The organism is Streptomyces sp. NPDC045470 (assembly GCF_040646595.1).
In the GTDB taxonomy this organism is placed as follows: Bacteria; Actinomycetota; Actinomycetes; order Streptomycetales; family Streptomycetaceae; genus Streptomyces.
Genome location: NZ_JBEZAN010000002.1, coordinates 227,986 through 285,656, shown reverse-complemented (window position 1 = coordinate 285,656; position 57,671 = coordinate 227,986). Strand labels below are relative to the sequence as shown.

The following is a 57,671-nucleotide window of genomic DNA, read 5'->3' as shown; positions in this document are numbered from 1 at the left end:
GCGTCTGGACTCAACAGCGCGAGGCAGACATCAACCCGCACGTCCAGGGCATCGCGCCGCGCTTGCTCTGGCGTCTCCAGCCCATCGGGTGGGACCTCCTAGGGTTCGAGTACGCGGACGGTCACCACGCCGACTACGCCCCCGGCTCCCCGGACGTGCCGCTGGTGGCGGCCACGCTCCGGCGCCTTGGACAGGTGCCGTGCCCGGACCTGCCCATCAAGACCATGCCGGACCGGATGACCGCCTACACCGGCCATCCAGAGCTGTTCGCGGGAGACGCGCTACTACACACCGACTGGAACAACACCAATGTGCTCGTGGACCACGACCGCGTATGCCTGGTGGACTGGGCCTGGGCCTCCCGCGGAGCCGGATGGATCGACCCGGCCCTGTGGACCATTTGGCTCATTGCTGGTGGGCACATGCCCGACCAAGCCGAACGCTGGGTCGCCGACGTGCCGGCATGGACAGCGGCACCGCGAGAGGCCGTGGACGCGTTCTCTCAGGCCAGCGCCCGGCTGTGGCAGGAGATTGCAAGGCAGAGCCCGAACGCATGGACACAGCGGATGGAAGCAGCGGCCACAGCCTGGGAGCGGCACCGCAACGACTAGCGCAACAGCCACTCATCCGTCTCACCCACCGCCACGGTGCTGGGGGAACTCTGCTGCCCACATGCGTTGTCAGTGCTAGTCCGTACCGTTGGAACCGTGAATGACACGAAGGATGAAGTACGGGCCCTCAGCAACGCGACGAAGATCGATGCTCGCAACCTGATCATGGGAGTGGCCTGGAGAGCCCTAAACCAGGGAGTAGACGAAGCCCCCGTGAAGGCATGGCGGAAAGAAGGACTTGCCTTACTCGATCAATGGCCCCGCACCCGGAAGCAAGTAGCTAAGCACGTCGTAAGCGGGCGCAGACGCTTTCTGGGGAACTAAGGCAGCAAAGTCCAGCCTGAATCCGCACCCACCATGCCGACCCCGGGCAAAAACCCAGGCTGACTGTCAGTGGCAAATGCAATGATCTAGGCAGAGCGCACCGAAACGCGGCGCGCACTACCTAGCACAAGGGGAGTGGGAGAACGGCGTGAACGGGGTCGAAACCTGGCAGGCAGGCGACTGGGTACTGGACGCAAACGGCCGTGTCTGGGTCCGGGCAGACGACGAAGACACCGGCAAAGGCTGGCCCTGGGGATACCCCCAGCACACTGCCCGCTGGACCCACCAGGGCCACCAGTACGTAGTCATCCCCGAAGGGTCAGTAGAAGAAGACCTCCCCACCCGGCCCCTCTCCCTCCTGCTACGCGACGGATACCCAGTTCCGTACCAAGCCGCGTAACGCAACGGGCCCGCCCTCCCAGAGGAAGGCGGGCCCTGCGGTAGAACAGCTCTAGGCGGCAAGCTGAACGCTCACGTCTTCGTTTGTTTCAAGGGTGGCCCAGGTAACACGGCAACGAGCGGCACCGTCGAACTTGGCCCCCTGGTGCGGCGCCTTACGGACAACCACGTGATCAAAGGCAAGACGGATAAGGTCCCGCTTCGTCTCCAGCCCCGCCCGCTTGAACGAGTCGTTCAACGCGTCCCAGTCCGCCGCCAGGCCCACGTCCAACTTGCGCTTCGTGAACGGCTCCGCGCGCTTGCGTGCCTCCGCAACGCGGGCCGTCTCCTCCCGCAGGGAAGCCGGGTACAGGCGGGCCATTTCCGGATCGTCGTAAAGCCCGTTCTGACGATCTTCCTGGAGACGCCGCAGACGCTTTTCGGCAGCCGCCAGGGCGGCCCTGGCCTCCCGCTCCGCTTCAGTGCTCTCCGGGTTCTTCAGAGCCGCCCAGCGCTCCGCCACCGCGTGCAACACCAGGTCGTCCACACGGGCCGTACTGATGCGCTCCACCCACAAGAACGTCACGTAGCGCTCCACGGCCGCCATGGACACCGACGCTGGGGCTGGGCAGATCGACCCTTGCGACCGGGCCCAGCACGCGTACGCCCGGCCCACCCTGGACATGGACCGGCCACAACCTCCGCACCGCAGGAGATCAGTCAACAGATGCTGTGCCTTGGTACTGCCTGCCGGGGCCGGGAACACGCTCTTCCCCGCCAAGGACGCTTGGGCGCGGCGGAGCACGTCGTCCGAGACCAGCGCAACACCGACGCGGACCCGCTTGCCGTCCTTGTTCAGGTACGGCACGCGCACCCGGCCGGACGGCTGGGCCACCTTGGCTATCTGCCACCCCGCGTACGTTGGGTGCCGGGTCATGGCGTGCAGCGTCGAAAGAGCCCAGCCCTTGCCGGTCGGCCCCGCTATCCCGTGACCGTCCAGCATCCGCACCACGTCCGGACCGGATGACCCGGCGGCCAGCTTCTCCAGCGCCAGGGCGGCAGCCTTCCCCTTGGTGAAGCCACCCCCGGCCGGGGTGTCGTCGGCGACCAGCTTCCGCCCCTCACCGACCTTCAGCCCATAGGGCGGGCGTCCGGACACCCACTGACCGTGTTCCCGCTGGAAGTCCTTGGTACGGCGCACGTTGGCAGACAGGCGCATGGAGAACGACCGGGCCCGCTCCGCCTCCGTGATGATCCGCTCCCGGTCGAACGGGTTCATGGAGTCCAGGTGCTCCAGGTCGAAGAACACCCGGGACTTGCCGATGACCTTCAACAGGTCTTCGGCGCCTTTGCGGCTGAACCGGTCCAGGGTGAAACACCACAGGGTGCCCGTTTCCCCGGCCGCCAGGGCAGCCAGGGCCCCGTCGAAGTCGGTCCGCTTGGCTTTCTCGTCAAAGCCGCTCGCGATGTCCGTCCACACCTTGCGGACGGTCAGCCCCTCCCGGGCCGCCCACCGCCGTCCCTGCATCTCCTGGGAATCGGTGGACAGCTCCCGGCGGGGGTCGTCCTCTCCTAGTTCCTTGGACTTGCGGCAGTAGAGGTCAACCAGCTTCGTCGGGTCCGTCAGGAAGGTGGCCGGGGCAGTGCTCATGGTCGGTGCTCCTACAGATGGGGGCCATCCCGTCCATGCACTGGCGTCCGTTACAGACGTTTTCCCAGGTCAGACGGGACCTACAGGAGGCTTCGCCCATCCTTCGACCACTACTTCGGGATGCTGCGCGGCGTACGCGGCTACGGCGACCGCAACGCCGTGCGGCTGCCCGGCGGCGACCGGAGCGTCTTCGAGCAGCCGGGCGCGCTCGGCGTCGGCACCGTCCTGCCGTTCTCCGTCCGGGAGGCCGCGGTGGCTCAGAAGAAGGACCTCCAGTACATCGGGGCGCTCAACCACGAGTGGGCCGGCGGCGCCAAGGCGTGGCGCGACGGGTGGATGGACAACTGGGTCACCGCGAAGACGGCCGCCACCATGGCCCACTACGACCGCCAGGACGTACCGCTGCACTACGAGCTGGCCGACACCTTCACCGTCTGCGACGCGTACCACTCCTCGATCCACTCCTCCACCAGCCCCAACCGCAACCACCTGGTCAGTGGCTGGACCGGCTTCGAGCCGGGCTCCGGCAAGCGCGCGGTGGGCAACGACGCGTACGCGGAGGACACCCACACGGGTTACACCTGGCCCACGTACGCCGAGCGCCTGGAGAAGGCCGGGCGAAGCTGGCGCGTCTACCAGGAGTGGGACAACTTCACCGACAACAACCTGGAGTTCTACGCGACCTTCAAGGCGGTCATGAAGAAGGCGCTGGCCAAGGTGGGCGGCGGCGTGCAGAACATGACCGCGTTCTACGGGAAGGTCGCCGCGGCCGGCGAGGCGGAACGCAAGCGCTTGCAGGGGCTGCTGGAGGAAGGCGTACGGGCGCTGAGCGCGGCCGACCGCAGTCTCTTCGAGCGCGCGCTGCGCCGCGGCGAGCCGGACTCCACGGCCACCGCCTTCGCCGCCGACGTCGCCGCGGGCAAGCTGCCCGAGGTGTCCTACATCGTCCCGTCCGCGGCGGACTCCGAGCATCCCGGCTCGTCCTCGCCGGTCGCCAGCGCCACCATCGTCTACAAGGTGCTGGACGCGCTCGGGAAGAACCCGGACGTGTGGCGGCACACCGCGCTCTTCCTGACGTACGACGAGAACGACGGATTTTTCGACCATGTGCCGCCGCCGGTGCCGCCGGCCGGCACGGAGGGCGAGTTCTGGGACGGCAAGCCGACCGGGCTCGGGATGCGCGTGCCGATGCTGGTGATCTCGCCCTGGTCGGTGGGCGGCTACGCCTGCTCGCAGGTCTTCGACCACACCTCGATCGTCCGCTTCCTGGAGCGCTGGACGGGCGTGCGGGAGCCCCACATCAGCGCCTGGCGGCGTACCGTCTGCGGCGACCTGACCACCGCTTTCGACTTCTCGCGCGGGCGCAGGCAGCCCGCCGTGGAGCGGCCCGGCGCGATCCCGCCGTTCGGCGGACGCTGGGCGCCGCGCCCGCCGCGCGAGCAGCGGCTCCCGCGCCAGGAGCCGGGCACCCGGCCCGCGCGCCCGCTGCCGTACCAGCCCGACGCCGACGGCGCGTACGACGCGCGGGCGGGGTGCTTCCGGCTCGCGGTGCGCAACGGGGGCCGGGCGAGCGCGCACTTCGCGCTGTATCCGTACGCGGGGGAGTACGGCACGCCGCAGCACCGTGACGTGCTGGGCCGGGCCGACTGGGAGGTGCCCGTCAAGGACGGCGCGTACCGCTTCACCGTCACGGGCCCCAACGGGTTCCGGCGCGAGCACGCGGGCACCGCCGCGGGCGCGGCCGCTGCGGTCCGGATCGGCACCCGCCTGGACGCGCACCGGCGTGAACTGCACCTCACGCTCGTCAACCAGGGACGCGCCGACCTCACCTTCACCCTGAAGCCGCTGGCGTACGGCGACACCAAGACGCGCGAGATCAGGGTGCGGGCCGGCAGCACCCGTACCGTCGCGCACTCCGCGGCAGCGGCGCACGGCTGGTACGACCTGGACCTGTCCGTCGCACAGGACGCGTCCTTCCACCGCCGCTTCATGGGGCACATCGAGAACGGGAAGGAGTCGGTCACCGGCTGACCTGAGGCGCGCGGAACCGGCCGTCTTCCGGTCGCCTCGTGCTCGGGCCGGGTTCCGCTTCCCGTTCCCTTTGTGGGGAACTCCACAAAAGGGTCAAAGGATCTTTTCCTGCTGTCACTCTGCAAGAGGTACGGGCCCGCCGCCCCTTCGTCGGCAGGCGGTGGTCCCGTGCTTCCCCCTCCCTTACGCGTTCGGCACCACGGGTACATCCCGGGAGACATCGGCGCCTGACCCGGGAAGCAGACGAAGAGCTTGATGACCGCACTGACCCGGTGGTGCCTGCGGCGCCGCATCGTCGTGATCGTGCTCTGGCTCGCCGCCTTCGCGGGAGCCACCGCGGCCGCCGGAGCCGCCGGCTCCGCCTACTCCGACCACTACGACGTCCCCGGTACGGAATCGGGGCAGGCCGGAGCCCTGCTGGAGCGGGCCTTCCCGGAGCGCTCCGGTGACCGCGACACGATCGTGTGGCACACGGAGTCCGGCACCGTACGCGCGGGCGCCGTGCGGAAGGACCTTCAGCAGACCCTCGACAAGATCGCCGCACTGCCCGGCGTCGCGTCCGTACAGAGCCCGTACGGACCGCAGGGCGCCGGGCAGATCAGCGAGGACGGGCACACCGCCTACGCCGACCTCGCCTTCGACGCGCCCGCCGAGGACCTGGACAAGGCCCAGGTCCAGCGCGTCGTGGACACCGCCAGGACCGCCGCGGCCGACGGACTCCAGGTGGAGCTGGGCGGCGCCGGCATCGCCGTCACCGAGTCGTCGGACGCCCAGCTCGCCGAACTGATCGGGCTCGGCGCCGCCGCCGTTGTCCTCTTCCTCGCCTTCGGCTCGCTCGCCGCCACGCTCCTGCCGCTCGTCACGGCGGTGGTGAGCGTCGGCACCGCCTCCGCCGGCATCACCCTGCTCGGCCACGCGATGACGGTGGCCGACTTCGCCCCGATGCTGGGCATGCTCATCGGCCTCGGTGTCGGCATCGACTACGCGCTTTTCATCGTCACCCGGCACCGCAGAGGGCTGAAATCCGGCCTCACCGTCCCGCAGGCCGCCGAGCGCGCGGTCAGTGTGTCGGGGCGCGCGGTGGTCTTCGCCGGGGCCACCGTCTGCATCGCCCTGCTCGGGATGCTCGTCCTGCGGCTGGGCTTCCTCAACGGCGTCGCCATCGCCGCCTCGCTGACCGTCGTCCTCACCGTCGCCGCCTCCGTCACCCTGCTCCCGGCCCTGCTCGGCGTCATCGGACCGCGGGCGCTGAGCCGGCGCGAACGGCGGCAACTGGCCGCCGACGGACCCCGCCCGGAGCCGCCGGCCGGCTTCGCGGCCTGGTGGTCCGGCTTCGTGGAGCGCCACCCCAAGCTGCTGGGCGCGGCCGCGGCCGTCGTCATGCTGATCCTCGCGCTGCCCACCCTGTCCCTGCATCTGGGCACCTCCGACCAGGGCAACAACCCCGCGACGAGCACCACCCGGCAGGCGTACGACCTGCTCGGCGAGGGCTTCGGGCCGGGCTCCAACGGGCCGCTGACCCTGGTCGGCGACCTCGACGGGGCCAAGGACCGGCTCGCCTTCGACCGGCTGCCGGACGAACTGCGCGGCACACCGGGCGTGGCACAGGTACGGGGACCGGAGTTCGACGGCAGCGGCAGCACGGGTGTGATCACCGTCGTACCGGACGGCTCCCCGCAGTCCCGCCAGACCTCCGACCTGGTGGAACGGCTGCGCGCCGACGTCCTGCCGAAGGCCGGGGAGGGCACCAGCATGAAGGTCCATGTCGGAGGGGTGACGGCCAGCTACGACGACTTCGCCTCCGTGATCGTCGGCAAGCTGCCGCTCTTCGTCGGCGTCGTCATCGGCCTGGGCTGCGTCCTGCTGCTCCTCGCGTTCCGCAGCATCGGCATACCACTGAAGGCCGCCGCGATGAACATCGCGGCCGTCGCCTCCTCCTTCGGGATCGTGGTCGCGATCTTCCAGTGGGGGTGGGGGAGCGAACTGCTCGGGCTGGGCAGCGCGGGCCCGATCGAGCCCTTCCTGCCCGTGATCATGGTCTCGGTCCTCTTCGGGCTGTCCATGGACTACCAGGTCTTCCTGGTCAGCCGGATGTACGAGGAATGGCGGCTGACCCGCGACAACCGCCGCGCGGTCCGCGTCGGACTCGCCGAGACCGGCCGGGTCATCAACTCGGCGGCCGTCATCATGATCGCGGTGTTCGCGGCGTTCGTGCTCAGCGGCGACCGCATCATCGCGATGTTCGGCATCGGCCTGGCGGCCGCCGTCGCGCTGGACGCCTTCGTACTGCGCACCCTGCTCGTGCCCGCCCTGATGCACCTGCTCGGTGGCGCGAACTGGTGGCTGCCGGGGTGGCTGGAGCGGCGGCTGCCGCGGATCAGCATCGAGCCGCCGGCGGAGGCGGGGGCAGGTACCGGATCGGGTGCGGGTACCGGTTCGGGCGCGGGCCCGGCGGCGCCGGGGGCGGACGGCGCGCCGGTGATTCCGGTTCCGGTTCCGGTTGCGGTGCCGGGGCCGCGGCGGGGTGACGAAGGGCTGGTACGGAAGTAGCGCCGTCCCGAGGGGGAGGGGCCGCGGCCGGGGAAAGGGGGGCGGTCCGGCCGTCTCCGTATGGCCGGGCGGTCCCGTACAGCCCGGCCGTCCCCCTACGTTCCGGTCGTTCCCGTACGTACCGTACGGCCCTTGTGCCCGCTGCCGTGGCCGGTTCCCCGTGCGCCCCGGGGATTCTCATACGTCTCTCAGATCCGGCACCTACGGTCGCGCCCATGGACACCACCAAGACCGAAGACCGCACCGACGACACGAAGGCCGACGAGGCCAAGGCGGCCACCGGGACGACGGAGGCCGAAGGGGCGTCCGAGGCCACCGAGGCGGACGGGAAGAAGCCGTCCGGCGCGGACACCCCGCGCGGCGCGGGCGCCGACGAGCAGCGCGGGGCGGACGGGGAGGACGGGGCGGACGAGGAGGAGACCGCGGACGCCGACGCGACGCCCGCCGCCACCACCGCGACCGCTTCGGTGGCGTCCGGCGCCGGCTCCGTCGTCGCCGCGGGACTGGGGCTCGCCTCGCTCACCGGCACCTGGGTCGGCACGGTGCTGGCCGAGCGCCAGACGCTGCTCGGCCAGATCAAGCTGCAGACCGGCAAGGCCACCGACCAGATCGGCACCGTCTACGGCGCCCCCTGGCACACCCACGCCCTCGTCAACGCGATCTTCGCGCTGCTCGCCGTCGTCGTCGCGGGCCTGGTCCTCACCCGGCCCCGCCCGACCTGGGTACGGGCCGTGGCCTGGGGCGGACTCGCCCTCGGCGTCCTGGGGCTCATCGTCTCCGCGGGCATGTACTTCGACCTCTTCGCCAGCCTGCCCTCGCTGCCCAAGGCCGGAGCCGGCACGCCTGGTTCCTGAGGGGCCGTGCACGAGGCGGGTGTGCCGGGGCCGTGGGTCCGGCACACCCGCCCTCAGGTGTGCCGCGGCGGCTCCTGCTCCGGCAGGCGGACGGTGACCTTGCCCGAGGACAGGTCTATCGGTCCCTTGCCGGGATCACTGTCGCCGGTGTCGGTGACCACCAGGGTCAGCCGTCGCTGTTCCTCGTCGGTGTGCTTGCGTCCCGGCGCGAACAACTCCTCCACCAGGTTGAACATCTGGCCTCCTGACGACGCGGACGGCTCCGTACGACGAGTGTAGGCACCAACGAAGCGGAAACGGGCGGCCCCGGCCGCCGCACCTGTCCTGTCTGTACCTGCCCGTACCTGCCCGTACCTGTGCGGGCCCGTTCCCGTTCCTCCCGTCAGCGCACGTCCAGCCGCAGGATCCGGTCGTCACCCTGCTTCGGCTCCCCGCGCCCGTCGGTGTTGCCGGTGACCAGCCACACCCCGCCGTCCTGGGCCGTCACGACCGTACGCAGCCGCCCGTACTCGCCCTGGAGGAACGCCTGCGGCGGCGCCGACGCCTGCCGCCCGGCGAGCGGGATCCGCCACAGCCGTTCGCCGCGCAGCCCCGCCATCCAGACCGAGCCCCCGGCGATCGCGATGCCGCTCGGCGAGGCGTCCGCCGTCTTCCACTGGGCCACCGGGTCCACGAACCGGGCGTCACCCCGGCCCTTGCCCTCGACCTCGGGCCAGCCGTAGTTCCTGCCCGGCTCGATCAGGTTCAGTTCGTCCCAGGTGTTCTGCCCGAACTCGGCGGCCCACAGCCGCCCCTCGCCGTCCCAGGCCAGGCCCTGCACATTGCGGTGTCCGTACGTGTACACCACCGAGTCGGCGTCCGGGTTGCCGTGCACCGGCTCGCCGTCCGGTGTCATGCGCAGGATCTTGCCGCCCAGCGACGTCCGGTCCTGGGCGAGGCCGGTGTCGCCGGTCTCGCCGGTGCCCGCGTACAGCATCTTGTCCGGGCCGAACGCGATCCGGCCGCCGTTGTGGATCTGCCCCTTGGGAATGCCCTTCAGGACCGTGTCGGGGGCGCCCAGTTGACTGCCGGGCTGCTTCTTCGCGTCGTAGTTCAGCCGGGCGATGCGGTTGTCGGACTCGGTGGTGAAGTACGCGTACACCTGAGGGGACCGGCCGAACGACGGCGCCACCGCGATCCCCAGCAGCCCGCCCTCGCCGCCCGGCGCGACCCCCGGCACCGTGCCCAGCTCGGTCTTCCGGCCGCCGTCCGCCGCCACCCGGAAGATCTTCCCGGTGTCGCGCGAGGACACCAGCAGGTCACCTCCGGGCAGCGCGGCCACTCCCCAGGGTGAGGTGAGACCGGTGGTCAGGGTGCTGACGACCTTCACCGAGCCCTTGGCGGGCGGCGCCGGGGCGGACGGGGAGGCCGGGGTGCCGCCCGGGGACGCGGCGCCGGACGGGGCGGCGGACGAAGCGGCGAGCGAGCCGGCCGGACCGGGGGCGCCCCCGGAGGAACACCCCGCCGCCAGCAGCAGCGAGGCAGCGGCCAACACGGAGGTCACGGAGCGTCGTTGCACGGCGAAGTCCTCTCGTCGACGGAACCCGCCTTACGACACCACACCGCACCCCTCAAGTCAGGCCCCCACTCCGGCGCCGCCCGGCCCGGACCGTCACGCGCGCCCCGCCCGGCGCGCGTGGCGGTCAGTCCCACGACCCCCGAGCCGGCGGCAGCGCGGCGATCTCCGCGAGGTCCCGGCGGTCCAGTGTCAGCCCGGCCGCCGCCGCGTTCTCGGCGGCCCAGCGTTCCTTCTTCGTCCCCGGTACGGGCACGACGTGCGGCCCCTGCGCCAGTACCCATGCCAGCGCCACCTGCCCCGGCGTGGCCCCGTGCCGCGCGCCCACCCGGCGCAGCCCGGCCACCACCGGCTGGTTGGCGGCCATCATCTCGGCCGTGAAGCGCGGGTGCCGGGCCCGTATGTCCTCCGGTTCGAAGCCCTGCCCCGGGGTCAGCGTGCCGGTGAGGAAACCGTTGCCCAGCGGCATGGCCGCGAGGAACCCGACGCCGCGCGTGACGCACCACGGCAGCAGCGTCTCCAGTGCCTCCTTCGACCACACCGACAGCTCGGCCTGCACGCTGCTGACCGGGAACACCTGCTGGATGCGTTCCAGTTGCCGCAGCGTCCCGTCGTACAGCCGCGTGCCCCGGCGGCGGCCGGCGCGCGCGCCCACCGCGCACAGCCCCAGCGACCGCACCTTCCCGGCGGCCACCAGTCCCGCCATCGCGCCCCAGGTCTCCTCGATCGGTACCTCGGGATCGGTGCGGTGCAGTTGGTACAGGTCGATGCAGTCGGTCTGCAGGCGGCGCAGCGAGGCGTCGCACGCCCGTCTCACGTAGCCGGGCCGCCCGTTGGCGACGATGTGCTGCTCGCCCACCAGCAGCCCGACCTTGGTCGACACGAAGGCTTCCGCGCGGCGCTCCTTCAGGGCCCGCCCGACCAGCAGTTCATTGGTGAACGGCCCGTACATGTCGGCGGTGTCGAGCAGGGTGCAGCCCTGGTCGAGCGCGGTGTGCACGGTGCGCAGCGAGCTCTCGCCGTTGCGCTGCGACTCGGTGTATCCCCAGCTCATCGGCATACAGCCGAGTCCGATTGCACCCACTTCGAGCGCTGTAGCCCCGATTGTCCTGCGCTCCACGTGGTCGTGCCTCCATCCCCTCGCCCCCGATCAAGGGCCTGACCAAACTAACGTCTGAGCCCGAAGGGCATCGCATAGCCTCTGGCCATGGCATCAGCAGACCCGCGCACCGCCGCGAACGACGTATGGCTCCCGATCCCCGCCGACGACGTCGGCGGACTGCCGGACGGCTTCGACTACGTCCATTGGGACGCCGGACCGGAGTTCCCCGCGGACCCCGCCCGCTGCGCCTTCTACGTGGTCCCGTACATGAAGGATCCGCAGGTGTGCATACGCCCGCTGACGGAGATGACCGGGCTGCGCGCCGTGCAGACCCTGACCGCCGGCATCGAGCACATGCTGCCCGCCCTGCCCCGGCTGCCGCCCGGGACCCATCTGTGCAACGCCCGCGGGCTGCACGACGCCAGTACGGCCGAGCTCGCGCTCACCCTGACGCTCGCCTCGCTGCGCGGCATACCGGAATTCGTCCGGGGCCAGGACGAGGGCCGGTGGCTCAACGGATTCCGGCCCGCCCTCGCCGACAAGACGGTGCTCATCGTGGGGTACGGATCGATCGGCAGTGCGATCGAGGACCGGCTCACGCCCTTCGAGTGTGCGCGGGTGGCGCGCATTGCGCGCACCGCACGTGAGACCGTGCGCGGGCCCGTGCTTCCGCTCGCCGAACTGCCCGCCGAGCTGCCCGGGGCGGACGTCGTGATCATCGCCACGCCGCTCACCGACGCCACCCGCGGTCTGGTCGGGAGCGACTTCCTGGCCCGCATGAAGGACGGCGCGCTGCTGGTGAACGTGGCGCGCGGCGCCGTCGTCAACACGAAGGCACTTCTCGCCGAACTCGAATCGGGGCGGTTGCGGGCGGCCCTGGACGTCACCGATCCGGAACCGCTGCCCGCCGGGCACCCGCTGTGGCACGCTCCCGGCGTGCTCGTCACTCCCCATGTCGGAGGCCCCAGCTCTGCCTTCCTGCCCCGCGCCAAGCGCCTCATCAGGGACCAGCTGACACGTTTCGCCTCCGGTGATCCTCTGTGCAACGTCGTGGCTACGGCCGGGTGAAACCTTCCCGGACCCCTTGCGGGTAGCTCTACGGGGCCGTACGACTGCACTGGGTATCCGCATCCCATGGACAGTCACGCTGCGTAGAGAAGCTATGTCCCTGAGTGACGAAACTGGTGTATCGTCCGAGCGGGGACCGCGCCGGGCAGTGATACGGCGCAGCGCGAAAGACCGGAACCGAGGGGGGCGACGGGCGATGTACGGCCGATGGACGATGCACGGGACAGGCACTCCGCAATCCCCCGGGGGGACACCTCCGGGCCCATGGGCGCGCCGGGCGCCGTGCGCGCACCGGTCGCGACGATGTCGCGCGGCGGGCGGGAGGAGAGGGCGGTGAGCGCCACGGGCGCGGTCCTCACCCGGCCGCCGGTGCAGGCCGGCGGCGCACCGGGCGTGGTCCCGCAGGTCGTGCTCGCGGTCGTCTGCGGCGGTTACGCCGTGGGTGCCGCACTGGGCTGGGGCTCTCCCGAACTCGCGCTCTTCATGGGCGACTTCGGCCTCAGCGTGGCCGCCTTCGCGGCGGCCGTCTCCTGCTTCCTGTACGCCCGCAGGCACCACGGCCGGTTTCGACCCGCCTGGCTGCTGTTCGCCGCCTCCTCCACGATGGCGGGGATCGGCAACGGCGTCTGGGGCTGGTACGAGGTCGTGCTGCGCGAGCCGGTGCCGAGCCCGTCGCTCGCCGACTTCTGCTTCCTGCTCTTCGCGCCACCGGCCATCGTCGGCCTGCTCGTGCTCGCCAAGAGGCCCGTCTCCAAGGCCGGCTGGGTGTGCCTGGGGCTGGACGCCTGGCTGATCGGCGGTTCGCTGCTGACGCTCTCCTGGAGCCTGGCGCTCGCGCACACCGCGCACTTCCAGGGCCAGAGCGTGCCGCAGGGCGCGCTCGCGCTGGCCTACCCGCTGCTGGACATCGTGCTGGTGAGCATGGTGCTCGCCCTGCACTTCAAGCGCTCCTCGGCGCACCGCTCGGCCATCAACACCGCCATCGCGGCACTGGCCCTGACGGTGCTGTGCGACGCGCTGTTCAGCTCGCCGCTGCTGCGCGAGCACTACCGCTCCGGTCAGATCCTGGACGCCGGCTGGTTCGCCGGCTCGATGCTGCTCACGTACGCGCCCTGGGTGGCCCGGCGGCTGCCCGGCGGCGACACCGCGGCCGCCGCTCCCGGGCGCGCCGCACCCCGCACCCCGCCGGCCACGGGCACCTCCGCGGCCGCCGCGGCGGCCACCCGGCCCATCGCGGGTTCGCTGGCCGCGCTCACCCCGTACCTGGCCGCCGCCGTCTGCACGCTGGGCATCCTGTACAACGTCCTGGACGGCCGCCGCATCGACCGCGTGGTGCTCTTCACCGGCTGCACGGTCGTCCTCGCCCTGGTCGTCCGCCAGGGCATCATGCTGCTCGACAACATCACCCTCACGCAGGAACTGGCCCAGAAGGAGAACCACTTCCGGTCGCTGGTGCAGGGCTCCAGCGACGTCATCATGATCGCCGCACCGACCGGGATACTGCGCTATGTCAGCCCCGCCGCCGCGGGGGTCTACGGCCGGGACGCGGAGGAACTGGTCGGCTCCGAGCTGGCCTCCCTCATCCATCCCGAGGACCTGGGGCGCGTGGTGCACGAGGTGCGCAGATTCCTCGCCGCCCGGCCCGAGGACGAGCCGACCACCCGGATCGAGTGCCGCTTCCGCGCGGGCGAACACCGTGCGGGCGGCGAGAAGTGGCTCAACGTCGAGTCCACGGTCAACCGCCACCACGGCGGCCTCATCTTCAACTCCCGTGACGTCACCGAACGCGTCCGCCTCCAGGCCCAGTTGCAGCACAACGCCTCGCACGACGCGCTCACCGACCTGCCCAACCGGGCGCTGTTCACCGAACGGGTCAGCCAGGCGCTGACCGGCCGTCGCGCCACCGATCCGGGCACCGCCGTGCTCTACATCGACCTGGACGGCTTCAAGCAGGTGAACGACACCATCGGGCACCAGGCGGGGGACGAGCTGCTGATCCAGGCCGCCCGCAGACTGGCCGAATCCGTACGGGCCGGGGACACCGCCGCCCGGCTCGGCGGCGACGAGTTCGCCGCGCTGATCATGGGCGACGGCTCCCGCGACCACGCGGCGCGCGAGCACCGCATCCTGGAGGTCGCCGACCGGCTGCGCATCCGGCTCTCCGACCCGTACAAGATCGACGGCAGGGACGTACGGGTCGCCGCCAGCATCGGTGTCGCCTTCGCCGAGCCGGGCATCACCCCCGGCCCCTTGATGCGCAACGCCGACCTGGCGATGTACCGCGCCAAACAGGCCGGCAAGGGCTGCGTCAAGCTGTACGCGCCACAGATGCAGGCCGACGTGGTGCACCGCGCCGAGCTGGCCACCAAGCTGCGCACCGCCCTGCACGACGGCGAGTTCGCGCTGCTGCACCAGCCCGTGGTGGAGCTGGCCGGCGGCCGGATCACGGCGGTCGCCGCCCTGGCCCGCTGGCGCTCCGCCCAGGGCATACTCTTCACCCCCGCCGAGTTCCTGCGGGTCGGCGACCGCGGCCGGCTCAAGGAGGACGGCGACCGCACCGCCGAGCTGGGCCGCTGGCAACTGGAGGAGGCGGTGCAGCAGGCCGCCGGCCGGCACCGGGCGGGCCATCCGGTCCCGGTGGCCGTCCGGATCTCCGCGCACCGGTTGCTCGACCGGGCGCTGCCGCCCAAGAGCATCGAGGCCCTGCTGTCCCGGCACGGCCTGCCGTCCGGCTCGCTGGTCCTGGAGCTGGCCGACACCGATCCGCGGATACCGCTGGAGGAGCTGGAGCGCCGTCTGGTCGCCCTGCGCCGCCTGGGGGTACGGATCGCCCTGGACGGCTTCGGCAGCGGCGCGGCCGCCATCGGAGCGCTGCGGCGGCTGCCCGTCGACGTGCTGCGGCTGGACCGTGACCTGGTCGACGGGGTGGTGGACTCCGCCCGGCTGCACAAGATCACCTCGGGGCTGCTGCGGATCGCCTCCGACCTCGGCATGCAGTCCGTGGCCGACGGCGTCGACCTGCCCGAGCAGATCGTCGCGCTGCGCTCCATGGGCTGTACGCACGGCCAGGGCATGGCCTTCTCCGGGCCGCTGGACGAGCACCGGCTGCGCCACGCGCTGTCCCAGGGCAGCTATCCGGTGCCGGGCCCGGGCAGCGAGGGCCGGGCGGTGGTGCTCAGCGGTACGGGCCTGCCGGTGCGCCACGTCAAGAAGGGGCGCGAACCGGTGTCACCCGGACGGGTGCTGGGCGAACTGCCCAGGCGATTCGGGCCGGGTGAGGGCAGGGACGGGGCGGAGACAGCGCTGGCCAGCCCCCCGCTGCGCCCAAATAGTGAGACCTCCGTCCCACCCACTTGACACTCCCCTGGCAGCAGGGGGAGGGTCAGTTCCATGCGCACCCGAATTCTCGTACTTGGACAGCGCGTCGGCTGAAGCTGGGTCACCCACACCACCCAGCGCTCCGCACCGGCGCGCTCCCCTCGCTTGCCTCACGGCACGAGGGGTTTTTTGTTGCATAACCACCCCCATACCCCACCAAAACCCTCAGCTTCGAGAAGAGACGCAGATGACCGAGCAGGCCACCGGGGCCCACCATCCGCAGCCGCGGGCCCGTCACTCCGGCGGAGCAGCCGCGACCGCCGTCGAGCACGTCACGGGCGCGCAGTCCCTCATCCGTTCGCTCGAAGAGGTCGGGGCCGACACCGTGTTCGGCATTCCGGGGGGCGCCATCCTCCCCGCGTACGACCCGATGATGGACTCCTCGAAGGTCCGCCACGTCCTGGTCCGCCACGAGCAGGGCGCGGGCCACGCCGCCACCGGTTACGCGCAGGCCACCGGCAAGGTCGGCGTCTGCATGGCCACCTCGGGACCCGGTGCCACCAACCTCGTCACCCCCATCGCCGACGCCCACATGGACTCCGTGCCGATGGTCGCGATCACCGGCCAGGTCGCCTCCAAGGCGATCGGCACCGACGCCTTCCAGGAGGCGGACATCTGCGGCATCACGATGCCGATCACCAAGCACAACTTCCTGGTCACCGACGCGGCCGAGATCCCCCGCACCATCGCCGAGGCGTTCCACATCGCCTCCACCGGGCGGCCGGGACCGGTCCTGGTGGACATCGCCAAGGACGCCCTCCAGGCACAGACCACCTTCTCCTGGCCGCCGCACACCGACCTGCCCGGCTACCGCCCGGTCACCAAGCCGCACGCCAAGCAGATCCGCGAGGCCGCCCGGCTGATCACCGAGGCCCGCCGCCCGGTCCTGTACGTCGGCGGCGGCGTGCTGAAGTCCGGCGCCACCGCCGAACTGAAGGTGCTGGCCGAACTGACCGGCGCGCCCGTCACCACCACCCTGATGGCCCTCGGCTCCTTCCCCGACACCCACCCGCAGCACGTCGGCATGCCCGGGATGCACGGCGCGGTCGCCGCCGTCACCGCCCTGCAGAAGTCCGACCTGATCGTCGCGCTCGGTGCCCGCTTCGACGACCGGGTCACCGGCAAGCTGGACTCCTTCGCCCCGTTCGCCAAGGTCGTGCACGCCGACATCGACCCGGCGGAGATCGGCAAGAACCGCGCGGCCGACGTGCCGATCGTCGGCGACGCCCGCGAGGTCATCGCCGACCTGCTCGTGGCCCTCCAGGCGGAGCACGCGGCGGGCCGCGCCGGCGACTACACCGCCTGGTGGAAGGACCTCAATCGCTGGCGCGAGACGTACCCGCTGGGCTACGGCCACCCCGACAACGGCAGCCTGGCCCCGCAGCAGGTCGTCCAGCGCCTGGGCGAGCTGGCCCCGGAGGGAACGATCTACGCGGCGGGCGTCGGCCAGCACCAGATGTGGGCCGCCCACTTCATCGACTACGACACGCCGTCCACGTGGCTGAACTCCGGCGGCGCCGGGACGATGGGGTACGCCGTCCCGGCCGCCATGGGCGCCAAGGCCGGGCGGCCGGACCGTACGGTCTGGGCGATCGACGGCGACGGCTGCTTCCAGATGACCAACCAGGAACTGGTCACCTGCGCGCTGAACAACATCCCGATCAAGGTCGCCATCATCAACAACGGCGCCCTGGGCATGGTCCGCCAGTGGCAGGCCCTCTTCTACAACCAGCGCTACTCCAACACCGTCCTGCACAGCGGTCCCGAGGACTGCCTCGCCACGGCGGAGGTGGCCGGCGGCGGCACCCGTGTCCCGGACTTCGTGAAGCTGGCCGAGGCGATGGGCTGCGTCGCGATGCGCTGCGAGGACCCCGCCGAGCTGGACGCGGTGATCGCCAAGGCGAACGCGATCAACGACCGCCCGGTGGTGGTGGACTTCATCGTCCACGAGGACGCCCAGGTCTGGCCGATGGTCGCGGCCGGCACCTCCAACGACGAGGTCATGGCCGCCCGCGGGGTGCGCCCCGACTTCGGCGACAACGAAGACGACTGAGACGCCGGGACGCGAGACACGCGGATAGAAGAGAGAAGACCGACCATGTCCAAGCACACGCTCTCCGTCCTGGTGGAGAACACCCCCGGCATCCTGGCCCGGATCGCCGCCCTGTTCTCCCGCCGCGGATTCAACATCGACTCGCTCGCCGTGGGCGTCACCGAGCACCCCGACATCTCCCGCATCACCATCGTCGTGAGCGTCGAGTCGCTCCCGCTGGAGCAGGTCACCAAGCAGCTCAACAAGCTCGTCAACGTGCTGAAGATCGTCGAGCTGGAGCCCGGCTCCGCGGTCCAGCGCGAACTGGTGCTGGCCAAGGTGCGCGCCGACAACGAGACCCGCTCGCAGATCGTGGAGATCGTCCAGCTCTTCCGCGCCAAGACCGTCGACGTCTCCCCGGACGCGGTGACCATCGAGGCGACCGGCAGCAGCGACAAGCTCGAAGCGATGCTCAAGATGCTGGAGCCGTTCGGCATCAAGGAGTTGGTGCAGTCCGGCACCATCGCCATAGGGCGCGGCGCCCGCTCCATCACGGACCGCTCGCTGCGGGCCCTGGAGCGCTCCGCCTGACGTGCCCGGGCCCGCCCGGACCGTCGCGCCCGGGCCCGCCCGGACCGTATCGCGAGACCCCCGAACCTTTCCTCACGAGCCCGACGTAGTGTGTCGGGCAACCAGCTAGATCCAAGGAGATACCCGAAGTGGCCGAGCTGTTCTACGACGACAACGCCGACCTGTCCATCATCCAGGGCCGCAAGGTCGCGGTTCTCGGCTACGGCAGCCAGGGCCACGCCCACGCCCTCTCCCTGCGCGACTCGGGCGTCGACGTCCGAGTGGGTCTGCACGAGGGCTCGAAGTCGAAGTCCAAGGCCGAGGAGCAGGGGCTGCGCGTGGTCAGCCCGGCCGAGGCGGCGGCGGAGGCCGACGTCATCATGATCCTGGTGCCGGACCCGATCCAGGCGAAGGTCTACGAGGAGTCCGTCAAGGACAACCTGAAGGACGGCGACGCGCTGTTCTTCGGCCACGGCCTGAACATCCGCTACGGCTTCATCAAGCCGCCGGAGAACGTCGACGTGTGCATGGTCGCCCCCAAGGGCCCGGGCCACCTGGTGCGCCGCCAGTACGAGGAGGGCCGCGGCGTGCCGTGCATCGCGGCCGTCGAGCAGGACGCCTCCGGCAACGCCTTCGCGCTGGCCCTGTCGTACGCCAAGGCCATCGGCGGCACCCGCGCCGGCGTCATCAAGACCACCTTCACCGAGGAGACCGAGACCGACCTCTTCGGTGAGCAGGCGGTGCTCTGCGGCGGTGCCTCGGCGCTGGTCAAGGCGGGTTTCGAGACCCTGGTCGAGGCCGGCTACCAGCCGGAGATCGCCTACTTCGAGTGCCTGCACGAGCTGAAGCTGATCGTGGACCTCATGTACGAGGGCGGCCTGGAGAAGATGCGCTGGTCGGTCTCCGAGACCGCCGAGTGGGGCGACTACATCACCGGTCCGCGGATCGTCAACGACGCCACCAAGGCCGAGATGAAGAAGGTGCTCGCCGAGATCCAGGACGGCACCTTCGCCAACAACTGGATGGCGGAGTACAACGCCGGCCTGCCCAAGTACAACGAGTACAAGAAGGCCGACGAGGACCACCTGCTGGAGACCACCGGCAAGAAGCTCCGCAAGCTGATGAGCTGGGTCGACGACGAGCAGTGAGCCGTACGGCACGGGGCCGTGGCAGCCGCCGCGGCCCCGTTCGCCATGACCGGTGCCCGGCCCCCGCCACCGTGTTGTCCACCGCGTCGCACCACTACCGGGTGATCCTTCCGAAACGGCGGATGAACGGCCGGGGGCCAGCACTACACTGCACACCACAAGCGCGTCAGGCTCACAGCGTCGTGCGTCTTCCACGCGGCTGCCCCCTTCACCGCCTTCGGCCGTCGGGACGGCCGTTCTCCCCCGTAGCCATCAGGGGCACGGGTGGGGCTCCCAGGACTAGTGAGGACTGAAGACCACGTGAGCTCGAAACCTGTCGTACTGATCGCCGAGGAACTGTCGCCCGCCACCGTCGACGCCCTCGGTCCGGACTTCGAGATCCGGCACTGCAACGGCGCCGACCGCGCCGAGCTGCTGCCCGCCATCGCCGATGTCGACGCGATCCTCGTGCGCAGCGCGACCAAGGTCGACGCCGAGGCCATCGCCGCGGCCCGCAAGCTCAAGGTCGTCGCCCGGGCCGGTGTCGGCCTGGACAACGTCGACGTCGCCGCCGCCACCAAGGCCGGCGTGATGGTCGTCAACGCGCCGACCTCCAACATCGTCACCGCCGCCGAGCTGGCCTGCGGCCTGCTGCTCGCCACCGCCCGCAACATCCCGCAGGCGAACACCGCGCTGAAGAACGGCGAGTGGAAGCGCAGCAAGTACACCGGTGTCGAGCTGTCCGAGAAGGTCCTCGGCGTGGTCGGCCTCGGCCGGATCGGCGTGCTGGTCGCGCAGCGGATGTCGGCCTTCGGCATGAAGATCGTCGCGTACGACCCGTACGTGCAGCCGGCCCGTGCCGCGCAGATGGGCGTCAAGCTGGTCACCCTCGACGAGCTGCTGGAGGTCGCGGACTTCATCACCGTCCACCTCCCCAAGACCCCCGAGACCCTCGGCCTGATCGGTGACGAGGCGCTGCACAAGGTCAAGCCGACGGTGCGCGTCGTCAACGCCGCGCGCGGCGGCATCGTGGACGAGACCGCGCTGGCCAGCGCCCTCAAGGAGGGCCGGGTGGCCGGCGCGGGCCTGGACGTCTACGCCAGCGAGCCCTGTACCGACTCCCCGCTGTTCGAGTTCGACCAGGTTGTCGCCACCCCGCACCTCGGCGCCTCGACGGGCGAGGCGCAGGAGAAGGCGGGCATCGCGGTCGCCAAGTCGGTGCGCCTGGCGCTGGCGGGCGAGCTGGTGCCGGACGCGGTCAACGTCCAGGGCGGCGTGATCGCCGAGGACGTCAAGCCGGGGCTGCCGCTGGCCGAGCGGCTGGGCCGGATCTTCACCGCGCTGGCGGGTGAGGTGGCGGTCCGCCTGGACGTCGAGGTGTACGGCGAGATCACCCAGCACGACGTCAAGGTACTGGAACTGTCCGCGCTCAAGGGCGTGTTCGAGGACGTGGTGGCCGAGACCGTCTCGTACGTCAACGCCCCGCTGTTCGCCCAGGAGCGTGGCGTCGAGGTGCGGCTGACCACCAGCAGCGAGTCGGCCGAGCACCGCAACGTGGTCACGGTGCGCGGCACCCTGTCCGGCGGCGACGAGATCTCCATCTCCGGCACCCTGGCGGGCAACAAGAACCAGCAGAAGATCGTCGCGGTCGGTGAGCACTCCATCGACCTCGCGCTCGCCGACCACATGGCCTTCCTGCGCTACGGCGACCGCCCCGGCGTCGTCGGCACGCTCGGCCGGATCCTCGGCGAGGCGGGCATCAACATCGCCGGCATGCAGGTCTCGCGGGCCGACGCGGGCGGCGAGGCGCTGGTCGCGCTGACCGTCGACGACACGATCCCGGCGCCGGTGCTCGCCGAGATCGCCGACGAGATCGGCGCCACCTCGGCGCGCGCGGTCAACCTCGCGGACTGAGCCGAGGCCGTACGGCCGTACCCGTTCGACTCCGGGCCCGGGCCCCCGCTGCGGCGGGAGCACGGGCCCGCTGTCGTGCGGCACCCGCGCCGGCGGGTGAACGTCGCCCCATCACCCGTTCGGCCTAGTGCGGACCGAAGCCGGACGCCCCGCAAACTCGCCGTCGAGCCGGTGTTCCGGGGGTTTTCCGACTCGCTGCGCGCTGCGGGGCGGCGCGCAATGGGAACTGCACGTGCCCCCTGCCGGCGCGTGCGGAAGGAGAGCGACGCCATGAACGCACCCCTGGGTGAGAACCCTCAGGATCTGACCGGTATGAACGTGGTCGACGCGGAGGGCACCAAGGTGGGCTCGGTCCAGCAGATCTACCGGGACGACGCCACCGACGCGCCCGAGTGGATCACCGTGCGCACCGGCCTGTTCGGCATGAAGGAGACCTTCGTACCGCTCGCCGGAGGCCGGCGGGTGGGCGACGAACTGCAGGTCCCGTACACCAAGGAGCAGATCAAGGACGCCCCGCGGATCGACGCGGACGGGCATCTGGAACCGGCCGAGGAGGAACGGCTGTACCGGCACTACGGGATGTCCCGGCCGGGCACCGCACCGACCGGCACGGTCCCTGGGCGGACCACGACCGGCGGAGCCGGGATGGGCACCGCCGGTGCCGCCGGCGCGGCCGGAATGCGCAGGCCCGAGGAGCGCCGCCGGGAGCGGACCGAGTCCGCGCCGCTGGCCGGCGCGGGCGCCGGGGCCGGGGCGATGGCCATGTCCCGCGGCCGGGACGACGCCGCGCGGTCCAAGGAGCAGAACCCGGAGATGCTCATCTCCGAGGAACACGTCGAGATCGGCACCGAGGCGCACGAGAGTGGCCACGCCCGGCTGCGCAAGCATGTGACGACCGGCGAGGTGCACCGCTCCGTACCCGTCAGCCACGACGAGGCGCGCATCCGGCGCGAGAAGATCAGCGAAGAGGACCGCCGCAAGGCGCGGGGCCGGCAGCCCGAGCTGGGCGACGGTGAGCTGGACGTCACGCTCTACGAGGAGCAGGTCGTCGTCCGCAAGGAGAACGTGCCGGTCGAGCGGATCCGGCTGGAGACCGAGCGGGTCACCGAGCAGCAGGAGGTCAACACCGAGGTCCACCGGGAAGAGGTGGAGTTCGACGACGGCAAGGGCACCGGCCGGCGCGACCGGCGCGGCCGTGGCCAGGGGCCCGAGCGGGGCCGCGGCGGTCCGGACACCGAGCGGGGCCGGTAGACAGCCGGCACCCTGGGCGCCGCCGCTTCCGGCAGTCCGCCGCTCCACGGGCCCGGCCCGCCGCACGCACAGCGCGGCGGGCCGGGCTCCGTACCGCGGTCGGCGGGCCCGGCCCTGTACCGCGATCGGCGGGCCGGGCTCAGCTCGTACGCCGGTCCGGTGCACCCCGTCCGGTACCGCTGCCCGCCGGGCATAGGCTGACCGCATGGGACACCGTGAAGACCTGCTGGAAGGGGCCAAGCGCTGCCTCCTGGAAAAGGGGTACGCGCGCACCACCGCCCGCGACATCGTGGCCGCCTCCGGCACCAACCTGGCGTCCATCGGCTACCACTACGGCTCCAAGGACGTCCTGATGCGCCAGGCGCTGGTGGAATCCGTCGAGGCGTGGGGCGCCGGGCTCGCCGGTACGGAGGAGGCCGGCCCGGAGCCGGCCGGTGATCCCGTGGAGCGCTTCGCGGCCGGCTGGGACCGCATCCTGCGGAGCTTCCTGGAACAGCGCGACTTCGTGGCCTCCCAGGTCGAGGTGCTCGGCCTGCTGCCCCGCGACCCCGAACTGCGCGCGGCCCTGGCCACGGTCCTTCCGGAGGGCGGCGAAGGGCTGGTCGCGGTCTTCGAGAACGTACCGGACACCGAGGTGGACGCGGAGTCGGCGCGCGTCGTCGGCTCCTTCTACCAGGCGCTGCTCACCGGTCTGATGGTGCAGTCCCTGGTCTCCCCTGCGGCGCTGCCCTCGGGCGGCGACCTCGTGGAAGCGATGCGGCGGGTGCTCTCCGGAACGGTGCTCCCCGCGACGGCGCACGGACCGGGAGAGGTGCCCACGGGCGGCGGAACGGCCGCCTCCTGACGTACCCGGGCCGCCCGCCGACCTGCTCGCCGCGCCCTGGCTGTCCGCCCCTCGACCGTACCGGGGCCGCCCGAGGGCCCGGCCGTCGGCCGCCCGCACCGGTCAACCGGCCGAGAGCCTTCGGTATTTGACCGTCCAGCACTTGTCCGGTCGCGCCGCCGCGCTCTACGCTCGCCGTACGGGACCAGGCAGCAAGCTGCCGCCGGACCCGGATCTCCCAGACCCAGAGGTCGCCGCGCAGTCCGCACCCGAGACCGGCCGGAGATCCGCGCCACGCAGCGAACACGCGTCTCCGGCCCCGCCCTTCCCGGCCGTCTTCAGCCAGGGGTCCTCCCGCGCGCCCCGGCCCGCCAGGGAGGGCGGACAGTGCCAGGTGAGGGGGAAGAGGAGCCCCGTCGCCCGGCAGCCGGTCGCCGCCGGTTCCGGTTCTTCTCCCGGCGGCGGCCGCATCTCTCGTGGGTGCGTCGTGCACGTCGTGCCCGTCGTGCTCGCGACGGGTACCGGCCGCAGAGTTTCATCGTCCGTCCGGACCCACCGTCTGTCCAGTGCTCAACAAAAGCCTGTTCGCGGACGCCCGGGAACCGCGCCGTCCGGCCCCGAAGGTGCCGGGCGCCTCACAGCCGTGCCGTCTTCAGCGCCATGTGGAGCAGCAGCCGGTCGCCGCCCTCGTCCAGGTCGAGTCCGGTCAGCTTCTCGACGCGGCCGAGCCGGTAGTACAGCGTCTGCCGGTGGATGCCGAGCGCCTGGGCGGCGCGGCCCGCCTGGCCCGCGCAGTCGAGGAACACCTCGGCGGTACGGGCGAGTTCACTGTGCGCGGGGGTCAGCAGCGGACGTACCGGCGGGTCCGGTTCGACCGACGGCAGCCCCGTCAGCAGACGGTACGCGCCGATGGCGTCCCACTCGGCCACCGGGCCCAGCCGGGGTTCGGCGCGCGCGGCCCGTGCCGCCGCCAGCGCCTCGTGCCAGGCGGTGGGCAGGCCGGCCAAGTCCCGTACGGGCGTGCCGAGTCCGGCGGCGCCGGGCAGCGTACGGGCGTCCGCCCCGGCCGGTGCCAGGCCCCCGCCCGCGCGCGGCGAGCGCAGCAGGTGCTCGGCCACCGTATGGGCCGCGGCGAGGGCCGACGGCGAACGCAGCCGTACGAGAGCCGCCAGCGACGGGGCGTCGGCGGTCGCCCGCGACGGCGGAACGGGAGCGGAGCGCCGCCCTCCGGGAGGGGCCGACGCGCCACTCGGGGATGCCGGGCCCGGCGCCTCTTCGGCCGCCCCGTTCGCGGCGGGCAGTACGCAGGCGGCCAGCAGCCCCGGCAGATTCGGCAGCGGTGCGTGATCGGCGTCCGGCACGTCCCACGGCGTCACCGCGACCACCAGCAGCGGCGCGTCCGCCGCGGACCGCAGCCCGTCGCGCAGCGCGGCCGCCGCGGCGGTGCGCTCCGTGGGCCGCGAGACCAGCAGCGCGCGCAGCAGGTCGCCCAGTTCGGCGCCCGCGCGGGCCTCCGCCGCCAGCAGCGCGCCGATGCCGGAGGCCGACTCCATCGCCTGCTCGATCCGGGGGTCGGGCGGCGCGCCGCCACCGCCCAGCTCCAGGTCGGTCAGGTGGCCGTCGTCCAGCAGCCAGACGTATCCCTGCACGATGCCGCGATGGCGTACGGGCAGGCAGATCCGGCCCTTGAAGACCCCGGCCGCCGGATCGGGCGGGATGCGCAGCGCGGTCTTCGCGCGGGCGATGCCGAACGCCTCGAACCAGGCCCGTACCGCCGCCGTCGAGCGGCGCTGGAGGATCGAGCGGGTCCGTACGGGGTCCATGACCAGATCGTCGTCGCCCTCGTGCGCGCCGAAGGCGATCAGGCCGAAATCGCGGTCCTCCAGGGTTGCCGGGGCGCCGAGAGCGGCCGAGATCTCGTCCACGAGCTGCTGGTAATCGCCCCGCATGTGCCGCGTGGCTCCTTTCCGGTCCGCGCTCCCGAGCCGTACGGCCGTCGCTGTCCCTGCGGTCACCGGGGAAGGTGGGCCCTCCGGTGCCGTTGTGGTCCCCCTCCATTGTCATACATCTGTCTGAGATCCCGGCCACGAAGGCCAGACAGCTGTCGATGGCCGCGAACTGGCGAGATCCTTAAGTTTCAGGTGGCTCATCTCGCCGTCGCGCCCGCCTGCCAGGCGCCCGCCCGGCTTGTCATCTTGAATCGTGGAGGTGCCCCGTGCTGGGTCCCGTGCTTCTCGCAGCAGCCCGCAGCGACAGCATCCGCCGAGTCGTCTCGGCGGCCCCGGTCACCCGTCCGGTCGTCGACCGGTTCGTGGCCGGTGAGCGGCTGGACGCGTCGATGGCCGCCGTGCGGTCCCTGGCGGACCGCGGGATGGAGGTCACCCTCGACCACCTCGGTGAGGACATCACCGACCCGGCCGAGGCGCTGCGCAACCGCGACGCCTACCTCCAGTTGACCGCCGCCCTGAAGGACCTGGGTCTGGGCGGGCGCGCCGAGATGTCGGTCAAGCTCTCCGCCTTCGGCCAGGCGCTGCCCGGCGGCCACGAGCTGGCCCTGAAGAACGTCACGCCGGTCGTCGAGGCCGCCGCCGAGGCCGGTACGACGGTCACCCTGGACATGGAGGACCACACCACGGTCGACTCCACCCTGGCGATACTCGGCGAGCTGCGCGCCCGCTTCCCGCAGACCGGCGCGGTGCTCCAGTCCTACCTGTTCCGCACCGAGGACGACTGCCGCGCGCTGGCCGGGGAAGGATCTCGCGTGCGCCTGGTCAAGGGCGCCTACAAGGAACCCGCGACGGTCGCGTTCCAGGACAAGCGGGAGGTCGACAAGGCGTACGTACGCTGCCTGAAGATCCTCATGGCCGGCGAGGGCTACCCGATGATCGGGTCGCACGACCCGCGCATGGTGGCGATCGGCCAGGAACTGGGCCGCCGCTTCGGCCGCAAGCCCGCCGAGTACGAGTTCCAGATGCTGTACGGCATCCGCGAGGCCGAGCAGGAGCGCCTGGTCACCGAGGGTCACCGGATGCGCGTCTACATCCCGTACGGCACGGACTGGTACGGCTATTTCATGCGGCGCCTCGCCGAGCGCCCCGCCAACCTCGCGTTCTTCCTGCGCTCGCTCGTCACCAAGGGCTGAGCCAGGCGCCCGGCCCCACGGCCGGACCGCAGCCGGGCCGCCCCCGTGGCCCGGCGCCCCACAACTTGACGCACCCGCACACCCCCGACCGAAGGAGACGGCCGACATGGACGCCGTGACCCACGTCCCCGCCCCGTACAACGAGCCGGTGCACGGCTACGCCCCCGGTTCCCCGGAGCGCGCCCGCCTGGAGGCCAAGCTCAAGGAGCTGGCCGGCAACCCGATCGACCTGCCGATGACCATCAACGGCGAGAAGCGGATGGGCGGCGGCGAGCGCTTCGACGTCGTGCAGCCGCACAACCACCAGGCCGTCCTCGGTACGTACGCCAACGCCACCCGCCAGGACGCCCAGGACGCGATCGACGCCGCCCTGGCCGCCGCCCCGGCCTGGCGCGCGATGTCCTTCGACGACCGTGCCGCGATCCTGCTCAAGGCCGCCGACCTGCTGTCCGGCCCGTGGCGCGAGACCATCGCCGCCTCCACGATGCTCGGCCAGTCCAAGACCGCCCAGCAGGCCGAGATCGACGCGCCCTGCGAGCTGGTGGACTTCTGGCGCTTCAACGTCCACTTCGCGCGCGAGCTGCTCCAGGAGCAGCCGCCCGTCCAGCCGAACGGTGTCTGGAACCGCCTGGACCACCGCCCGCTGGAGGGCTTCGTCTACGCGATCACGCCCTTCAACTTCACCGCCATCGCCGGCAACCTGCCGACCGCGCCCGCCCTGATGGGCAACGTCGTCGTCTGGAAGCCGTCGCCCACCCAGACCCACTCCGCGATCCTGCTCATGCAGCTCCTGGAGGAGGCCGGCCTGCCCAAGGGCGTCATCAACCTGGTGACCGGTGACGGCAAGGAGGTCTCCGAGGTCGCGCTGCCGCACCCGGAGCTGGCCGGCGTCCACTTCACCGGCTCCACCGCCACCTTCCAGTACCTGTGGAAGGCGGTCGGCGAGAACATCACGAACTACCGCTCCTACCCGCGCCTGGTCGGCGAGACCGGCGGCAAGGACTTCATCGTCGCCCACCCGACCGCGGACCCGGCGATCCTGAAGACGGCCGTCACCCGTGGCGCGTTCGAGTACCAGGGCCAGAAGTGCTCCGCCGCCTCCCGCGCCTACATCGCCCGCTCCACCTGGGAGAACGGCTTCAAGGACGACCTGGTGGCGGAGGTCGAGGGGCTCACCATGGGTGACGTCACCGACCTGTCGAACTTCATCGGCGCCGTCATCGACGAACGCTCCTTCGCCAAGAACAAGGCCGCGATCGACCGTGCCAAGGAGGACCCGACCTGCGAGATCGTCGCGGGCGGCAGCTACGACGACTCGGTCGGCTACTTCGTGCGCCCGACCGTGATCGCCTGCTCGGACCCGGAGAACGAGGTCTTCAAGACCGAGTACTTCGGCCCGATCATCGCCGTCCACGTCTACGAGGACGCCGACTTCGACGCGATGCTGGAGCAGATGGAGTCCGCCTCGGCGTACGCCCTGACCGGCGCCGTCCTCGCCCAGGACCGCCAGGTCCTCGTCGCGGCGTCGGAGAAGCTGCGCTTCGCGGCCGGCAACTTCTACCTCAACGACCGCCCCACCGGCTCCATCGTCGGCCAGCAGCCCTTCGGCGGCAGCCGTGCCTCGGGCACCAACGACAAGGCGGGCTCGAAGTTCAACCTGCTCCGCTGGATGTCGCCGCGCGCCATCAAGGAGACGATGGTCGCCCCGACGGACTACCGCTACCCGCACATGGGCTGATGCGGTAGCCGCACGACGCGGACGGCCCGGTGCTCCCTTGGTGGGGGTGCCGGGCCGTCCGTGTCGGCCGTGTCCGGTCAGCTGTCGCCGCGGGGCGGGCCGGTGATCGATTCGCCGATGACGAAGCCTTTGGCGGGGCCTTCGGGGATGGCGATGTCGGTGCCGTGGGGGACGCGCGTCTCGGCCGCGTAGTCCGCCTTCTCGGCCACCGGGGAGGTGAACACGGTGACAGTGCCGCGGAGGTCAAGATCGTCAACGAGGACGTAGACGGGGATGCCGGCACGGGCGTAGGCGCGGCGCTTACGGACGCGGTCGCGGGCGACGCTGTTGTGACCGGGGGAGACCACTTCGACGACCACATCCACAGCCGTGGCTCTGATGCCGACACCTTGTTCGGTGACGTCCTGCGCCTCGGCATCCTCAAGAGCGATGATCACGTCAGGAATCCAGACCTTGCGGTCGTGGATCACATCGGTGTCCTGGTGGCCGGCATACGGTCCATCGGCCAGGTATCTGTCAGCGGCACGCCGTAGCTTGTTGGCGATCCGACTGCGCGCGTAGCAGCCTGTCGGCGACACCTCGATGAACTCCTCGATGATCTCGGCGTGGAAGCCCTCGGGGAGTTCCATGGCTTCCCACGCCTGCCACAGGTCTTCGTCCAGCTCCGGCCTGGGCGGGTCCGGGTCGGCCGATCCTGTCGGTCCAGGGAGCTTCGTGCGCGAGAGCAGTCATGGCGTAGCACCTCCTCCCCAAGTGTGGGCGCGCCCGGCCCCGCGGCACGAGCGACGTCGTCACGCTACGCAGCCGTGTCCCCTTGGCTGCACCGATCAGCGGATGATCACCCGAACGAGCACCTCAGGCCATGGCCCGTCTCAAATAGTAGGAAGCCCAAGTAATTGTGCAGACAGCACGGCTCCGCTGGCTTAGCTTTGTAGGAGCCGAACGTTCCGCTCCATCGGGCGGCGGCGGGTGCGGCCCGGTGCGTGTGCGCAGGTGATCCCTGCTGACGCTGAGGCCCCCGCGTGTGTCGGCCGTTTCCGGAAGGACGCTTCCGTTCATCTCTCGGGGCTTTGGCATTGGAGACGCATCATGACCAAGACCGCTGTCCGCAGGATCCGTCACTCCGCCCGCGCGACCGGCGAGGCCGACCGCAAGAACGCCGCCGCCGCGCTCCAGCGGGCGCTCGACCGCCGGGACAACGGCGGCTCGACCGGGCACTGAGCCCGGGGGCCGTCCGGCGGGCGGGTGTGCGGCGCGCCGAGCGCGTGGGCACGCCCGCCCCTGCCGTGCTCAGTGGCGCCGCGTGACCTCGAAGCGGTCGATGCTCTCGCCGGACTCGGCGAGCGCGGTGACCTTCATCCGTGGCCGGTGGCCGGGCAGTACCTCGACCGCGATGAAGGAGTAACCGGTGTAGCGGACCCGTGACCACTGCGCGGCTTCCTTGACCTTCACCTTGCCCTCGGCCCAGTGGTACGTGTCCACGTGGTCGAGGTCCTTGACGTGGCCCTCGTAGCTGTCGGGCACCGGGAAGTCGTACAGCGACTTGCCCGCGCCCCCGGCCGTGACGTACACGATGCCCTCACGCGAGGAGTCCACCGTCTCGCCGACGGGCATCTTCTTGGAGACCCGGCCGCCCTTGATGGCGTCGGTCCGCTCGTAGACATGGTTGTGGCCGTTGACCACCAGGTCCACCTGGTGCTTCTCGAAGAGCGGCAGCCACGCGTCGCGTACTCCGCCTTCGGAGGCGTGCGCGTTGGTGGTGGAGAAGGCGCAGTGGTGGAAGAAGACGACGATGAAGTCGATGCCCCGGGCGGCGCGCAGTTCGCCGAGCTTGCGGTCCAGCCACTTGGTCTGCTTGCCGTCGGTGACGCCGAGGTTGGCGGGGATCTCGTACGAGACGTCGTTGGCGTCGAGCGCGACGACGGCGACGTTGCCGTAGGTGAAGGAGTAGACGCCGGGCGCGTTCCCGGCGTCCGGGCCGTTGTCCGGCAGGCTCCAGCGGGCGTGCTGGCCGCCGTACCCGTTGGGGGAGTACCAGGCTTCCATGTCGTGGTTGCCGGTGGTCACCATCCACGGCACGGTCTTGGCCACCGACTCGGTCTGCGCGAGGAACTGGTCCCACTGGCGCGCGTCGTAGGTGTCGTGCTCGGTGCCGCTGCCGTCCGGGTCGGCGTAGCAGATGTCGCCGGCGTGCAGGTGGAAGGACGGGTTCTGGCCCAGGATGAGCTGGTCGTTGGCGAGGGCGTGGTAGCTGACGCCTTGGTCGCCGAAGGCGGTGAAGACGAACCGCTCGGCGCGGGCCGGGGCGGTGCGGAAGGTACCGAGGGTGCCGAAGTGGCGGGAGTCGGCGGGGTCGAAGCCGTCGTGGCCGACGCCGTAGTAGTACGTGGTGCCGGGGCGCAGGCCGTCGAGCGCGGCGTGCAGATAGTACTGGTCCACCGCGGGCAGCTTCTTGCTCAGCGCGGGCGTGTGCAGGTCCCGCACCTCGGCGTGGATCTTGCGGCTCAGGTCCCAGGGGCGCAGCCCCACACGCAGGAACGGGCGCTTGACCGCGAACGGCACCTGCCACGAGACGCGCATCTGGTGCCGGGGGTCGGCGCCGAAGGCCAGGTGCCGGCCGAACGGCGCGACCAGCGAGCCGTGCACGGCGCCGGTGGCGGGGGAGGAGAGCAAAGTGGGGGAGGGGACGGCGGCCTGGGCGGGCCCCGCCCCCGCCGGCAGACCGCCGACCGCGACGGCGCCGGCGGTCACGGCGGAGGTGCGCAGCAGCCCGCGGCGGGTCAGCTTCGTGCGGAGGTACTCGTGCTGCTCGGGCATGCTCATCCGGCTCGCGAGCGGTTCGGGGATGCCCACGCGTGGTGTGTCCATGGGGCGCAACGTCGCATCACTGTCCGACCGGCCGGGGCCCTGCGGGTGAACGGCAGGTGTCCGGCCGTCCATGTGTCCGCATCCCGGACACCACGTGTCAACCAATGGGACAGAGAGTAGGGTCCAGCCATGTCTCGCAGCATTCGCCTCGCAGTGATCCCCGGTGACGGTATCGGCCAGGAGGTCGTGGCCCAAGGGCTGAAGGTCCTCGGCGCGGCCCTCCCGCAGGACGTCAAGCTGGAAACCAAGGAGTACGACCTCGGCGCCCGGCGATGGCACGCCACCGGCGAGACCTTGCCGGACGCGGAGCTGGAGTCGCTCAAGGAGCACGACGCGATCCTGCTCGGTGCGATCGGTGACCCGTCCGTACCGTCCGGAATCCTGGAGCGCGGCCTGCTGCTGAAGCTGCGCTTCGCCTTCGACCACTACGTCAACCTGCGCCCCTCCAAGCTCTTCCCGAACACCGCGACGCCGCTCGCCGGCCGCCCCGACATCGACTTCGTCGTCGTCCGGGAGGGCACCGAGGGCCCGTACACGGGCAACGGCGGCAGCCTGCGCACCGGCACCCCGCACGAGGTCGCCACCGAGGTCAGCCTGAACACCGCGTACGGCGTGGAACGGGTGGTCAGGGACGCGTACGAGCGGGCCGAGGCGCGGCCGCGCAAGAAGCTGACGCTGGTGCACAAGAACAACGTCCTGGTGCACGCCGGCCACATGTGGAAGAAGATCTTCGACCAGGTGGGCGAGGAGTACCCCGAGGTCAGCACCGACTATCTGCACGTCGACGCCGCGACGATCTTCTTCGTCACACAGCCCGAGCGGTTCGACGTGATCGTCACCGACAACCTCTTCGGCGACATCCTCACCGACCTCGCCGCGGCCGTCACCGGCGGCATCGGCCTGGCCGCCTCCGGGAACATCAACCCCACGGGCGCCTTCCCGTCCATGTTCGAGCCGGTGCACGGCTCGGCGCCGGACATCGCGGGCACCGGAAAGGCCGATCCCACGGCCACCGTCCTGTCCACCGCTCTCCTCCTGCGGCACCTCGGGTACGACGCCGAGGCGGCCCGTATCGAAAAGGCCGTCGCCGCGGACCTCGCGGACCGGGGCGAAACCCCCCGTACCACCGGCGAGATCGGCGACGCGCTCGCCGCGCGGGTAGCGGGCTGAGGCCCGCCGCCCGCCGCGCGAACACGCGCTGACCGACAGCGCCGGGCCGCACCGGCCCGGCGCTGTCGCGCAGATCCGCGACTGTGCTACCGCCGGGTTGGGTGCGACCATCGATCCCTGGCAGGCGCACACGGATCCGCCTTCGGACCACGGCGTCCCACCCTCGCCGCAGCACGGCATTTCCGTCCCCGGTACCTCGGGAGCGATAATCGAACGTGGAGCCGCTGTACGAGGGGAAATACCGGACGTCCTGTACCGACAAGGACTTCGTGAGCGCGGCCCCACAACCTCACCGGTGAAGGACACGCACTCATGACGACGCCCACGATCGAGCTCAAGCCCTCCTCCCACCCGCTCTCCGACGCGGAGCGGGAGCGGGCCCTGGCCAGCCCCGGCTTCGGCCGTTACTTCACCGACCACATGGTGACGATCAAGTGGACGGAAGGCCGCGGCTGGCACGACGCCCAGCTGGTGCCGTACGCCCCGCTGTCCATGGACCCGGCCAACATGACGCTGCACTACGCGCAGACGATCTTCGAGGGCCTGAAGGCGTACCGCCAGCCCGACGGCACCGTCGCCACCTTCCGCCCGGACGCCAACGCCCGGCGCTTCCAGGCGTCCGCCCGCCGCCTCGGTATGCCCGAGCTGCCCGTCGAGACGTTCGTCGAGGCCTGCGACGCCCTGGTCAAGCAGGACAAGAACTGGGTGCCGACCAACGGCGAGGAATCGCTCTACCTGCGTCCCTTCATGATCGCGAGCGAGGTCGGGCTGGGCGTCCGGCCTGCCAACGAGTACCTGTTCATCGTGATCGCCTCGCCGGCCGGCGCCTACTTCACCGGCGGCGTCAAGCCGGTCTCCGTCTGGCTCTCCCAGGAGTACGTGCGCGCCGTGCGCGGGGGCACCGGCGCCGCCAAGACCGGCGGCAACTACGCGGCGTCCCTCGTCGCCCAGGCGCAGGCCGCCCAGCACGGCTGCGACCAGGTCGTCTGGCTGGACGCCCTGGAGCGCCGCTGGATCGAGGAGATGGGCGGCATGAACCTGTACTTCGTGTACGGGAACAAGATCGTCACCCCGGAGCTGTCCGGCTCCCTGCTCCCGGGCATCACCCGCGACTCCCTCCTGAAGATCGCCACCGACCTCGGCTACGAGGCCGCCGAGGGCCGCATCTCGGTCGAGGACTGGAAGGCCGCCACCGAGGACGGCTCCCTCACCGAGGTCTTCGCCTGCGGCACCGCCGCCGTGATCACCCCCGTCGGCTCCGTCAAGTCCGAGGCCGCCTCCTGGACCGTCGGCGACGGCAAGCCCGGCGAGGTCACCATGAAGCTCCGCAAGGCCCTCCTGGACCTCCAGACCGGCGCCGCCCCCGACACGCACGGCTGGATGCACCCGCTGGGCTGATCCGCCCCGTACGACGACGAACGGCCGTCCGGTATGTCGCCGGGCGGCCGTTCGTCCTTTCCGCCCGGAAGCGGCCGGCGCCGGCATGGCGAAAAGGGCGCCACGGGCGTCTCTCAGGTGTGCGTACGCAGATACCGGTGAATGGCCTCGATATCGGCGTGGTCCTTTTCCCGGGCCAGCTCTGTCTTCCACTCCAGCACTCTTCGGAGCGGGGAGAAATTCAGGCCGCAGAATACATCGGCTTCTCCGATCAGCTCGTCGACGCTGTACTCGAACCAGCCGTTCAACACCTCGACGTCCCCGGCGAAGAACAGGACGTGCTCGACGTACCCCAGCGGGGCCGGAACCGGATCACCCAGACCGGCCGCCCTTTCCCAGGCGGCTCCCCGGGTCACGACGTCGAGGTCCCCGATGTCCGGCTCGATGCCGTGCGCCAGCAGGGGCCCGCTGCCGGCGATGACGAAATCGGCCGTACGGAGATTCAGCGACCCCAGTTTCCGGAACAGCGGGTGTCCGAGCAGATCCATGCTGACCTTCATGGCGGTGACATTCCCGGGGCATCCCGGGGCAACCCTGGTCGCACAAGTATCAGCAGGGCCGATCCCGCGCTCGCCAGGAACACGAAAAGCAGCGCCCGTCCGATCCAGTCCATATGTGCTGCCGCGGCAATGAATTCCCGTACCTCGATACCGGGCACCCCGGACGTTATGCGGCTCGCTATGTGATCGTCCCGGGGTTTCACGACCCGGGCGACGGTTCGCTGAGAACCGGACACGGTGGTCGATCCGCCGGAGAGGGCGATCCACACCTGGTCGGTCCGCAGAGTCGCTGCGCGCCACCCGGTCGCGATACCGCATCCGGCACGGCGTGCGTGATCACGGACAAGGCGCTCCGCGGTGCGTGGCGCATGTTTGAGTGTTGCTCTAAGCGAACGAGGTTATGGCGCCAGGGCTTCACCTGATGCTTGGCACCTGCGGAGAACCAAGTTAGAGTGCCGCACTAAAGCGGCGGCGCAGTGCCGCGCCCAGGCCGCGGGGCGGTCCGGACGGGGACCGCCCCGCCCCACCCCGCCCGGCCCCTGTCCCGCCCGAGTCCGGAGGACCCCGCCCATGACGGCCCCGCCCATGACCACCCCCGCAGCCGACGGCTTCCGCATGCCCGCCGAGTGGGCCCCGCACGACCGGACCTGGATGGCCTGGCCCGGGCCCAACGCCACCTTCGGCGAGGAGGGCGGCGAGGCGCTGGAGCGGGCCCGCCGGGCCTGGGCCGCCGTCGCCCGGGCCGTGCGCCGCTTCGAGCCGGTCACGGTCGTGGCGGGCACCGGGCAGGGCGACGGGGCGCGGCACCTGCTCGGCCCGGAGATCGAGGTCGTCGAGCGGCCGCTGGACGACGCGTGGATGCGGGACATCGGGCCGACCTTCCTGACGGACGGGACCGGACGGCTGGCCGCCACCGACTGGGTCTTCAACGGCTGGGGCGGCCAGGACTGGGCCCGCTGGGAGCGGGACGCCGGGGTCGGCGGGTACGTGGCCGGGCTGGCCGGAGCCCGTACGTACCGGTCGTCGCTGGTCAACGAGGGTGGCGGCCTGCACGTGGACGGCGCGGGAACGGTCCTGCTGACGGAGACCGTGCAGCTTGATCCCGGGCGTAACCCCGGCCGTACGCGCGAGGAGGCCGAGGCGGAGGTCCATGCCGGCCTCGGCACCACGAAGGCGATCTGGCTGCCGCGCGGACTGACCGCCGACTACGGGCAGTTCGGCACCCGCGGCCACGTGGACATCGTCGCGGCGTTCGCCCGGCCAGGCGTCGTCGTCGCGCACACCCAGCCCGACCCGGCCCACCCCGACCACGAGGTGTGCGAGGAGATCGTCGGGCTGCTGCGCTCCGCGACGGACGCGCGCGGCCGGCGGCTGGAGGTGGTGGAGGTGCCCGCGCCGACCGTCGTCGAGGCGGAGGGTGAGGTGGTGGACTACTCGTACATCAACCATTACCTGTGCAACGGCGGCGTCGTGTTGTGCGCCTTCGACGATCCGCGCGACGAGGAGGCGGCCGGGATCTTCCGGCGGCTGTTCCCGGAGCGGACGGTGGCGCCGGTCGACGCCCGTACGATCTTCGCAGCGGGCGGTGGCATCCACTGCATCACCCAGCAGCAGCCCAAGGTGGGCACAGTGTGACGTTCCCGGAGGTTCCCGTGCCCGGACCGGTCCGACGGCCGCGGCGGCGGCTCACCCAGCCGCGCGAGCAGGTCCTCGCCGCCGCCATGGCCACCATCGCCGAGTCGGGCCTGGACCGGCTGACCATGGCCGGGCTGGGCCGCGAGGTCGGGATGAGCAGCGGGCACATCCTCTACTACTTCGGTACGAAGGACGAGCTGCTGCTCCAGACCCTCCAGTGGAGCGAGGAGCAGCTCGGCGCCCGGCGGCGGGCCGCGCTCGCCCACCGCGCCCCGGTGCGCGAACGTCTCGACACGCTGGTGGACCTGTACCTCCCCGAGGGGCACCGGGACCCGCGCTGGACCCTGTGGCTGGAGGTGTGGAACCGCTCGCAGAACGCGGACGACGAGACCCGCGAGCGCCAGCTCGACCTCGAACTGGCCTGGCACCGCGACCTGGTGGCGCTGCTGGTCGAAGGCGCGTCGAAGGGCGAGCTGCGGGCCGTGGACGCGGAGCGCTTCGCCACGCGTACGCGCGCGCTGCTGGACGGCTTCAGCACCCATCTCGTCGTCGGGCTGCCGGGCCTGGACCGGCAGCAGGTGCTGCGGCACGTGGGGGAGTTCCTGGACGAGGCGCTGCGGCCCGCGGAGGGCCGTGACCGCGGACGCCTGACCCCCGGCACCTGACGCCTGACGCCTGACAACCGGCACCTGACACCTGACACCTGAGGCCGGACATCTGACACCCAGCCCCGGTTGTACGGAAAAGAGCGCATTGACCCTGTCGCGGCTGATGCGGTTGTATCCCTTGGCGCTCCGGCGCAGGGCCGGAGGCGGGTGTTTCCGGGGGGAAACATGGGCGTGCGGACGGACAGTGGCAGACGTGCGGTACCGGGGGCCGTCGCGGCCGCCGTCCTCATCGGGGCGGTGGCGCTGAGCGGTGCCGACGCGCCCGCGGTGGCGGCGGGCGGCCACGGGCCCCGTACCGAACGGGTCGACACCGCGCCCGACGGCTCGGAAGCGGTCGGCGGCGGTTCGTTCAACGCCGCGATCAGCCCCGACGGCCGGTATGTCGCCTTCGACTCGGCGGCCGACAACCTCGTGCCGGGCGACGACAACGACGGCACCCTCGTGCATGACGTCTTCCTGCGCGACCGCCGCACCGGCACCACCCGCCGCCTCAACGCCCCACTCGGCCCGGGCAACGCCGACTTCGCCACGATCAGCGCGGACAGCCGCTACGTGGCCTTCGACGCCGAGACGGACGGGACGTACCACGTATACGTCTACGAGATCCGTACCGGCCGCCTCGAACGCGTCGACCTGGACCTGGACGCGGGCTTCACCGGCGGCGAGACCCCGTCGCTCAGCGCCGACGGCCGCTACGTCGCCTTCCAGGGCACGCAGGCCGCCGTCCCCCCGGCGAACGAGGACTTGGGCCGCATCTACGTACGCGACCGCAAGACCGGCACGACGCGCCGCGCCAGCAGGGTGCCCGCCAAGGAGGGCCGCGGCTACGACTCGCCGCGCATCAGCGCCGACGGCGGCAAGGTGGCCTACCGGGAACGCAGTCGGCGCGGCGGCGGCCCCGGCGGCGAGCGCGACTGGGCCGACATCCGTCTCGCGGACCTGCGGACCGGCGAGCAGCGGCAGATCGACACCACCGCCGACGGCCGTCCCGCCACCTCCGGCTCCACCGACCCGCTGATCAGCGCCGACGGCCGTACCGTCGCCTTCAACTCGTCGGCCAAGAACATCGTGCCGGTACCCGACGAAGCCCGCTCCTACGTCTTCGTCCGCGACACCCGCACCGGCGCGGTCCGGCGCGTGGACGGCATCAACGGCAACCAGTACGCCGCCGCGGACGCGATCAGCCCGGACGGCCGGCGCCTGCTGCTGCGCTACGCCGGCGTCGAGTACGGGTTGTACGTCAAGGACCTGCGGACCGGCAGGGACACCCTGGTCAGCCCCGGCACCGACGGCAAGCCCCGGGCGGCCACCGCCGGACCCGACGCGATGACACCGGACGGCCGCGAGGCCGTCTTCGAGTCGCACCTCGACGACCTGGTCGACGGCGACACCAACCACGAGACCGACGTGTTCCTGCGGCACGTCCGCTGAAGGGCAGGGCGGCGCCACGCCGTACGCGCCGGCCGGCGTGCATACCCCGCAGGTAACGAAGCGTGATCGTTGCCCGCTGAACTCTTGCCGCGGCGGGCGGCGTCGGCGACCGTGATCCGACATGGGACGAGAGCAGTGGAAGAAGATCTGGGTCGGCTCGGCCGGCAACATGGTCGAGTGGTTCGACTGGTTCGTGTACGCCAGTTTCGCGGTGTACTTCGCCGACTCGTTCTTCCCGAAGGGGAACGACACCGCCAACCTCATGAACACCATGGGGATCTTCGCGGTCGGCTTCTTCATGCGGCCGGTGGGCGGCTGGGTGCTCGGCCGGGTCGGTGACCGCAAGGGCCGCAAGGCCGCGCTGACCCTCACCGTCACGCTGATGTCCGCCTCGGCCGTCCTCATCGCCGTCGCGCCGACCTACGCGGTGGCCGGGTACGGCGGCGTCGCCGTCCTGCTCGTCGCCCGCATGCTGCAAGGACTCTCGGTCGGCGGTGAGTACGCGGCCAGCGCCACCTACCTCACCGAGGCGTCCGCCCCCGGGCGGCGCGGCTTCGCCTCCAGCTTCCAGTACGTGTCCATGACCGCGGGCCAGCTCCTCGGACTCGGCCTGCAGATCGTCCTCCAGCGCACCATGTCCGAGGACGCCCTGCACAACTGGGCCTGGCGCATCCCGTTCATCATCGGCGCGCTCGGCGCGGCCGTCGTCTTCTACCTTCGGCGCAACATGCTGGAGACGGAGGTGTACGCGCAGGACGACAGCGCGCAGAACGACCCCGAGCGCGGCACGCTCAAGGCGCTGTGGGCGCACCGGCGCGAGGCGTTCCTCGTCATCGCCCTCACCATGGGCGGCACCGTCGCGTACTACACGTACACGACCTACCTCACCAAGTACCTCTCCGGCAGCGCCGGCCTGGACAAGCCGACCGCCTCGCTGGTCAGCTTCTGCGCCCTGTTCGTGTTCATGTGCATCCAGCCGCTGGCGGGCCGGCTCTCCGACCGCATCGGCCGCCGCCCGCTGCTGATCACCTTCGCGGTCGGCTCGACCTTCCTGACCGTGCCGATCATGACGCTCCTCCAGCACGCCGGCAGCTTCTGGCCCGCCCTCGGCCTCTCCCTGCTCGCCCTGCTCGTCGTCACCGGCTACACCTCGATCAACGCCTGCGTGAAGGCCGAACTCTTCCCCACGGGTATCCGCGCCCTCGGCGTCGCCCTCCCGTACGCCATCGCCAACGCCCTCTTCGGCGGCACCGCCGAATACGTGGCCCTGTGGTTCAAGAAGGGCGGCATCGAGTCGGGCTACTACTGGTACGTGGCCGGCTGCGCGGCGGTCTCCTTGATCGTCTACGTGACGATGCGCGAAACCAGGACGATCGACCTCCACCGCGTGAAGCAGCCGGAAGGAGACGACACGTCCCTCTCCGCGCAGCCGGCCACATCAAGCCCGCAGCCAAACCGAAGCCCGTCCGGCGCTTGAGGCCACAGGATCGGCCACCCTTGCCGCCCCGCAGCCACCTCAAGCCCGTCCGGCGTGTGAGGCCGCAGGAACCGCCGCCCTGACTGCCCGCAGCCGCCTCAAGCCTGTCCGGCGTGTGAGGCCGCAGGAACCGCCGCCCTGACTGCCCGCAGCCGCCTCAAGCCCGTCCGGCGTGTGAGGCCGCAGGATCGGTCACCCCTGACTGCCCGCAGCCAAACTCAAGCCCGTCCGGCGTTTGAGGACACAGGAACCGCCACCCCCAGTGGCCCGCACTGTGAGACATCCGACCCCCCTCCGGGAACGTATGGCAAGATGCCCCCATGCTCCCGTTCGCCACGATTATTGGCAGCAGGCGCGCCGGTCCGCAGTGACCACCCCGTACCCACCCGAGTACGGCGCGGTCACCGTCGCCCCAGACCCGCGCGCAGACCTCTCGCATCCGCGAGGGGTCTTTTCGTTTCCGGCCCACCTTCCGCCGGAGGCGGAGCGCGCGGGACCACGAGGGGGCGGTGGAACCGGTTATTCCGGTAAACCGAGACCCCGACAGGAGCCAGACCAGCCATGACGGACGCACCCGAACCCGACCCCGCGTTGTCCGACGCCTTCCACGTCTTCGACACGACGCTGCGCGACGGAGCCCAGCGCGAGGGCATCAACCTGACCGTCGCGGACAAGCTGACCATCGCCCGGCACCTGGACGACTTCGGCGTGGGCTTCATCGAGGGCGGCTGGCCCGGCGCCAACCCCCGGGACACCGAGTTCTTCGAGCGGGCCCGTACGGAGCTCGACTTCCGGCACGCCCGGCTGGTCGCCTTCGGCGCCACCCGTAAGGCGGGCGTACGGGTCGAGGACGACCCGCAGGTCGCGGCGCTGCTGGAGTCGCAGGCGCCGGTCGTCACCCTGGTCGCCAAGTCGCACGTACGGCACGTGGAGCTGGCGCTGCGCACCACCCCGGAGGAGAACCTCGCGATGGTGCGGGACACCGTCGCCCACCTGCGCGCGCGAGGCCGCCGGGTCTTCCTGGACTGCGAGCACTTCTTCGACGGGTACGCCCTCGACCCGGTCTACGCCAAGCAGGTCGTCCGGACCGCGAGCGAGGCCGGCGCCGACGTGGTGGTGCTCTGCGACACCAACGGCGGCATGCTCCCCGCGCAGGTCGCGGCCGTCGTACGGACCGTGCTGGCGGACACCGGGGCGCGCCTGGGCATCCACGCGCAGGACGACACCGGCTGCGCGGTGGCCAACACCCTCGCCGCCGTGGACGCGGGCGCCACCCACGTGCAGTGCACCGCGAACGGCTACGGCGAGCGGGTCGGCAACTCCAACCTCTTCCCGGTCGTGGCCGCCCTGGAGCTGAAGTACGGGCGTCAGGTGCTGCCCGAGGGCAAGCTGGCCGAGACCACCCGCATCTCGCACGCCATCGCCGAGGTCGTCAACCTCACGCCCTCCACCCACCAGCCGTACGTCGGTGTCTCCGCGTTCGCGCACAAGGCCGGGCTGCACGCCTCCGCCATCAAGGTCGATCCGGACCTGTACCAGCACATCGACCCGGCGCTGGTCGGCAACAGCATGCGGATGCTGGTCTCCGACATGGCGGGGCGCGCCTCCATCGAGCTCAAGGGCAAGGAGCTGGGCTTCGACCTGAGCGGCGACCGGGAACTGGTCGGCCGGGTCGTGGAGCGGGTCAAGGAGCGCGAGCTGGCGGGGTACACGTACGAGGCCGCCGACGCCTCCTTCGAACTGCTGCTGCGCGAGGAGGCGGAGGGCCGGCCGCTCCGGTACTTCCGGGTGGAGTCGTGGCGGGCGATCGTCGAGGACCGGCCGGACGGTACGCACGCCAACGAGGCGACGGTGAAGCTGTGGGCCAAGGGCGAGCGGCTGGTGGCCACCGCCGAGGGCAACGGTCCGGTGCACGCGCTGGACCGGGCGCTGCGGGTGGCGCTGGAGCGGATCTACCCGCAGTTGGCCGGGCTGGAGCTGGTGGACTACAAGGTCCGCATCCTGGAGGGCCGGGTGGGCACCGGTTCGATCACCCGGGTGCTGGTGTCGACCAGCGACGGGCAGGGGGAGTGGTCCACGGTCGGTGTCGCCGAGAACGTCATCGCCGCGTCGTGGCAGGCACTGGACGACGCGTACGCGTTCGGGCTGATGCGGGCCGGGGTCGAGCCGCAGGAGTAGCCCGCGGCACGCGGGAGTGACCGCGGCCCCGCACCGGTCCTTGGGGGAAGTCCGGTGCGGGGCCGCGGGGTTTCGGCGGACGCTGTGCCGCCCGGCGCGGGGCGGGGCTCAGGCGGCGGCGGCCTTCACCGCGGAGATGTCGAAGGTGAGCTTGACCTTGTCGCTGACCATCACGCCGCCGGTCTCCAGCGCCGCGTTCCAGGTCAGGCCCCAGTCGGAGCGCAGGATCTCGGCGCTGCCCTCGAAGCCGACACGCTCGGCGCCGTACACGTCGGTGGCCGTGCCCTGGAACTCCAGGTCGATGGTGAGCGGCCGGGTGACGTCCTTGATCGTCAGGTCGCCGGTGATCCGGTAGGTGTCGCCGCCGACCCGCTCGGCGGCGGTGGAGCGGAACGTCATCAGCGGGAAGGTGTCGGCGTCGAAGAAGTCGGCGCCGCGCAGGTGGGCGTCGCGGTCGGCGATGCCGGTGTCGACGGAGGCGATCGTGACGTCGACGGCGGCGGTGGAGCGGGCCGGGTCGGTGCCGTCCAGGTGGAGGGTGCCTTCGTGGGTGCCGAAGGCGCCGCGGACGTTGGTGACCATGGCGTGCCGGACGGTGAAGCCGATCCGGCTGTGCGCCGGGTCGATGGTGTAGTCGCCGGTCAGGGCGGCGAGGGCCGGGTCGGCGTCGAGGACGGCGGCGGGCCGGTGGGGGGTGCGGCCGGCGTCCGTGGCCGTGGCGCGCTTGCGGGTGAACAGAGCCATGGCTCCTCCTCGGAAAGGGTTTGTTTAACCTTCAACGAGATTGAGCGTAGCGCGATCTAGTTCAAGTTTCAACATTTGATCCACGGGGGAGTGATCCGGGGTGTTCCGCGGCGGACGGGTCGCGGACGGTGGGCGTGTCATGGGCATTGTCGGAGCGCCGGAGCCCGTGCTAGACCGTCGGACACCGTTCCACCAGACCGCTTCCGTACGTACGCGACGTTCACGGAGAGGACGGACCGTGCCGCCTTCCCCCGTCTGGTCCCGCCGGGGCTTCCTCGGCTTCTCCGGAGCGGGCGCGTTCGGCCTGGCGCTGACGCCCGCGCTCACCGGGCCGGCCGCCGCCGCGCACGCTGCCGACGCCGATCCGTACGAGACCCTGCGCCGCCGCTGGCTCGGCATCCAGCTCGGCACCGGGTTCGACCCCGCCGCCGAACCGTACGCCGCCCGTCTGAAGGAGACCGGCGAACTGGCCCGCGGCTTCCGCGCGGCCATGCGCCCGGCCGCCGGCTCGCTCTGGCCCGACAGCCCCTTCGACCCGCCGGCCGGCATCACCCGCAGCTACAGCCGTCTCGCCACCATGGCCCGCGCCCACGCCCAGCCCGGCACCGGCCTGACCGGGGACGCCGCCCTCGCCGCCGACGTCGTCAAGGGCCTGGACCATGTGCACGACACGGTCTACCACTCGGGTACGGCGCGCTACGGCAACTGGTGGGAGTGGCAGATCGGCAGCCCCCGCCTCCTCCTGGACACCGTCGCGATGCTGTACGAGCAGCTCGGCGCGGACCGGCGGTCCCGTTACCTGGCCGCCGTCGACCACTTCGTCCCGGACGGCATGCTCGGTGACTACACCGGCACCAGCACCGGTGCCAACCGCGTCGACCTGTGCCGCGTCGTCGCGCTGCGCGGCATCCTCGGCCGGGCCCCGGCGAAGATCGCGCTGGCCCGCGACGCGCTGTCCCCGGTCTTCCCGTACGTCACCAAGGGTGACGGCCTCTACGCCGACGGCTCCTTCGTCCAGCACACCTGGGTCGCCTACTCCGGCACCTACGGCTTCGTCCTGCTCGACGGGCTCGGCCGCCTCTTCACCCTGCTCGGCGGGACCGACTGGGCCGTCACCGACCCGAAGCGCCAGATCATCTTCGACAGCGTGGAGCACGCCTACGCGCCGCTGCTCTACAACGGCCTGATGATGGACAGCGTCAACGGACGCGCCGTCAGCCGCGGCTATCTGCGCGCCGACGAGCGCCGGGTGATGCGCGGCGACCACTTCCACGGGCACGCCCTGGTCGCCGCCGTCGCCCTCCTGGCGGAGGCGGCCGCGCCCCGGGAGCGGGAGCGCTGGCAGGCGAGGGTCCGGGGCTGGATGCGGCGGGACACGAGTTACCCGGTGCTCGCCGACCGGCAGTACGAGATCGCCGACCTCGCCCGCCTCAAAGGGCTCGCGGACGACGGCGGCCCGGTCGCACCGGAACCGGTCGCCCACCGCCTCTTCCCGGCCATGGACCGGGCCGTGCACCGCCGCCCCGGCTGGGCCGCCGGCCTGGCCATGGCCTCGGACCGCATCACGTACTACGAGAACGGCAACGGCGAGAACCCGCGCGGCTGGCACACCGGCGCCGGAATGCTCTACTGGTGGGGCCGGGACTTCGCGAACGACCAGTACACGGACGCCTTCTGGCCCACCGTCGACCCGTACCGCCTGCCCGGCACGACCGTGTCCGCCAAGCGGCTGGCCGACAACGAGGGCGGCGGCTGGGGCCTGCCCAAGCCGGCCGCGCGGTGGGTGGGCGGCACCACCGACGGCGAGTTCGCCGCGGTCGGGCAGGACGTGCGCGGCCTGTCCTCCACCCTGCGCGCCAAGAAGTCCTGGTTCTTCGCCGCGGACTGCGTGGTCTGCCTGGGCGCGGGCATCACCTCCCGCGACGGGGTGCCCGCCGAGACGGTCGTGGACAACCGCAACCTGGGTGCGTCGGGCACGCAGGCGCTGACCGTCGACGGTGTACGGCAGCCCGCGGCGCCCGGCCGTCCGCTGGCCTTCCCGCGCGCCCGCTGGATCCATCTGGCCGGGCACGGCGGGTACGTCTTCCCCCGCGTCCCCGGCGGCGGGGAAACGGTCCCGCACGCGCTGCGCGACACCCGGACGGGCGCGTGGAGCGACATCAACACCGGCGGCTCGCCCGACCCGTTCACCCGCCGCTACCTGACCCTGTGGATCGACCACGGCACCGACCCGGCGGACGCCGCGTACGCGTACCTGCTGATGCCCGGAGCGGGCCCGCGCGCCCTCGCCGCCCGGGCCGCCGACCGCCGCTGGCTGACCGTCCTCGCCAACACCGGCGAACGGCAGGCGGTCGCCGTCCCCTCGCTCGGGCTGACCGCCGCCAACTTCTGGCAGGCCGGATCGGCCGGCGGCCTGGCCGTCTCGGCACCCGCGAGCGTGCTGCTGCGCGAACGGCCGGCGCGGACCGCGCACGGGCGGCACGGTGGCCGGACGGCGTCACTGTGCGTGGCCGAGCCGCCGCGCACCGGGAAGCCGTTCGAGGTGGTGTGGGACCGTCCGGTCCGCGCGGTGCTTGCCGCCGACCCCTCCGTCACGGTTCTGGCGACCGCTCCGGCGCTCCGGCTGCGCGTCACTCCAGGCACCGCCTGCACCACCCACACCTGCACGGTCGCCCCGCGCTGACCGGCTGTTCCCCCTGATCAGGGCGCCGCCGACGGGCTGATCACGGTACCCCGGCGCCCGGTCAAGCAGTGGACTGCCACAATGCCGGACGGTCACGTTTTGTCGGGCCCATACATACCGCTGAGGCCCTGCGGCGTGCGCACGGGGGCGGACGCAGGCCGCGGGCAGGACGCTTCTGTCCTGCCTGCCCACCAAATCGCTTCCGACGTTGTACGAAACCGACATCGGTTCCGGAGGGTCCGGCCACGTACCGTCGATACATGACCACTGTCGAAGATGTGCCCGCCGAGGCGAACGACGCCCGCGGGCGGGTCGCCGAGCTGCACGCCATCCGCGAGCAGGCCCGGCGCGGCCCCAGCGAGCGGGCGACCGAGGCGCAGCACGCCAAGGGCAAGCTCACCGCGCGTGAGCGGATCGAGCTGCTGCTGGACGAGGGTTCCTTCCGGGAGGTGGAGCCGCTGCGGCGGCACCGGGCCACCGGGTTCGGCCTGGAGGCCAAGAAGCCCTACACCGACGGTGTGATCACCGGCTGGGGCACCGTGCACGGCCGGACCGTGTTCGTCTACGCCCACGACTTCCGGATCTTCGGCGGCGCGCTGGGCGAGGCGCACGCCACGAAGATCCACAAGATCATGGACATGGCCATCGCGGCCGGTGCCCCGCTGGTCTCCCTGAACGACGGCGCCGGCGCCCGTATCCAGGAAGGCGTCTCGGCGCTGGCCGGGTACGGCGGCATCTTCCAGCGCAACACCAAGGCGTCCGGCGTCATCCCGCAGATCAGCGTGATGCTCGGCCCGTGCGCGGGCGGCGCGGCCTACAGCCCCGCCCTGACCGACTTCGTGTTCATGGTCCGCGAGACCTCGCAGATGTTCATCACCGGGCCCGACGTGGTGCGCGCGGTCACCGGCGAGGAGATCACCCAGAACGGCCTGGGCGGCGCCGACGTGCACGCCGAGACCTCCGGCGTGTGCCACTTCGCCTACGACGACGAGCAGACCTGCCTCGAAGAGGTCCGCTACCTCCTGTCCCTGCTGCCGTCGAACAACCGGGAGAACCCGCCGTCGGTGGCGTGCGAGGACCCCGCCGACCGCTCCGGCGACGCCCTGCTGGACGTGGTGCCGGCCGACGGCAACCGGCCCTACGACATGCGCACGGTCATCGAGGAGCTGGTCGACGACGGCGAGTTCCTGGAGGTCCACGAGCGCTGGGCCACCAACATCATCGTGGCGCTGGCCCGGATGGACGGCGAGGTCGTCGGCCTGATCGCCAACCAGCCGCAGTCGCTGGCAGGCGTGCTGGACATCGAGGCGTCCGAGAAGGCCGCCCGCTTCGTGCAGATGTGCGACGCGTTCAACATCCCCATCGTCACGCTGCTGGACGTGCCCGGCTTCCTGCCCGGCGTCGACCAGGAGCACGGCGGCATCATCCGGCACGGCGCCAAGCTGCTGTACGCGTACTGCAACGCCACCGTGCCGCGGATCTCGGTGGTGCTGCGCAAGGCGTACGGCGGCGCGTACATCGTCATGGACTCGCAGTCCATCGGCGCGGACCTGACCTACGCCTGGCCCACCAACGAGATCGCGGTGATGGGCGCCGAGGGCGCCGCCAACGTCATCTTCCGCAAGCAGATCGCGGAGGCGGACGACCCCGAGGCGATGCGGGCGCGGATGGTCAAGGAGTACAAGTCCGAGCTGATGCACCCGTACTACGCGGCCGAGCGCGGTCTGGTCGACGACGTGATCGACCCCGCCGAGACCCGCGAGGTGCTCATCCGCTCCCTGGACATGCTCCGCAACAAGCACGCGGACCTGCCCGCGCGCAAGCACGGCAACCCGCCCCAGTAGGGCGCGCCGGCCCGCCTCCGAGAGGCGCGCAAGCCCGCACGGCACGGCACGACAGCCACCGACCGGCCCCCGACCGGACCTTTCGCAGACCGGAGAAACGACGTGACCACTTCCGTTCAGACCAGCCCCATCCGTGTGGAGAAGGGTGAGGCCAGCGAGGAGGAGCTGGCGGCGCTGACCGCCGTCCTGCTCGCCCGCGCCGCGCACCGCCCGGAGGCCGCCGTGCCGGGCCGCCGCCGCGCCACCGCCGCGCGCTGGCGCCGGCTGGAGCGCCAGTACGGCTTCCGCGGCGCCGGTAGCTGGCAGCGCTGAGCAGCAAGTCGTCCGGGCCCGGTACTCGAAGCGAGTACCGGGCCCGACTGCTTTCTTCGCGGGTCGTACGCCGTTGCTCCGACGGCCGAAAGAAGGCGTAGGTTCACACCGACTCCGGGGCCGGGAGCTGTCCAATCCGTGATCCCCGTGCTGACATGCGCTCGTCATTGCGCTCCCGGCGTCCACCCCCGGGCCCCGGGAACCGACCGCAGGACGACCGGAAGGAAAGCCCATGCTCCGCACACTGGGTGTCGGTGCCGCCGCGGCATCGCTGCTGCTCCTCGCCGGGTCGGCGTCCCCCGCCTCCGCACAGGCCTCGCCGCGGTACGGCGAAGAGGCGCCGCCGACCGGCCAGATCACCATCACGGTCGCCACCGTCAACGGCTCGGGCTGCCGCCCGGGCAGCGCCGCGGTGGCCGTCGCGCCCGACAACACCGCGTTCACCGTGACGTACAGCGAATACCTCGCCCAGGCGGGCAAGGACAGCAGACCCACGGACTCCCGCAAGAACTGCCAGATCGCCCTGAACGTCCACGTCCCCCAGGGCTTCACCTACGCGATCGCCAAGGCCGACTACCGCGGTTACGCCCAGCTCGCGCCCGGTGCCGTCGGCCTGGAACAGGCGGGCTACTACTTCCAGGGCAGTTCCGAGACGGCCCGCAAGAGCCACCGCTTCACCGGCCCGTACGACGCCAACTGGCAGTCCTCGGACGAGACCGGGATCGACGCGCTGGTCTACGCCCCCTGCGGCGAGAAGCGTTACTTCAACATCAACACCGAGCTGCGGGTGGACGCCAAGGGCTCCGACCCCAAGCTGACCAGCTACATGGCGATGGACTCCACCGACGGCAGCATCAACACCAAGTACCACTTCGCGTGGAAGCAGTGCCCTAGGTAGCCGCATCGGCAGCGGCCCGTACGGCCACGGGGTCCGCGTGCACCGGTGTGCGCGGGCCCTCCGGGTCCTCCGGTCGCTCCGGCACCTTGAGGTACAGCGTCAGGGCGGCGGAGACGACGTACAGCGCCGCGAAGACGACCACGACCCCGGCCGGGCCGAGCGGGCCGAGGAAGACGCTGACGACGGCCGGCCCGACGAAGGCCGCGCCGCCCGCGCCCAGGTTGAGCAGGGCCATCGCACCGCCCTTGTTCTCCGGCGCGAGGGCCGGGACCAGGGCCGATACGGGCACGAATCCGGCCAGCGTGATGCCGTACAGCATGCCCATGACGATCGCCACCGGGTAGTTGCCGCCGACGGCCTTCGGCACGAAGTAGAGGGTCAGCGTGGTGACCGCGCAGCCGAGGCCGCCGAACGAGGCGATGGTCCGCCGCCAGCCGATCCGGTCGCCGATCGCGCCGAAGAGCAGGTTGCACAGCACGTTGGTGCCGTAGATGGCGGCCAGCAGGGTCAGCCAGCGGCCCTGGCCGAACCCCAGCTCCGAGCCGAAGAAGGTCGGCAGGAAGACCAGGAAGCCGAACTCCGGCGCCGTGTTGATGATCCGTACGACACAGCCGACGGCGACCTTCGGGTGCGTCCAGGCGATGGAGAGGCTGGACAGCAGCGACTGCACCGGACGCACCTCCGGCGGCGCCAGCCGGGCGTACCCGGTGCGCTCCCGGACGCCCAGCAGACAGCAGGCGCCGCCCAGGACGATGATGCCGAGCGCCACCCACAGGGTGCCGAACTGGCCGAACCAGGGGTTGGTGACCCCCGCGACGAGCGAGCCGAGGGTGGGCAGCCCGCCGGTGAAGGCGACGTAGAACCAGCCGACCGCGGTGCCCATCCGGGCCGTCGGCGCGGTCGCGGTGATCCACACGAGGAAGCCGAAGGCGAAGAGCGGGTAGCCGAAGCCGCGCAGACCGTAGAAGACCAGCATCAGGGGATAGTTCTGCGGGCCCAGGGCGAAGGCCAGGAAGAGCACGTCGAAGACGACCCAGACGGCCAGCCCCGACTGCATCACCCGGCGCGGGCCCCACAGGTCGGACAGGGCGCCGGACAGCCAGGACGCGAGCATGACGGTCACGCCGTACGCGGTGATGACGTACGAGGCGTGCACCTCGGTGCCCGCGCCGTGGTCCGCCATGTACGGGGCGATGAAACCCGACTCGACGCCGTCACCCACCATGAACAGCAGCACGCCGAGATAGCCGAGGACCAGCGGGCCCGGGATGCCGAGGCGGTCGGGGAGCGGGAGCTTCGGTGGGGCCATGGCCTGCCTCCGTGCGGTGCGGTGCGATGCGGCGGTACGGATGGTGCGTGCGATGTGTGCGGTGCCTGCGGTAAGGCCGGTGCGATCCGGCGATCCGGCGATCCGGCGGTGCGGTCGGCGCGGTCGGCGCGGTGTGATGCGAGCAGCATGAATCCTGTGAACTTCACACGCAAGATGTGATGCGAGCTTTTCTCCGACGGTTTTCGCGCAACTTGGGCCGCCATTCACGGCAGGAGGGGTGACGAATATGTGATCTGGGTGTTAAATCCAACAGGGACGAAACAAAGGAGTGAGCCCGATGACCACCACCCCCGCAGCCGGCCCCGGCCACGACCCCGGCACCTTTCGCGAGGACTGGCTGGAGGGTCTGGCCGACGCCTACGCCCGCACGGTGCGCCGGGTCCCGGACACGTTCGGGGTCGTCGGGCGGCACGCGCCGCGCCCCGGCAAGGTCGCGGTCGTCATCGGGGGCGGCTCCGGCCACTACCCCGCCTTCGCCGGGCTCGTCGGCCCCGGCCTCGCCGACGCGGCGGCCGTCGGCGACGTCTTCGCCAGCCCCAGCGCCGAACAGGTCTACCGCACCGCGCGCGCCGCGGACGGCGGCGCCGGGGTGCTCTTCAGCTACGGCAACTACGCCGGGGACGTCATGCACTTCGGCCTCGCCGCGCGCCGCCTGGCCGCCGAAGGCGTCGACGTCCGTACGGTCCTGGTCACCGACGACGTCGCCAGCGGGCCGCCGCCCGTCGAGGGCCGGGAGGCCGACCCGTCCCGCGACCGGCGCGGGGTGGCCGGCGACTTCTTCGTCTTCAAGGTGGCCGGCGCGGCCGCCGAACGCGGCGACGACCTGGCGGCCGTCGCCCGCGCGGCCGAGCACGCCAACGCGATGACCCGCACCTTCGGCGCCGCGTTCGCCGGCTGTACGCTCCCGGGCGCCGGCGAACCGCTGTTCACCGTCGACGCGGGCACCACCGAACTCGGCATGGGCATACACGGCGAACCCGGCCTGCGCACCACCCGCCACCTCACCGCCGCCGAACTCGCCGACGCGCTCGTCGACAACCTCCTCCAGGAACTCCCCGAGCCGCCCGCCGGGAGCGACGGCCGGGCCGCCGTCCTCCTCAACGGCCTGGGCCGCACCAAGTACGAGGAGATGTTCGTCGTCTACCGGCAGGTCAACCGCCGCCTGCGCGCCGCCGGGCTGCGCCCGCACCGCCCGGAGGTCGGCGAGTTCGTCACGTCCTTCGACATGGCGGGCGTCTCCCTGTCCGTCATGCTCCTGGACGACGAACTGGCCGCGCTCTACGACGCGCCCTGCGACACCCCCGCCTTCCGCAGCCTCCCGGGGGAGCACCCGGAAGCCGCCGACCTCCGCCCGTCCGTACCCGCGCAGGCCACCGCCGCCGCCACACCGGCGGCCGCCACCGCCACCTCGGCCACCGACGCTTCCGCCACCGACCTCCCCGCCACCGCGACCCTCCAGGCCGCCCTCGACCTGATCGCCGCCCATGAGGACGAACTGGGCCGCCTGGACGCCGTGGCCGGGGACGGCGACCACGGCATCGGCATCGTCCGGGGCCTGCGCGCCGCCGTCGGCGCGGCCCGCGCGGCCGAACCGGGGCCGCCCGCCGATCCCCGCTCGGCGGGCGCCGCGCTGCTCGCCGCCGGTCTCGCCCTGGCCGACGCCTCGGGCGGCGCGTCCGGCGCCCTGTACGGCACGCTGCTCGCCGAGACCGGCGCCGTCCTCACTCGCGCCGACGGCTACTCCACCGCCCTGTTCGCGGACGCCGCGGACGCCGCGCAGCGGGCCGTCTCGGAACTGGGCGGCGCCCGGGTCGGGGACAAGACCCTGCTCGACGCGCTGGATCCGTTCCGGGCCGAACTCCACGCCCGCGCCGGCGAACCCCTGCCCGGCGCCTGGAAGGCGGCCGCCCAGTCCGCCACCCGCGCCGCGGCCGCCACCGCCGACCTCACCCCGTCCCGCGGCCGCGCCGCCCGTATGGGCCCGCTGGGCCACGGCCACCCGGACCCCGGAGCGACGTCGCTGGCGCTCCTGCTCACCGCCACCGCCGACCACCTCAACCGGTAGCCCCGCCCCCCGCAGCGCAAAGCCCCCGCACCGAGAGGTACGGGGGCTCGCCGCGTGGTCGCCGTCGGCCGGGCCGGTCAGCGCAGGCGGGCCATGAGAGCGTGCTCGACCAGGGTGATGAGGGCGCTCTTGGCCTCGCTGCGGTGGCGGGCGTCGGTGGTGATGATCGGTGCGTCGGGGCCGATCTGGAGGGCCTCGCGGACCTCGTCCGGCGTGTACGGCTGGTGTCCGTCGAAGCCGTTGAGGGCGATGACGAAGGGCAGGCCGCTGTTCTCGAAGTAGTCGACCGCGGGGAAGCAGTCGGCGAGCCGGCGGGTGTCGACCAGGACGACCGCGCCGATGGCGCCGCGGACCAGGTCGTCCCACATGAACCAGAAACGGTCCTGACCGGGCGTACCGAAGAGGTACAGGATCAGGTCCTGGTCCAGGGTGATGCGGCCGAAGTCCATCGCCACGGTCGTCGTGGTCTTGTCCGGCGCGTGCGTGAGGTCGTCGATGCCGGCCGACGCCGAGGTCATCACGGCTTCGGTGCGCAGCGGGTTGATCTCTGAGACGGCCCCGACGAACGTGGTCTTGCCCACGCCGAAGCCGCCCGCCACCACGATCTTCGCGGAGGTGGTGGAGCGGGCTGCACCGCTAGAGCTTGCGAAGTCCACTGAGCACCCTTTCGAGCAGTGTCACATCTGGCTGTCCGCCGGCGGTCTCGTCCCCGCCGGGCTGATGGATGGCGACGAGTCCGGCCTCGGCCAGGTCGGCGACGAGGATTCGGGCGACGCCGAGGGGGATGGAGAGAAGGGCCGAGATCTCGGCCACTGACTTGATCTCGCGGCAGAGGTGGCAGATGCGCTGGTGCTCCGGCAGTTGGCCCTGCAGCCTGGCCGGGTCGGCGGTCGTGCTGACCAGTGCCTCGATGGCGAGCTGGTAGCGCGGCCGGGTCCGGCCTCCGGTCATCGCGTACGGGCGCACGAGCGGGTTGTGCGCGCCCCCGGCGGGAGCCGACGGACCGGGCGCGCGCCGCTGGGACTGCGCCGGCCGGCTGCGGGGCGCCCGCGGCTGGTCGTACGGCGACGGCTCGTACGGCTGCCGGGAGTCGTACGGCTGCTGCTGGTAGGACTGCCGTGGCTGCGGCGGCTGGGACGGCCGCTGCTGCCGGCGGCTGGGCGCGGAAGGAAAGTTGAAGCGGTTGTGATGGTGCTCGCCCTGGGACCCGGACTGCTGTCCGGGACCGTACGGGTATCCGCTCGGGGGCGTTGCCACGTCTCCTCCTTCAACTTGCCATTCTGACGCCGGTCGCGCCACCGCACCCTATGGCGCGGTGGCGGGAAACGCACTGCCTGTCTGCTAGTTGAGAAGGCTGCCCTGCAGTTCCGCGCGCAGGTCGGGCGTCAGCACGGTGCCCGCGCGGTCGACCAGCAGGGCCATCTCGTAACCGACGAGGCCGATGTCGCACTCGGGGTGCGCCAGTACGGCCAGCGACGATCCGTCGGAGACGGACATGATGAAGAGGAAGCCGCGCTCCATCTCCACCACGGTCTGATTGACACTCCCGCCTTCGAAGATGCGGGAGGCGCCGGAGGTCAGCGAGGTGAGGCCGGAGGCCACCGCCGCCAACTGATCGGCTCTGTCCCGAGGGAAGCCCTCGGACATGGCGAGGAGGAGACCGTCCGCGGAGACCACGACCGTGTGGGACACACCGGGGGTGTTGTCCACGAAGTTGGTGATCAACCAGTTCAGGTTCTGCGCCGCCTGGCTCATCGGGCTCACACTAACGCTCCTGATCGTAGGTGCTGCCGGGGCCGAAGCCCTGTTGGTCATTCTGGGGGACCTCCGATTGGTCCGTGCCCACGTTGCGTCCCTGCTGGACCCCGCGCCGCAGGTTGCTCAGCCGGCCGCGGACGTCCTCCGGAGCACGGGAGACCTGCGGGCCGCCCTGCGGGCTCTGCTCCGCGGTGCCCTCGACCAGGTTGGCCTTGGGCACCCGCCGGGGCAGGCCGGAGGAGGTGACTCCGCCCGCCTTCGGCTCACGCAGCCGCTCCGCCCGCTGCCAGCGCTCGTCGTTGGCCGAGCGCCACTCGGAGTCGTCCGCACCGGGCTCCGGCGCGTTCCCCTGCGGGGCGGCCGCCGGTTCCTCCTGGGCACGGGGCCTGGAGGACGCCTCCTCGAACGGCTGCCACTGCTGCTGCGGAGCCTGCGGCTTGCCGGCGGCTCCGCGGCGCGGAAGGCCGGCGTCGGTCAGCGGCGGTGCGCCGTTCGGGGTGGGGTCCGGTCGGTCGAATGCTACGCGTTCCGGACCGTCCGCGGGAGCGGGCGGCTGATTCCGGTCGGATTCCGGTTCCCCGCCGAAGTAGCCGGTGTGCGCTCCGTTTTCGGGCCCGCCGTCCAGCGGCCGCGACTCGAACGGGGCGTACGACTGCTGGCCGACGGCCTCGTCGTAACCGACTTCGGCAAGTCCCTGGCCCTGCGGCGACGTGTCCCCGTAGGTGCCCTGCGCCGGTTCCGCATATGCCTGGCCGGAGTGGTCCCCGTAGCCCGCGCCGTGCTGCTGGGCCGGGTTCTGGAACTGGTCCGGGCCCTGGAACGGCGCCCGGTCCTGGAACTGGGCCTGGTCCTGGAACGGCGCCTGGTCCTGGAACAGCGGCGCCGACGGGTCCTGGTACGGGCCCGGCGTCTGCGCGGGGTGGTGCGGGTCCTGCGCCGGGTGGTGCGGCTGCGCGCCCGCGCTGCCGCTCTGCGCCTCCAGTGCCGCCCGGCGCTCCTCGCGCATCAGTGAGCGGTTGACCGGGTCGAGCCGCGAGGCGGCGCCGTGCTGTCCGTGGCTCAGGCCCAGCTCGTCGAAGCCCAGCTCGGCGGCGGAACGGCCGTCGCTCTCGTACGCGCCCTGCTGGTGCTCGGGCACGATGCGGGAGACGGTGAAGTCGTCGTCGTAGCCGCCCTCCTCGCCGCCACCGCCGTGCGTGATGGGCTCGGGGAGCATGACGAGGGAGGTGGTGCCGGCCTGCTCGCCGGAGGGGCGCAACTGCACGCGGATGCCGTGCCGGTCGGCCAGCCGGCCGACCACGAACAGGCCCATGCGCTGGGAGACCGAGGCGTCCACGGTCGGCGGGTTGGCCAGCTTGTGGTTGATGTCCGCGAAGTCCTCGGGGGTCAGCCCGATGCCCTTGTCGTGGATCTCGATCATGACGCGGCCGTCCGGCAGCCGGGTGGCGGCGACCCGCACCTTGGTGTGCGGCGAGGAGAACGTGGTGGCGTTCTCCAGCAGCTCGGAGAGCAGGTGCACGAGGTCGGTCACGGCGGTGCCGTGGATGTCGCCGTCCGGCACGCCGGACAGTTCTATCCGCTCGTACGCCTCGACCTCGGACGTCGCCGCGCGCAGCACGTCGATCAGCGGCACCGGCTGGTTCCAGCGGTGGCCCGGCTCCTCGCCCGCGAGGATGAGGAGGTTCTCGCCGTTGCGCCTCATACGGGTGGCCAGGTGGTCCATCCGGAAGAGGCTCTCCAGTTGGTCCGGGTCGGCCTCGTTGTTCTCCAGCTCGGTGATCAGGGTGAGCTGACGTTCGATCAGGCCCTGGTTGCGCTGCGAGAGGTTGGTGAAGATCGCGTTGACGTTGCCGCGCAGCAGCGCCTGTTCGGCGGCGAGCCGGACGGCCTCCCGGTGCACCTGGTCGAAGGCGCGGGCGACCTCGCCGATCTCGTCGGTGGTGTGGATCGGGATGGGCTGCACGCGGGTGTCGACGCGGCCCGGGTCCGTACGGGAGAGCTGGTCGACCAGGGTCGGCAGCCGCTGCTCGGCGATGCCGAAGGCGGCGGTGCGCAACTGGCGCATGTTGCGGCTCATCCGGCGGGCCATCATGCCGGCCACCAGGAAGGCGACGACCAGCGCGGCGATCACGATCGCGGAGTCGGTGAACGTGGACTGGCGGGCGTCCGAGGAGATCTCGGCGGCCTCGGCCACGGCCTTGTCCGCGAGGTCCTTCTCGATGGCGCGGTACATGTCGAAGGTGCCGGTGGCCGCGGCGAACCAGGTCTCCGGGGTGATGCCCTGCGCGGCGAGCTGCTGCGGCGAGGCGCCGGAGGCGATGGCGGTGGCCATCGCCTCGAACGACGGCGGCGCCTTGAACTGCTGGCCGGCGGCCTCCGCGCGCTGCTTGGCCTTGGCGGCGGCCTCCTCGGCCCGCTTCTTGAGCTGGGCGGCGTCGTCCTTGAGCCGCTGCACGTCCTCGGGGGTACCGCCGGAGGTGTACTCGCCGATGGCGATGTTCTCCAGGTACTTGTACGAGGCGAACGCGGTGAGCTGCTTCTTGTGCTCCTTGCCGCCCTGCGGGGACGCGGGGTCGACCAGCAGGTGCGTACCGATGGCACGGGTGAGCGACTCGGCAGCCTTGGCGAGCGAGACGGCGTAGACCGTACGGCCGTAGGAGGTGATGTTGCCGGTGCCCAGACCCAGTTCGTTGGCGAACTCCATCAGCGGATGCTGGATGGCGACGTAGCCCTCTTCGGTGCGTACCCCGGGGAGCTGCGGCGTGTACGCGGACTCGCGCAGCTTCGTCAGGTTGGGCTCGACCTTCTGGAAGGCGGCGAGGCGGCGCTTGAGGCCCTCCTTGGCGGGCATCTCCGCGACCGCGGCGTGGAACGCGTCGGCGGCGGTGTCGGTGGCCCCGCGGGCCTCGCTCACCGCGGGGTCGTCCCGCTTGCCGGCCAGCAGCGGCTCGGCGGTACGGTCGCGCTCGTCGATGATGGCGTGGCTGTAGGCCGCCGCGGCGCGTACCAGCTTGGCGGTGGCCTCGGCGTCCTGGGCCTCCTGCCAGGTCTCGACGGAGGCGTTCACCCGCAGGCCGCCGAAGACCAGGGCGACGAGTACGGGAATGAGCAGGATCGCGTTGAGGCGGGTGGCCACCCGCCAGTTGCGCGGCGAGAACCGCCCGCCGCTCACGGGGGCGGTGGCGACCGGGCTCTCGGACGTGCCGACGGCCGGTGCCGCGCTGTGCGACGGTGGCGTGAAGTTGCCCCGCCGCGGTTCCTGCGGCTCGGGGCCCGACTTGCTTCGCCTCACTCGACCAACAACCTCTCGGCGCCGGCACTGCACCCTTTTGCGCTGTGCCGTTTTCTTCAGGGCGTCACTACTCCGGAGTTCAGCGAATTTCAGCACGTCAGGACCGTGCGTTCCAAACACTGGGCAAAGGGGTGGCAGCGCGCTGAGCACGTCAGATAAAAGGGGCGTTAAGGGCGAGGGGCGCCAAAAGGCGGGAGAAATGTGAGCGCAGCGGAGCCGCGTGTGCGCGCCGGGTGTCGGCGGCGGATGAATTCTCTGTCGAAACGTTATGAACGCGGTCGGCGGCGTGGCCAAGGACACAGATCCACCGGCGCCGCACGGGAACCACCGTGCGGCGCGCACCTTTCCGGCGCCGCGCGGCACCGGAAAGGCTCTCATTGCCCGAGGCAACTTACTTTCGGGCGGGGCGACTTGCCGGCGTCACTTCAGGCGGGCCATGAGAGCGTGCTCGACCAGGGTGATGAGGGCGCTCTTGGCCTCGCTGCGGTGGCGGGCGTCGGTGGTGATGATCGGTGCGTCGGGGCCGATCTGGAGGGCCTCGCGGACCTCGTCCGGCGTGTACGGCTGGTGTCCGTCGAAGCCGTTGAGGGCGATGACGAAGGGCAGGCCGCTGTTCTCGAAGTAGTCGACCGCCGCGAAGCAGTCGGCGAGCCGGCGGGTGTCGACCAGGACGACCGCGCCGATGGCGCCGCGGACCAGGTCGTCCCACATGAACCAGAAACGGTCCTGACCCGGCGTACCGAACAGGTACAGGATCAGGTCCTGGTCCAGGGTGATACGGCCGAAGTCCATCGCCACCGTGGTGGTGGTCTTGTCCTGGACGTGGCTCAGGTCGTCGATCCCCGCCGAGGCGGAGGTCATCACGGCCTCCGTACGCAGCGGGTTGATCTCCGAGACGGCCCCGACGAACGTGGTCTTGCCCACGCCGAAGCCGCCCGCCACCACGATCTTCGCCGAGGTGGTGGATCTGCCGCCCTGACCGGCGGCCGCCGCGGCGCCGTCAGAGCTTGCGAAGTCCACTGAGCACCCTTTCCAGCAGCGTCACGTCGGGCGTACCGCCGGCCTCGCCACTGCCGCCCGGCTGGTGGATCGCCACCATGCCGGCCTCCGCCAGGTCCGCGACCAGAATCCGGGCCACCCCCAGCGGAATGTGCAGCAGCGCCGAGATCTCGGCGACCGACTTCACCTCGCGGGTCAGATGACAGATGCGCTGGTGCTCCGGCAGCAGGCCGGGCAGCTGGGACGGGTCGGCGGTCGTGCTGACCAGTGCCTCGATGGCGAG

At 71.5% G+C, this 57,671-nt stretch carries 42 protein-coding genes and 1 pseudogene (2 of these 43 only partly in view); 27 read left to right on the top strand and 16 right to left on the bottom strand.

The window, feature by feature from the left end; all coding sequences use genetic code 11:
• Nucleotides 1–611 carry the 3' portion of an aminoglycoside phosphotransferase gene (locus AB0A97_RS07625; protein WP_361145923.1) on the top strand. It extends 178 nt beyond the left edge of the window, so only the last 611 of its 789 coding nucleotides appear in the window; its start codon lies off the left edge, out of view; the stop codon is at nucleotides 609–611.
• A 775-nt stretch (nucleotides 612–1,386) separates the two neighbouring features.
• Here AB0A97_RS07625 and AB0A97_RS07620 read toward each other — a convergent pair.
• Nucleotides 1,387–2,964 (bottom strand): recombinase family protein, encoded by a 1,578-nt coding sequence (locus AB0A97_RS07620; RefSeq protein ID WP_361145920.1) that lies wholly within the window; start codon nucleotides 2,962–2,964, stop codon nucleotides 1,387–1,389.
• 99 nt (nucleotides 2,965–3,063) lie between these two features.
• On the opposite strand from AB0A97_RS07620, the pseudogene AB0A97_RS07615 reads away from it, so the two are divergent.
• The 3 genes and pseudogenes from AB0A97_RS07615 to AB0A97_RS07605 form a co-directional block, all read left to right on the top strand.
• Nucleotides 3,064–4,995 (top strand): annotated as a pseudogene (locus tag AB0A97_RS07615) (phosphocholine-specific phospholipase C); the annotation flags it as partial.
• 255 nt (nucleotides 4,996–5,250) lie between these two features.
• Entirely contained in the window at nucleotides 5,251–7,545 is a 2,295-nt protein-coding gene (locus tag AB0A97_RS07610) for an MMPL family transporter (protein ID WP_361145918.1), read from the top strand.
• Between the two features lie 215 nt (nucleotides 7,546–7,760).
• Complete coding sequence (locus AB0A97_RS07605; protein WP_361145915.1) at nucleotides 7,761–8,399, top strand: hypothetical protein; 639 nt, start codon at nucleotides 7,761–7,763, stop codon at nucleotides 8,397–8,399.
• A gap of 53 nt (nucleotides 8,400–8,452) precedes the next feature.
• On the opposite strand, the gene AB0A97_RS07600 is transcribed toward AB0A97_RS07605, so the two are convergent.
• The 3 genes from AB0A97_RS07600 to AB0A97_RS07590 form a co-directional block, all read right to left on the bottom strand.
• A complete protein-coding gene (locus AB0A97_RS07600; RefSeq protein WP_361145912.1) occupies nucleotides 8,453–8,635 on the bottom strand; it encodes a DUF6191 domain-containing protein in 183 nt (60 codons plus the stop codon).
• Between the two features lie 146 nt (nucleotides 8,636–8,781).
• Nucleotides 8,782–9,957, bottom strand: a complete 1,176-nt coding sequence (locus AB0A97_RS07595) for a PQQ-dependent sugar dehydrogenase (protein ID WP_361145909.1) — start codon at nucleotides 9,955–9,957, stop codon at nucleotides 8,782–8,784.
• 124 nt (nucleotides 9,958–10,081) lie between these two features.
• Nucleotides 10,082–11,074 (bottom strand): aldo/keto reductase, encoded by a 993-nt coding sequence (locus tag AB0A97_RS07590; protein ID WP_032927076.1) that lies wholly within the window; start codon nucleotides 11,072–11,074, stop codon nucleotides 10,082–10,084.
• Nucleotides 11,075–11,161: 87 nt separating this feature from the next.
• Here AB0A97_RS07590 and AB0A97_RS07585 point away from each other — a divergent pair, with 87 nt between their 5' ends.
• The 8 genes from AB0A97_RS07585 to AB0A97_RS07550 all read left to right on the top strand — a co-directional run bounded on the left by AB0A97_RS07585 (nucleotide 11,162) and on the right by AB0A97_RS07550 (nucleotide 23,240).
• Complete coding sequence (locus tag AB0A97_RS07585) at nucleotides 11,162–12,124, top strand: 2-hydroxyacid dehydrogenase (RefSeq protein ID WP_361145905.1); 963 nt, start codon at nucleotides 11,162–11,164, stop codon at nucleotides 12,122–12,124.
• 333 nt (nucleotides 12,125–12,457) lie between these two features.
• A complete protein-coding gene (locus tag AB0A97_RS07580) occupies nucleotides 12,458–15,481 on the top strand; it encodes an EAL domain-containing protein (RefSeq protein ID WP_361145902.1) in 3,024 nt (1,007 codons plus the stop codon).
• 208 nt (nucleotides 15,482–15,689) lie between these two features.
• Nucleotides 15,690–17,555 (top strand): acetolactate synthase large subunit, encoded by a 1,866-nt coding sequence (locus AB0A97_RS07575; RefSeq protein WP_361145899.1) that lies wholly within the window; start codon nucleotides 15,690–15,692, stop codon nucleotides 17,553–17,555.
• Between the two features lie 45 nt (nucleotides 17,556–17,600).
• Nucleotides 17,601–18,125: an acetolactate synthase small subunit gene (gene ilvN / locus AB0A97_RS07570; protein WP_361145897.1), complete on the top strand. Its 525-nt coding sequence runs from the start codon at nucleotides 17,601–17,603 to the stop codon at nucleotides 18,123–18,125.
• A gap of 128 nt (nucleotides 18,126–18,253) precedes the next feature.
• Nucleotides 18,254–19,252 (top strand): ketol-acid reductoisomerase, encoded by a 999-nt coding sequence (gene ilvC, locus AB0A97_RS07565; protein ID WP_125044817.1) that lies wholly within the window; start codon nucleotides 18,254–18,256, stop codon nucleotides 19,250–19,252.
• Nucleotides 19,253–19,552: 300 nt separating this feature from the next.
• Nucleotides 19,553–21,145, top strand: coding sequence for a phosphoglycerate dehydrogenase (gene serA / locus AB0A97_RS07560; protein WP_361145893.1), 1,593 nt, complete (start codon nucleotides 19,553–19,555; stop codon nucleotides 21,143–21,145).
• A gap of 270 nt (nucleotides 21,146–21,415) precedes the next feature.
• On the top strand, nucleotides 21,416–22,396 hold the full coding sequence (locus AB0A97_RS07555; protein ID WP_361145890.1) for a PRC and DUF2382 domain-containing protein: 981 nt from the start codon (nucleotides 21,416–21,418) through the stop codon (nucleotides 22,394–22,396).
• Nucleotides 22,397–22,601: 205 nt separating this feature from the next.
• Entirely contained in the window at nucleotides 22,602–23,240 is a 639-nt protein-coding gene (locus AB0A97_RS07550) for a TetR/AcrR family transcriptional regulator (RefSeq protein WP_361145887.1), read from the top strand.
• Between the two features lie 614 nt (nucleotides 23,241–23,854).
• Here AB0A97_RS07550 and AB0A97_RS07545 read toward each other — a convergent pair.
• The gene (locus tag AB0A97_RS07545) at nucleotides 23,855–25,168 is read right to left on the bottom strand and encodes a helix-turn-helix domain-containing protein (RefSeq protein ID WP_361145884.1); all 1,314 of its coding nucleotides are present in this window, start codon (nucleotides 25,166–25,168) and stop codon (nucleotides 23,855–23,857) included.
• A gap of 266 nt (nucleotides 25,169–25,434) precedes the next feature.
• Between AB0A97_RS07545 and AB0A97_RS07540 the strand changes: the two genes are divergently transcribed.
• Nucleotides 25,435–26,361 (top strand): proline dehydrogenase family protein, encoded by a 927-nt coding sequence (locus AB0A97_RS07540; RefSeq protein WP_361145881.1) that lies wholly within the window; start codon nucleotides 25,435–25,437, stop codon nucleotides 26,359–26,361.
• A 106-nt stretch (nucleotides 26,362–26,467) separates the two neighbouring features.
• The gene (pruA, locus tag AB0A97_RS07535) at nucleotides 26,468–28,099 is read left to right on the top strand and encodes an L-glutamate gamma-semialdehyde dehydrogenase (protein ID WP_361145878.1); all 1,632 of its coding nucleotides are present in this window, start codon (nucleotides 26,468–26,470) and stop codon (nucleotides 28,097–28,099) included.
• A 77-nt stretch (nucleotides 28,100–28,176) separates the two neighbouring features.
• On the opposite strand, the gene AB0A97_RS07530 is transcribed toward pruA, so the two are convergent.
• Nucleotides 28,177–28,728 (bottom strand): Uma2 family endonuclease, encoded by a 552-nt coding sequence (locus AB0A97_RS07530; protein WP_361145875.1) that lies wholly within the window; start codon nucleotides 28,726–28,728, stop codon nucleotides 28,177–28,179.
• Nucleotides 28,729–29,188: 460 nt separating this feature from the next.
• On the opposite strand from AB0A97_RS07530, the gene AB0A97_RS07525 reads away from it, so the two are divergent.
• Nucleotides 29,189–29,320 carry a hypothetical protein gene (locus tag AB0A97_RS07525; protein WP_274535863.1) on the top strand — a complete coding sequence of 44 codons (132 nt, stop codon included), beginning with the start codon at nucleotides 29,189–29,191 and terminating at the stop codon, nucleotides 29,318–29,320.
• A gap of 69 nt (nucleotides 29,321–29,389) precedes the next feature.
• Here the strand turns inward: AB0A97_RS07525 and AB0A97_RS07520 are convergent, their stop codons facing one another.
• Nucleotides 29,390–30,967, bottom strand: coding sequence for a metallophosphoesterase family protein (locus AB0A97_RS07520; RefSeq protein ID WP_361145872.1), 1,578 nt, complete (start codon nucleotides 30,965–30,967; stop codon nucleotides 29,390–29,392).
• Between the two features lie 129 nt (nucleotides 30,968–31,096).
• On the opposite strand from AB0A97_RS07520, the gene AB0A97_RS07515 reads away from it, so the two are divergent.
• Both AB0A97_RS07515 and AB0A97_RS07510 read left to right on the top strand, forming a co-directional pair.
• On the top strand, nucleotides 31,097–32,137 hold the full coding sequence (locus AB0A97_RS07515; RefSeq protein WP_361145870.1) for a 3-isopropylmalate dehydrogenase: 1,041 nt from the start codon (nucleotides 31,097–31,099) through the stop codon (nucleotides 32,135–32,137).
• 312 nt (nucleotides 32,138–32,449) lie between these two features.
• A complete protein-coding gene (locus tag AB0A97_RS07510; RefSeq protein ID WP_361145867.1) occupies nucleotides 32,450–33,535 on the top strand; it encodes a branched-chain amino acid aminotransferase in 1,086 nt (361 codons plus the stop codon).
• Nucleotides 33,536–33,648: 113 nt separating this feature from the next.
• Here the strand turns inward: AB0A97_RS07510 and AB0A97_RS07505 are convergent, their stop codons facing one another.
• Complete coding sequence (locus tag AB0A97_RS07505) at nucleotides 33,649–34,074, bottom strand: hypothetical protein (RefSeq protein WP_361145864.1); 426 nt, start codon at nucleotides 34,072–34,074, stop codon at nucleotides 33,649–33,651.
• 585 nt (nucleotides 34,075–34,659) lie between these two features.
• Between AB0A97_RS07505 and AB0A97_RS07500 the strand changes: the two genes are divergently transcribed.
• The 5 genes from AB0A97_RS07500 (at nucleotide 34,660) to cimA (ending at nucleotide 41,463) form a co-directional block, all read left to right on the top strand.
• Nucleotides 34,660–35,709 carry an agmatine deiminase family protein gene (locus tag AB0A97_RS07500; RefSeq protein WP_361147325.1) on the top strand — a complete coding sequence of 350 codons (1,050 nt, stop codon included), beginning with the start codon at nucleotides 34,660–34,662 and terminating at the stop codon, nucleotides 35,707–35,709.
• A 17-nt stretch (nucleotides 35,710–35,726) separates the two neighbouring features.
• The gene (locus AB0A97_RS07495) at nucleotides 35,727–36,374 is read left to right on the top strand and encodes a TetR/AcrR family transcriptional regulator (RefSeq protein WP_361145862.1); all 648 of its coding nucleotides are present in this window, start codon (nucleotides 35,727–35,729) and stop codon (nucleotides 36,372–36,374) included.
• 174 nt (nucleotides 36,375–36,548) lie between these two features.
• Nucleotides 36,549–37,808, top strand: coding sequence for a hypothetical protein (locus tag AB0A97_RS07490; RefSeq protein WP_361145860.1), 1,260 nt, complete (start codon nucleotides 36,549–36,551; stop codon nucleotides 37,806–37,808).
• A 121-nt stretch (nucleotides 37,809–37,929) separates the two neighbouring features.
• On the top strand, nucleotides 37,930–39,285 hold the full coding sequence (locus AB0A97_RS07485) for an MFS transporter (RefSeq protein WP_361145858.1): 1,356 nt from the start codon (nucleotides 37,930–37,932) through the stop codon (nucleotides 39,283–39,285).
• A 561-nt stretch (nucleotides 39,286–39,846) separates the two neighbouring features.
• Nucleotides 39,847–41,463 carry a citramalate synthase gene (gene cimA, locus AB0A97_RS07480; protein ID WP_361145855.1) on the top strand — a complete coding sequence of 539 codons (1,617 nt, stop codon included), beginning with the start codon at nucleotides 39,847–39,849 and terminating at the stop codon, nucleotides 41,461–41,463.
• A 108-nt stretch (nucleotides 41,464–41,571) separates the two neighbouring features.
• Here cimA and AB0A97_RS07475 read toward each other — a convergent pair whose 3' ends face one another.
• Nucleotides 41,572–42,207, bottom strand: a complete 636-nt coding sequence (locus tag AB0A97_RS07475) for a YceI family protein (RefSeq protein WP_361145852.1) — start codon at nucleotides 42,205–42,207, stop codon at nucleotides 41,572–41,574.
• A gap of 238 nt (nucleotides 42,208–42,445) precedes the next feature.
• Here AB0A97_RS07475 and AB0A97_RS07470 point away from each other — a divergent pair, with 238 nt between their 5' ends.
• The 4 genes from AB0A97_RS07470 to AB0A97_RS07455 all read left to right on the top strand — a co-directional run bounded on the left by AB0A97_RS07470 (nucleotide 42,446) and on the right by AB0A97_RS07455 (nucleotide 47,944).
• A complete protein-coding gene (locus tag AB0A97_RS07470) occupies nucleotides 42,446–44,890 on the top strand; it encodes a polysaccharide lyase 8 family protein (protein WP_361145849.1) in 2,445 nt (814 codons plus the stop codon).
• A 260-nt stretch (nucleotides 44,891–45,150) separates the two neighbouring features.
• Complete coding sequence (locus AB0A97_RS07465) at nucleotides 45,151–46,734, top strand: acyl-CoA carboxylase subunit beta (protein WP_361145846.1); 1,584 nt, start codon at nucleotides 45,151–45,153, stop codon at nucleotides 46,732–46,734.
• A 102-nt stretch (nucleotides 46,735–46,836) separates the two neighbouring features.
• A complete protein-coding gene (locus AB0A97_RS07460) occupies nucleotides 46,837–47,046 on the top strand; it encodes an acyl-CoA carboxylase epsilon subunit (protein ID WP_361145843.1) in 210 nt (69 codons plus the stop codon).
• Between the two features lie 232 nt (nucleotides 47,047–47,278).
• Complete coding sequence (locus tag AB0A97_RS07455; RefSeq protein ID WP_361145842.1) at nucleotides 47,279–47,944, top strand: DUF4360 domain-containing protein; 666 nt, start codon at nucleotides 47,279–47,281, stop codon at nucleotides 47,942–47,944.
• Here AB0A97_RS07455 and AB0A97_RS07450 read toward each other — a convergent pair.
• Nucleotides 47,937–49,253 carry an MFS transporter gene (locus tag AB0A97_RS07450; protein ID WP_361145839.1) on the bottom strand — a complete coding sequence of 439 codons (1,317 nt, stop codon included), beginning with the start codon at nucleotides 49,251–49,253 and terminating at the stop codon, nucleotides 47,937–47,939. The genes AB0A97_RS07455 and AB0A97_RS07450 overlap by 8 nt on opposite strands.
• Nucleotides 49,254–49,551: 298 nt before the next feature.
• On the opposite strand from AB0A97_RS07450, the gene AB0A97_RS07445 reads away from it, so the two are divergent.
• Entirely contained in the window at nucleotides 49,552–51,339 is a 1,788-nt protein-coding gene (locus AB0A97_RS07445) for a dihydroxyacetone kinase family protein (protein ID WP_361145837.1), read from the top strand.
• 77 nt (nucleotides 51,340–51,416) lie between these two features.
• Here AB0A97_RS07445 and AB0A97_RS07440 read toward each other — a convergent pair whose 3' ends face one another.
• The 6 genes from AB0A97_RS07440 to AB0A97_RS07415 form a co-directional block, all read right to left on the bottom strand.
• The gene (locus AB0A97_RS07440; protein WP_073447656.1) at nucleotides 51,417–51,995 is read right to left on the bottom strand and encodes an ATP/GTP-binding protein; all 579 of its coding nucleotides are present in this window, start codon (nucleotides 51,993–51,995) and stop codon (nucleotides 51,417–51,419) included.
• Nucleotides 51,976–52,596, bottom strand: coding sequence for a DUF742 domain-containing protein (locus AB0A97_RS07435; RefSeq protein ID WP_361145833.1), 621 nt, complete (start codon nucleotides 52,594–52,596; stop codon nucleotides 51,976–51,978). The genes AB0A97_RS07440 and AB0A97_RS07435 overlap by 20 nt, the downstream gene beginning before the upstream one ends.
• Before the next feature lie 84 nt (nucleotides 52,597–52,680).
• Nucleotides 52,681–53,094 carry a roadblock/LC7 domain-containing protein gene (locus AB0A97_RS07430; RefSeq protein ID WP_018087204.1) on the bottom strand — a complete coding sequence of 138 codons (414 nt, stop codon included), beginning with the start codon at nucleotides 53,092–53,094 and terminating at the stop codon, nucleotides 52,681–52,683.
• Nucleotides 53,095–53,104: 10 nt separating this feature from the next.
• Nucleotides 53,105–56,389, bottom strand: a complete 3,285-nt coding sequence (locus AB0A97_RS07425; protein WP_361145830.1) for a nitrate- and nitrite sensing domain-containing protein — start codon at nucleotides 56,387–56,389, stop codon at nucleotides 53,105–53,107.
• Between the two features lie 420 nt (nucleotides 56,390–56,809).
• A complete protein-coding gene (locus AB0A97_RS07420) occupies nucleotides 56,810–57,409 on the bottom strand; it encodes an ATP/GTP-binding protein (RefSeq protein WP_358965342.1) in 600 nt (199 codons plus the stop codon).
• A protein-coding gene (locus tag AB0A97_RS07415; RefSeq protein WP_030018343.1) for a DUF742 domain-containing protein crosses the window boundary here: on the bottom strand, nucleotides 57,390–57,671 show its 3' portion. 129 nt of this gene lie beyond the right edge of the window; only the last 282 of its 411 coding nucleotides appear in the window; the start codon falls outside the window, past its right edge; it ends in the stop codon at nucleotides 57,390–57,392. Before AB0A97_RS07415 ends, AB0A97_RS07420 begins: the two co-directional genes overlap by 20 nt.

Coding starts and splice junctions, on each gene's coding strand:
- AB0A97_RS07555 (WP_361145890.1), top strand. CDS start 21,416: ATGAACGCACCCCTGGGTGAGAACCCTCAGGATCTGACCGGTATGAAC.
- AB0A97_RS07475 (WP_361145852.1), bottom strand. CDS start 42,207: ATGGCTCTGTTCACCCGCAAGCGCGCCACGGCCACGGACGCCGGCCGC.
- ilvN (WP_361145897.1), top strand. CDS start 17,601: ATGTCCAAGCACACGCTCTCCGTCCTGGTGGAGAACACCCCCGGCATC.
- AB0A97_RS07600 (WP_361145912.1), bottom strand. CDS start 8,635: ATGTTCAACCTGGTGGAGGAGTTGTTCGCGCCGGGACGCAAGCACACC.
- AB0A97_RS07575 (WP_361145899.1), top strand. CDS start 15,690: ATGACCGAGCAGGCCACCGGGGCCCACCATCCGCAGCCGCGGGCCCGT.
- AB0A97_RS07445 (WP_361145837.1), top strand. CDS start 49,552: ATGACCACCACCCCCGCAGCCGGCCCCGGCCACGACCCCGGCACCTTT.
- AB0A97_RS07525 (WP_274535863.1), top strand. CDS start 29,189: ATGACCAAGACCGCTGTCCGCAGGATCCGTCACTCCGCCCGCGCGACC.
- AB0A97_RS07515 (WP_361145870.1), top strand. CDS start 31,097: ATGTCTCGCAGCATTCGCCTCGCAGTGATCCCCGGTGACGGTATCGGC.
- AB0A97_RS07500 (WP_361147325.1), top strand. CDS start 34,660: ATGACCACCCCCGCAGCCGACGGCTTCCGCATGCCCGCCGAGTGGGCC.
- AB0A97_RS07620 (WP_361145920.1), bottom strand. CDS start 2,964: ATGAGCACTGCCCCGGCCACCTTCCTGACGGACCCGACGAAGCTGGTT.
- AB0A97_RS07510 (WP_361145867.1), top strand. CDS start 32,450: ATGACGACGCCCACGATCGAGCTCAAGCCCTCCTCCCACCCGCTCTCC.
- AB0A97_RS07455 (WP_361145842.1), top strand. CDS start 47,279: ATGCTCCGCACACTGGGTGTCGGTGCCGCCGCGGCATCGCTGCTGCTC.
- AB0A97_RS07485 (WP_361145858.1), top strand. CDS start 37,930: ATGGGACGAGAGCAGTGGAAGAAGATCTGGGTCGGCTCGGCCGGCAAC.
- AB0A97_RS07605 (WP_361145915.1), top strand. CDS start 7,761: ATGGACACCACCAAGACCGAAGACCGCACCGACGACACGAAGGCCGAC.
- AB0A97_RS07610 (WP_361145918.1), top strand. CDS start 5,251: ATGACCGCACTGACCCGGTGGTGCCTGCGGCGCCGCATCGTCGTGATC.
- AB0A97_RS07545 (WP_361145884.1), bottom strand. CDS start 25,168: ATGCGGGGCGATTACCAGCAGCTCGTGGACGAGATCTCGGCCGCTCTC.
- AB0A97_RS07520 (WP_361145872.1), bottom strand. CDS start 30,967: ATGGACACACCACGCGTGGGCATCCCCGAACCGCTCGCGAGCCGGATG.
- AB0A97_RS07465 (WP_361145846.1), top strand. CDS start 45,151: ATGACCACTGTCGAAGATGTGCCCGCCGAGGCGAACGACGCCCGCGGG.
- AB0A97_RS07550 (WP_361145887.1), top strand. CDS start 22,602: ATGGGACACCGTGAAGACCTGCTGGAAGGGGCCAAGCGCTGCCTCCTG.
- AB0A97_RS07450 (WP_361145839.1), bottom strand. CDS start 49,253: ATGGCCCCACCGAAGCTCCCGCTCCCCGACCGCCTCGGCATCCCGGGC.
- AB0A97_RS07585 (WP_361145905.1), top strand. CDS start 11,162: ATGGCATCAGCAGACCCGCGCACCGCCGCGAACGACGTATGGCTCCCG.
- AB0A97_RS07505 (WP_361145864.1), bottom strand. CDS start 34,074: ATGAAGGTCAGCATGGATCTGCTCGGACACCCGCTGTTCCGGAAACTG.
- AB0A97_RS07430 (WP_018087204.1), bottom strand. CDS start 53,094: ATGAGCCAGGCGGCGCAGAACCTGAACTGGTTGATCACCAACTTCGTG.
- AB0A97_RS07530 (WP_361145875.1), bottom strand. CDS start 28,728: ATGGAACTCCCCGAGGGCTTCCACGCCGAGATCATCGAGGAGTTCATC.
- pruA (WP_361145878.1), top strand. CDS start 26,468: ATGGACGCCGTGACCCACGTCCCCGCCCCGTACAACGAGCCGGTGCAC.
- cimA (WP_361145855.1), top strand. CDS start 39,847: ATGACGGACGCACCCGAACCCGACCCCGCGTTGTCCGACGCCTTCCAC.